This is a genomic window from Pseudarthrobacter polychromogenes (assembly GCF_014644495.1).
Classification (GTDB): domain Bacteria; phylum Actinomycetota; class Actinomycetes; order Actinomycetales; family Micrococcaceae; genus Arthrobacter; species Arthrobacter polychromogenes.
In genome coordinates, this window is sequence record NZ_BMKU01000006.1 from 113,970 (window position 1) to 170,288 (window position 56,319).

The 56,319-nt window shown below is 66.5% G+C and carries 53 protein-coding genes (2 of these 53 running past the window's edge); 26 read left to right on the forward strand and 27 right to left on the reverse strand.

Annotated elements, in window-relative coordinates:
• From IEX43_RS11535 to IEX43_RS11545, 3 genes are all read left to right on the forward strand, one after another.
• A protein-coding gene (locus IEX43_RS11535) for an ABC transporter ATP-binding protein (protein WP_308422232.1) crosses the window boundary here: on the forward strand, nt 1-1,201 show its 3' portion. Its footprint begins 875 nt before the window's first position; 1,201 of the gene's 2,076 nt are visible here — the last part of the coding sequence; its start codon lies beyond the left edge, outside the window; the stop codon is at nt 1,199-1,201.
• 38 nt (nt 1,202-1,239) lie between these two features.
• On the forward strand, nt 1,240-1,656 hold the full coding sequence (locus IEX43_RS11540; protein ID WP_188811340.1) for an acyl-CoA thioesterase: 417 nt from the start codon (nt 1,240-1,242) through the stop codon (nt 1,654-1,656).
• Between the two features lie 81 nt (nt 1,657-1,737).
• Nucleotides 1,738-1,971, forward strand: coding sequence for a PLDc N-terminal domain-containing protein (locus tag IEX43_RS11545; RefSeq protein WP_104186210.1), 234 nt, complete (start codon nt 1,738-1,740; stop codon nt 1,969-1,971).
• 32 nt (nt 1,972-2,003) lie between these two features.
• On the opposite strand, the gene IEX43_RS11550 is transcribed toward IEX43_RS11545, so the two are convergent.
• The gene (locus tag IEX43_RS11550; protein WP_188811342.1) at nt 2,004-3,662 is read right to left on the reverse strand and encodes a sensor histidine kinase; all 1,659 of its coding nucleotides are present in this window, start codon (nt 3,660-3,662) and stop codon (nt 2,004-2,006) included.
• Between the two features lie 93 nt (nt 3,663-3,755).
• Between IEX43_RS11550 and IEX43_RS11555 the strand changes: the two genes are divergently transcribed.
• Nucleotides 3,756-4,526: a response regulator transcription factor gene (locus tag IEX43_RS11555; protein ID WP_181038099.1), complete on the forward strand. Its 771-nt coding sequence runs from the start codon at nt 3,756-3,758 to the stop codon at nt 4,524-4,526.
• Here IEX43_RS11555 and IEX43_RS11560 read toward each other — a convergent pair.
• The 5 genes from IEX43_RS11560 to bioB form a co-directional block, all read right to left on the reverse strand.
• Nucleotides 4,499-4,909, reverse strand: a complete 411-nt coding sequence (locus tag IEX43_RS11560; RefSeq protein ID WP_188730855.1) for an Hpt domain-containing protein — start codon at nt 4,907-4,909, stop codon at nt 4,499-4,501. The genes IEX43_RS11555 and IEX43_RS11560 overlap by 28 nt on opposite strands.
• Nucleotides 4,910-5,280: 371 nt before the next feature.
• The gene (locus tag IEX43_RS11565; RefSeq protein WP_188811162.1) at nt 5,281-5,709 is read right to left on the reverse strand and encodes a very short patch repair endonuclease; all 429 of its coding nucleotides are present in this window, start codon (nt 5,707-5,709) and stop codon (nt 5,281-5,283) included.
• A 19-nt stretch (nt 5,710-5,728) separates the two neighbouring features.
• The gene (locus tag IEX43_RS11570; RefSeq protein ID WP_066273926.1) at nt 5,729-6,163 is read right to left on the reverse strand and encodes a pyridoxamine 5'-phosphate oxidase family protein; all 435 of its coding nucleotides are present in this window, start codon (nt 6,161-6,163) and stop codon (nt 5,729-5,731) included.
• 62 nt (nt 6,164-6,225) lie between these two features.
• A complete protein-coding gene (bsaP, locus tag IEX43_RS11575) occupies nt 6,226-6,507 on the reverse strand; it encodes a biotin synthase auxiliary protein BsaP (RefSeq protein ID WP_188811361.1) in 282 nt (93 codons plus the stop codon).
• A complete protein-coding gene (gene bioB / locus IEX43_RS11580) occupies nt 6,504-7,523 on the reverse strand; it encodes a biotin synthase BioB (protein WP_188811164.1) in 1,020 nt (339 codons plus the stop codon). The genes bsaP and bioB overlap by 4 nt, the downstream gene beginning before the upstream one ends.
• A 441-nt stretch (nt 7,524-7,964) precedes the next feature.
• Here bioB and IEX43_RS11585 point away from each other — a divergent pair, with 441 nt between their 5' ends.
• From IEX43_RS11585 to IEX43_RS11595, 3 genes are all read left to right on the forward strand, one after another.
• The gene (locus IEX43_RS11585) at nt 7,965-8,624 is read left to right on the forward strand and encodes a DUF6318 family protein (protein WP_188811166.1); all 660 of its coding nucleotides are present in this window, start codon (nt 7,965-7,967) and stop codon (nt 8,622-8,624) included.
• A gap of 164 nt (nt 8,625-8,788) precedes the next feature.
• Nucleotides 8,789-9,547, forward strand: a complete 759-nt coding sequence (locus IEX43_RS20295; protein ID WP_229666425.1) for a hypothetical protein — start codon at nt 8,789-8,791, stop codon at nt 9,545-9,547.
• Between the two features lie 124 nt (nt 9,548-9,671).
• Entirely contained in the window at nt 9,672-10,742 is a 1,071-nt protein-coding gene (locus IEX43_RS11595) for an alkene reductase (RefSeq protein ID WP_188811168.1), read from the forward strand.
• A gap of 218 nt (nt 10,743-10,960) precedes the next feature.
• On the opposite strand, the gene IEX43_RS11600 is transcribed toward IEX43_RS11595, so the two are convergent.
• Nucleotides 10,961-11,278, reverse strand: a complete 318-nt coding sequence (locus IEX43_RS11600) for a hypothetical protein (RefSeq protein ID WP_104186219.1) — start codon at nt 11,276-11,278, stop codon at nt 10,961-10,963.
• A 134-nt stretch (nt 11,279-11,412) separates the two neighbouring features.
• Between IEX43_RS11600 and IEX43_RS11605 the strand changes: the two genes are divergently transcribed.
• Nucleotides 11,413-13,848 carry a Tex family protein gene (locus IEX43_RS11605; RefSeq protein ID WP_188811170.1) on the forward strand — a complete coding sequence of 812 codons (2,436 nt, stop codon included), beginning with the start codon at nt 11,413-11,415 and terminating at the stop codon, nt 13,846-13,848.
• Nucleotides 13,849-13,864: 16 nt separating this feature from the next.
• On the opposite strand, the gene IEX43_RS11610 is transcribed toward IEX43_RS11605, so the two are convergent.
• Nucleotides 13,865-14,662, reverse strand: coding sequence for a ZIP family metal transporter (locus IEX43_RS11610; RefSeq protein WP_188811172.1), 798 nt, complete (start codon nt 14,660-14,662; stop codon nt 13,865-13,867).
• A gap of 111 nt (nt 14,663-14,773) precedes the next feature.
• Here IEX43_RS11610 and IEX43_RS11615 point away from each other — a divergent pair, with 111 nt between their 5' ends.
• Nucleotides 14,774-15,094, forward strand: a complete 321-nt coding sequence (locus IEX43_RS11615; RefSeq protein ID WP_188811174.1) for a hypothetical protein — start codon at nt 14,774-14,776, stop codon at nt 15,092-15,094.
• 28 nt (nt 15,095-15,122) lie between these two features.
• Here IEX43_RS11615 and IEX43_RS11620 read toward each other — a convergent pair whose 3' ends face one another.
• On the reverse strand, nt 15,123-15,884 hold the full coding sequence (locus IEX43_RS11620; RefSeq protein WP_188811176.1) for a YqjF family protein: 762 nt from the start codon (nt 15,882-15,884) through the stop codon (nt 15,123-15,125).
• A 254-nt stretch (nt 15,885-16,138) separates the two neighbouring features.
• On the opposite strand from IEX43_RS11620, the gene IEX43_RS11625 reads away from it, so the two are divergent.
• From IEX43_RS11625 to IEX43_RS11665, 9 genes are all read left to right on the forward strand, one after another.
• Nucleotides 16,139-16,918 (forward strand): glycosyltransferase family 2 protein, encoded by a 780-nt coding sequence (locus IEX43_RS11625; RefSeq protein ID WP_229666426.1) that lies wholly within the window; start codon nt 16,139-16,141, stop codon nt 16,916-16,918.
• 2 nt (nt 16,919-16,920) lie between these two features.
• A complete protein-coding gene (locus IEX43_RS11630) occupies nt 16,921-17,916 on the forward strand; it encodes a glycosyltransferase family 2 protein (protein ID WP_188811346.1) in 996 nt (331 codons plus the stop codon).
• A gap of 98 nt (nt 17,917-18,014) precedes the next feature.
• Nucleotides 18,015-19,106, forward strand: a complete 1,092-nt coding sequence (locus tag IEX43_RS11635) for a hypothetical protein (protein WP_188811180.1) — start codon at nt 18,015-18,017, stop codon at nt 19,104-19,106.
• Nucleotides 19,107-19,118: 12 nt separating this feature from the next.
• A complete protein-coding gene (locus tag IEX43_RS11640) occupies nt 19,119-19,931 on the forward strand; it encodes a glycosyltransferase family 2 protein (protein ID WP_188811182.1) in 813 nt (270 codons plus the stop codon).
• A complete protein-coding gene (locus tag IEX43_RS11645; protein WP_188811184.1) occupies nt 19,928-21,211 on the forward strand; it encodes a lipopolysaccharide biosynthesis protein in 1,284 nt (427 codons plus the stop codon). The genes IEX43_RS11640 and IEX43_RS11645 overlap by 4 nt, the downstream gene beginning before the upstream one ends.
• Entirely contained in the window at nt 21,208-22,986 is a 1,779-nt protein-coding gene (locus IEX43_RS11650; RefSeq protein WP_188811186.1) for a glycosyltransferase, read from the forward strand. Before IEX43_RS11645 ends, IEX43_RS11650 begins: the two co-directional genes overlap by 4 nt.
• Nucleotides 22,983-23,318 (forward strand): hypothetical protein, encoded by a 336-nt coding sequence (locus IEX43_RS11655; protein WP_188811188.1) that lies wholly within the window; start codon nt 22,983-22,985, stop codon nt 23,316-23,318. The genes IEX43_RS11650 and IEX43_RS11655 overlap by 4 nt, the downstream gene beginning before the upstream one ends.
• On the forward strand, nt 23,315-23,533 hold the full coding sequence (locus IEX43_RS11660) for a hypothetical protein (protein ID WP_188811190.1): 219 nt from the start codon (nt 23,315-23,317) through the stop codon (nt 23,531-23,533). The genes IEX43_RS11655 and IEX43_RS11660 overlap by 4 nt, the downstream gene beginning before the upstream one ends.
• Complete coding sequence (locus IEX43_RS11665; protein ID WP_188811192.1) at nt 23,530-24,582, forward strand: metallophosphoesterase family protein; 1,053 nt, start codon at nt 23,530-23,532, stop codon at nt 24,580-24,582. The genes IEX43_RS11660 and IEX43_RS11665 overlap by 4 nt, the downstream gene beginning before the upstream one ends.
• A gap of 51 nt (nt 24,583-24,633) precedes the next feature.
• On the opposite strand, the gene IEX43_RS11670 is transcribed toward IEX43_RS11665, so the two are convergent.
• Together IEX43_RS11670 and IEX43_RS11675 are read right to left on the reverse strand one after the other, a co-directional pair.
• Entirely contained in the window at nt 24,634-25,494 is an 861-nt protein-coding gene (locus IEX43_RS11670) for an SDR family oxidoreductase (protein WP_188811194.1), read from the reverse strand.
• A 2-nt stretch (nt 25,495-25,496) separates the two neighbouring features.
• Nucleotides 25,497-26,417: an MSMEG_6728 family protein gene (locus IEX43_RS11675; protein ID WP_188811196.1), complete on the reverse strand. Its 921-nt coding sequence runs from the start codon at nt 26,415-26,417 to the stop codon at nt 25,497-25,499.
• Between the two features lie 156 nt (nt 26,418-26,573).
• On the opposite strand from IEX43_RS11675, the gene IEX43_RS11680 reads away from it, so the two are divergent.
• Entirely contained in the window at nt 26,574-27,161 is a 588-nt protein-coding gene (locus tag IEX43_RS11680; RefSeq protein WP_188811198.1) for a hypothetical protein, read from the forward strand.
• A 149-nt stretch (nt 27,162-27,310) separates the two neighbouring features.
• On the opposite strand, the gene IEX43_RS11685 is transcribed toward IEX43_RS11680, so the two are convergent.
• The gene (locus IEX43_RS11685; RefSeq protein ID WP_188811201.1) at nt 27,311-27,961 is read right to left on the reverse strand and encodes a LysM peptidoglycan-binding domain-containing protein; all 651 of its coding nucleotides are present in this window, start codon (nt 27,959-27,961) and stop codon (nt 27,311-27,313) included.
• 216 nt (nt 27,962-28,177) lie between these two features.
• A complete protein-coding gene (locus IEX43_RS11690; protein WP_188811203.1) occupies nt 28,178-30,709 on the reverse strand; it encodes an excinuclease ABC subunit UvrA in 2,532 nt (843 codons plus the stop codon).
• Nucleotides 30,710-30,757: 48 nt separating this feature from the next.
• On the opposite strand from IEX43_RS11690, the gene IEX43_RS11695 reads away from it, so the two are divergent.
• The 3 genes from IEX43_RS11695 to IEX43_RS11705 all read left to right on the forward strand — a co-directional run bounded on the left by IEX43_RS11695 (nt 30,758) and on the right by IEX43_RS11705 (nt 33,455).
• Nucleotides 30,758-31,822 carry an adenosine deaminase gene (locus tag IEX43_RS11695; RefSeq protein WP_188811206.1) on the forward strand — a complete coding sequence of 355 codons (1,065 nt, stop codon included), beginning with the start codon at nt 30,758-30,760 and terminating at the stop codon, nt 31,820-31,822.
• 254 nt (nt 31,823-32,076) lie between these two features.
• Nucleotides 32,077-32,994, forward strand: a complete 918-nt coding sequence (locus IEX43_RS11700) for a pullulanase X25 domain-containing protein (RefSeq protein WP_188811208.1) — start codon at nt 32,077-32,079, stop codon at nt 32,992-32,994.
• A 110-nt stretch (nt 32,995-33,104) separates the two neighbouring features.
• Nucleotides 33,105-33,455: an acylphosphatase gene (locus tag IEX43_RS11705; RefSeq protein ID WP_188811210.1), complete on the forward strand. Its 351-nt coding sequence runs from the start codon at nt 33,105-33,107 to the stop codon at nt 33,453-33,455.
• A gap of 13 nt (nt 33,456-33,468) precedes the next feature.
• Here IEX43_RS11705 and IEX43_RS11710 read toward each other — a convergent pair whose 3' ends face one another.
• From IEX43_RS11710 to IEX43_RS11720, 3 genes are all read right to left on the reverse strand, one after another.
• Nucleotides 33,469-37,104 carry a TM0106 family RecB-like putative nuclease gene (locus IEX43_RS11710; protein WP_188811212.1) on the reverse strand — a complete coding sequence of 1,212 codons (3,636 nt, stop codon included), beginning with the start codon at nt 37,102-37,104 and terminating at the stop codon, nt 33,469-33,471.
• Between the two features lie 189 nt (nt 37,105-37,293).
• The gene (locus tag IEX43_RS11715) at nt 37,294-38,493 is read right to left on the reverse strand and encodes a TerC family protein (RefSeq protein ID WP_188811215.1); all 1,200 of its coding nucleotides are present in this window, start codon (nt 38,491-38,493) and stop codon (nt 37,294-37,296) included.
• A 41-nt stretch (nt 38,494-38,534) separates the two neighbouring features.
• Nucleotides 38,535-40,208 carry a RecQ family ATP-dependent DNA helicase gene (locus IEX43_RS11720; protein WP_188811348.1) on the reverse strand — a complete coding sequence of 558 codons (1,674 nt, stop codon included), beginning with the start codon at nt 40,206-40,208 and terminating at the stop codon, nt 38,535-38,537.
• 222 nt (nt 40,209-40,430) lie between these two features.
• On the opposite strand from IEX43_RS11720, the gene IEX43_RS11725 reads away from it, so the two are divergent.
• Nucleotides 40,431-42,758: an FdhF/YdeP family oxidoreductase gene (locus tag IEX43_RS11725; protein ID WP_188811217.1), complete on the forward strand. Its 2,328-nt coding sequence runs from the start codon at nt 40,431-40,433 to the stop codon at nt 42,756-42,758.
• A 75-nt stretch (nt 42,759-42,833) separates the two neighbouring features.
• On the opposite strand, the gene IEX43_RS11730 is transcribed toward IEX43_RS11725, so the two are convergent.
• Entirely contained in the window at nt 42,834-43,163 is a 330-nt protein-coding gene (locus IEX43_RS11730; protein ID WP_188811219.1) for a DUF6457 domain-containing protein, read from the reverse strand.
• Between the two features lie 326 nt (nt 43,164-43,489).
• On the opposite strand from IEX43_RS11730, the gene fdhA reads away from it, so the two are divergent.
• The 3 genes from fdhA to IEX43_RS11745 all read left to right on the forward strand — a co-directional run bounded on the left by fdhA (nt 43,490) and on the right by IEX43_RS11745 (nt 46,764).
• On the forward strand, nt 43,490-44,707 hold the full coding sequence (gene fdhA, locus IEX43_RS11735) for a formaldehyde dehydrogenase, glutathione-independent (RefSeq protein ID WP_188811221.1): 1,218 nt from the start codon (nt 43,490-43,492) through the stop codon (nt 44,705-44,707).
• 133 nt (nt 44,708-44,840) lie between these two features.
• On the forward strand, nt 44,841-45,191 hold the full coding sequence (locus IEX43_RS11740; protein ID WP_188811223.1) for a GNAT family N-acetyltransferase: 351 nt from the start codon (nt 44,841-44,843) through the stop codon (nt 45,189-45,191).
• 211 nt (nt 45,192-45,402) lie between these two features.
• Nucleotides 45,403-46,764, forward strand: a complete 1,362-nt coding sequence (locus IEX43_RS11745; RefSeq protein WP_229666427.1) for an MFS transporter — start codon at nt 45,403-45,405, stop codon at nt 46,762-46,764.
• A 16-nt stretch (nt 46,765-46,780) separates the two neighbouring features.
• Here IEX43_RS11745 and IEX43_RS11750 read toward each other — a convergent pair whose 3' ends face one another.
• The 10 genes from IEX43_RS11750 to IEX43_RS11795 form a co-directional block, all read right to left on the reverse strand.
• Entirely contained in the window at nt 46,781-47,533 is a 753-nt protein-coding gene (locus IEX43_RS11750) for an ArsR/SmtB family transcription factor (RefSeq protein WP_188811227.1), read from the reverse strand.
• A 65-nt stretch (nt 47,534-47,598) separates the two neighbouring features.
• Nucleotides 47,599-48,852 carry an MFS transporter gene (locus IEX43_RS11755; RefSeq protein WP_188811229.1) on the reverse strand — a complete coding sequence of 418 codons (1,254 nt, stop codon included), beginning with the start codon at nt 48,850-48,852 and terminating at the stop codon, nt 47,599-47,601.
• Nucleotides 48,853-49,006: 154 nt separating this feature from the next.
• On the reverse strand, nt 49,007-50,281 hold the full coding sequence (locus IEX43_RS11760) for an AGE family epimerase/isomerase (RefSeq protein ID WP_188811231.1): 1,275 nt from the start codon (nt 50,279-50,281) through the stop codon (nt 49,007-49,009).
• A 46-nt stretch (nt 50,282-50,327) separates the two neighbouring features.
• On the reverse strand, nt 50,328-50,513 hold the full coding sequence (locus IEX43_RS11765; RefSeq protein WP_188730787.1) for a hypothetical protein: 186 nt from the start codon (nt 50,511-50,513) through the stop codon (nt 50,328-50,330).
• Nucleotides 50,514-50,556: 43 nt separating this feature from the next.
• Nucleotides 50,557-51,300: a sulfite exporter TauE/SafE family protein gene (locus IEX43_RS11770; protein ID WP_188811233.1), complete on the reverse strand. Its 744-nt coding sequence runs from the start codon at nt 51,298-51,300 to the stop codon at nt 50,557-50,559.
• A complete protein-coding gene (locus IEX43_RS11775) occupies nt 51,301-52,740 on the reverse strand; it encodes an NAD-dependent succinate-semialdehyde dehydrogenase (protein ID WP_188811235.1) in 1,440 nt (479 codons plus the stop codon). It abuts the gene before it with no gap.
• 79 nt (nt 52,741-52,819) lie between these two features.
• The gene (locus IEX43_RS11780) at nt 52,820-53,635 is read right to left on the reverse strand and encodes a carbohydrate ABC transporter permease (RefSeq protein WP_066273968.1); all 816 of its coding nucleotides are present in this window, start codon (nt 53,633-53,635) and stop codon (nt 52,820-52,822) included.
• A gap of 4 nt (nt 53,636-53,639) precedes the next feature.
• Nucleotides 53,640-54,545: a carbohydrate ABC transporter permease gene (locus tag IEX43_RS11785; protein ID WP_229666428.1), complete on the reverse strand. Its 906-nt coding sequence runs from the start codon at nt 54,543-54,545 to the stop codon at nt 53,640-53,642.
• Nucleotides 54,546-54,598: 53 nt separating this feature from the next.
• Entirely contained in the window at nt 54,599-55,885 is a 1,287-nt protein-coding gene (locus IEX43_RS11790) for an ABC transporter substrate-binding protein (protein ID WP_188811239.1), read from the reverse strand.
• 95 nt (nt 55,886-55,980) lie between these two features.
• A protein-coding gene (locus IEX43_RS11795) for an aldolase (RefSeq protein ID WP_188811241.1) crosses the window boundary here: on the reverse strand, nt 55,981-56,319 show its end. 546 nt of this gene lie beyond the right edge of the window; only the last 339 of its 885 coding nucleotides appear in the window; the start codon falls outside the window, past its right edge — the gene reads right to left on this strand; the stop codon is at nt 55,981-55,983.

A 56,319-nucleotide genomic window follows, 5' to 3' on the forward strand; every position in this document is an offset into this window, starting at 1 on the left:
CACGGGGGCGCTGAACGGGCAGATTGAGGAATCCTTCTCGGGGCATGACCTGGTGAGGGTGTTCGGCCGCGACGCGGACATGCTGGAACGGTTCGAGGAACGCAATGAGGAACTGTGCAAGGCCAGCTTCGGGGCGCAGTTCGTCTCCGGCATCATCTTCCCGGTCATGCAGTTTGTTTCCTACCTCAGCTACGTGGGCATCGCCGTGGTGGGCGGATTGCGGGTGGCTTCCGGGTCCATGTCCCTGGGCGACGCCACCGCGTTCATCCAGTATTCCCGCGAGTTCACGCAGCCGCTGGGCCAGATGGCCGGCATGGCAAACATGCTGCAGTCCGGCGTGGCCTCCGCTGAACGGGTCTTCGAGTTCCTCGACGCCGACGAGCAGGACGAGGAAACCGCCACCGAGCACCTCCCGGCCAGGACTGACGGGCACGTTGATTTCAACAACGTCACCTTCAGCTACACCGAGGACAAAAAACTGATCGAGGATCTGTCCTTCACCGCCGAACCGGGAAACACCGTGGCCATCGTGGGGCCCACCGGCGCCGGAAAGACCACCCTGGTCAACCTGGTCATGAGGTTCTACGAGCTCAATGCCGGATCCATCATGCTGGACGGCGTGGACATCACCCACCTCAGCCGCTCCGAACTCCGCTCCAAGGTGGGCATGGTGCTGCAGGATGCCTGGCTGTTCGGCGGGTCCATCTACGACAACATCCGCTACGGCAACCTCGAAGCCACCGAGGAACAGGTGATGGCCGCCGCCAAAGCCACTTTCGTGGACCGCTTCGTGCGGGCCCTTCCGGAGGGCTACAACACCGTCATCGACGAGGAAGGCAACAACGTCAGTGCCGGCGAAAAACAGCTGATCACCATCGCCCGTGCCTTCGTGGCGAATCCCTCGCTGCTGATCCTCGATGAGGCCACCAGCTCCGTTGACACCCGCACCGAGCTGCTGGTGCAGAAGGCCATGGCCGCGCTCCGCACGGACCGCACCAGCTTTGTGATTGCCCACCGGCTCTCAACAATCCGCGACGCCGACACCATCCTGGTGATGGAAAACGGCAGGATCGTGGAACAGGGCAACCACAAGGTCCTCCTCGCCGCGAGAGGCGCGTACTACCGCCTGTACATGTCCCAGTTCGCCGGGTCGGACGCAGAGGACGTCCCGGTGGACGATTCGACGGCGGTGCACAGTTGAGCAGCAACGGAAGCCAGCGGATCGAGGTCCTCATCCCCATGCGCTGGGGAGACATGGACGCCTACGGGCACATCAACAACGTGCAAATTGTCCGGATGCTTGAGGAAGCCCGCATCGCGGCCTTCGGCCCGCCCCGCGGTGCCGGCCTGCCCGGAGTTGACCCGCACGTCTCCCTGTTCAACGACGTCCCGGACGGCACCATGGCTTTGGTGGTGGACCACAAGATCCGGTACGTCAGGACTCTTGAGTACCGGAACGTGCCGGCCGTGGTGCAGGTGTGGATTGGCGCCGTCAAAGGGGCCAGCTTCGACATCCACTACCTCATCCAGGACCCGGTCACCCTGGAGGACTGCGTCAAGGCGAGCAGCCACCTGGCGTTCGTGGATGAGGCCACAGGCCGCGTGCAGCGGCTGACACCTGAACAAAAGGAACGCCTGGCGCCGTACACGGCCTGACGCGAATGGGCCGGTACCGGCACGCCCCGTTGCGCAGGAGCAGCAAGCACCGGAAACTGAAAACCTAAACAAGGAGCAAACATGGCCCAGAAAAAGACCTGGAAAGAAATGTCCCCGTCAGCAAAGGCCGGCACCATCCTGGTGGCCATCGCGCAGGTGTCCCTGCTGGTGGCAGCGCAGCGGGACATTTCGAAGCGGCCCGCAGCACTCATCAACGGTCCCAAAGCCGCATGGCGGGCAGCATCCTTCATCAACTTCATCGGCCCCGTGGGCTACTTCACCTTCGGCCGAAAGCGTCCCGGCGCCGGCAAGTAGCGGCACCGGGGCTGCCGGGGGGCTAAAGAGGACTAGACCGGCACCCGGAACATGAAGGTGGTCCCTTCGCCCAGGGCGCTGTCCACCTCGATGGTCCCCCCGTGTGCCTCAACGATCGCCTTGCTGATCGGCAGGCCGAGGCCCACGCCGGGGATGGCTGTCCTTCGGACAGTGCTGGCGCGGAAGAACTTGGCGAAGACTTCGGACGCGTCTTCCGGGCTCAGTCCCATGCCGGTATCGGTGACCCGGCAGGCCAGGTGCCCGTCCTCCTCCGCGAGTGAGACCATCACGCTGCCGCCGTCGGGGGAGTACTTGATGGCGTTGGACACCAGGTTGTCCAGCACCTGAGAGATCCTTGGCCCGTCCACGTGGGCCTCCAGCCGGTCCGGGGTATCAGCCTCCAGCGCCACTCCCGAAGCTGCTGCCCGGGGGATGGCAGAGGAAACGCTGGCGCGCACCAGTTCTGCCACGTCCACGGCCTCGGGCGTCACGATCAGCTGGCCGTTCCGGCTGGACAGCAGGTCCGATACCAGCGTCAGGAGCCGTTCGGAGTTCCGGCGGATGATTTCCAGCATGTCACGCTGGGTGTCCTCGGGCTCGTCGCCAAGAAGGATTTCCACGTAGCCCAGGATCGAGGTCAGCGGCGTCCGAAATTCGTGCGAGACGCTGGAGACGAAATCATCCTTGGCCGTCAGGGCGTTCACCAGGTCCGTCACATCGCTGAAGACAATCACAGAACCGGCAAACGCGCCGTCGTCGTCCTTCATGGCCCGGGCGGTGGTCACGAAGGCGCGCTGTTCTCTTCCGGAGCCCAGCCAGACAAGGTAATCGGTGAAGGTTTCCCCGAGGACGGCGCGGCGGACCGGCCGCTGCTCAACGGGAACCAGCGTCACGCGGTCCGGCCCGAAGACCAGCAGCTGGGACTCGTTCGGATCCGCGATGTCCTTGGGCCGGGCGAGTTCGTGGTTGATCCGCTGCCTTCTGTTCATCAGGACGTCGTGCCCGTCCGCGTCGACCGCAAGGACCCCCAAGTGGACAGTGTCCAGGATGGTGTTCAGGAGCGCCCCCTGGCGCTGGCTGGTGCGCAGGTTGTCCTGCAGTTGGGCATCCTTCTCCTCAAGCGCGCGCTGCTGCCGCGTCATGCTGAGCGTCAATACGCTGACGGACACCCCGATGCCGAGCATCATGACCGGAAGGAGCAGGGACCGCGCCAGGTCCTGGGGCGTCGGGCTCCCCTCCAGCAGCAGCGGGACCCAAATGATGGCAAGCGGGGCCAGGAAGGACAGCCACAGGGATGTCCGGGGGTAGTATCCGGACGCGCACAGCCAGATCACCGGGAACACGGCCAGCAGGCTGATCCCGGTGAGGCTTTCCTGCCCGCCGCCCTCCCGGCCCACGGCGATGGAGACAAAGTCCAGCAGCGGAATGATGAGGAAACTCGTGTACGGCAGCCGGTCCCACGGAACCAGGTAGCAGAGGGCCATGATCACCAGCTGGGACACCAGGAAGGCCACGAACAGCGGGTTGTCCATGGTGACGGGGAAAAACGCCCACACCAGGAATGCCGTGAGGAGCGTTGTCACGAACAGCGGCATCTGGCTCAGCGCCACCCGGTCCGTCAGCCGGTACTCGTGGAAGGGCCGCCGGAAGAACCTCAGCTTGCCCGAGGACCAGGCCACAGGGTGGTCCATGGCGCGGAACTTGCGGGGCGGGGTGTGTGAAGCCATGCCAGCAGGATATCGGCAGCCAGCTATACTTCAGACGTTGGCTGCTGAGGGGGCGCTATGAGTGATGCACGAGTGGGACTGGTCATCGAGGATGACCACGACATCCGGGAACTGGTACGCACCGTGCTGTCCCAGGCCGGGTTCGACGTAAGCGTTGCCAGCAGCGGGGCAGAAGGTGTCCTCGTGGCTAAGACCCTCAATCCGGATGTCATCACCCTGGACCTCGGACTTCCGGACATCGACGGGTTTGAGGTCTCCCGCCAGATCCGAGAGTTTTCGGACGCCTACATTGTGATGCTCACGGCCCGCACCGAGGAGCTGGACACCCTGATCGGGCTGGAGTCCGGGGCTGACGACTACCTCACCAAACCGTTCCGCCCCAGGGAGCTCCGCGCCCGCATTGCCGCGATGATGCGCCGCCCCCGTTCTGTCGCCGATCCTGCTGACGCCATGCCGGGAGATGCCGCGGCCGATGGCGGAGCCGCCCACCCTGAGCGCGGGAACTTCAGCCACAACGGGCTGGAGCTGAGCTACGCATCCCGGACCGTGGTTGTTGACGGCAAGGAAATGAACCTGACCCGCACGGAGTTCGAACTCCTGCACGCCCTCCTGGAAGCCGGCCGGACAGTCCGGACCAAGTCCGACCTGGTCCGGCGGCTGCGGGACGAGGATTACGACGTCGGCAGCTACATCAGCGAGGCAGACGAACGGTCCGTCGAGGTCCACATGGGCAACCTTCGCAAGAAGCTGGGCGACTCACCGCAGAAGCCGCGCTGGCTCCAGACCGTCCGTGGCGTGGGTTACCGCCTGGCTCCGGGCGAGCACTGAGACTGCAGGCGGTGCATGGTTTGCCGGCTGCAAAGGTTGATGGGCCGGAGGAATGCGGCGGCCAGTTGCGGCAGGACGACTGCCACATCTGAGTGGCGGGCTTCGCTGCGGAGCTCACCCTCCAGGTCCATGGCCAGACCGGCCAGCCGCTCGGCGCCCACCATCTGGCTGGAGGTTTTCAGGCTGAGGACTGCGTCCACCGAACCTTCCAGGTCTCCCGTGGTCAGCGCCAGCCGGAGGCGTCCAATCCGGTGCGGCAGGTACTCGATGAAGTTCCCCACGAAGACCTTGCAGTACCCCTCGTCCTCCTCCAGCTCCTCCCTCAACCGGTCGAGAACCGACTGGTCCACCAAGGGCCGGGGGGCATCATCTGCGGCGCTCATGACGGTCCTTTCGGCGGGAACAGTCCCTTCCTGGAAGGGGGCGGTTACGTGGGGCATTTGTTTCACTTCAGGTTAGGGGCGTTGCTTTCGCGCGACGGGTTTTGGAAACAGAATTGTGGGTTTCTTGATGAGACTGCGGGTTTACCCCTCCGCCGTGGGCACGTGGTTTTTGTGCCCGGTTTTGCGCCCGGTTCCCAGCATTGGGAGCGGTTGCAGCGGGGCCGAGAACGGGGTGGCGGTTTGCCTGGATTTGAACCCATCCATCCTTCCTGCCAGCACTCAAGAACTGCGGCGGGAATGCCTAAAGATTGGCTCAAGATGCCGTGAAAGCGGCGAATCCTGGTTGGGAGCAGGCACGCAGGAGCGGCGATTCAGCGGCCGGTTTCCAGGAACCGCACCAGCTCGGTTTCCAGCGCGGAGCTGTCCTTGAGTTCGCATTCCCACACGGTGAGGACCTGCCAGCCGGCCTCTTCCAGCAGGCGGCGTTGATGGGCGTCCCGGTCGCGGGTCCGGCTGCGCTTGGCGGCCCAGAATTCAGCGTTGGCCTGGGGCGCGTGCAGGCCCACGCGGCAGTCATGGAAGTGCCAGAAGCAGCCGTTGACAAAGATCACCTTGCGGCGGCCGGCGAATACCAGGTCCGGGTTGCCGGGCAGGCGGGTGGCGCCGGCTCTGCCGTGCAGCCGGTAGCGGTATCCCTTGGCATGGAGGAGCCTGCGCACCAGCAGTTCCGGCTTGGTGTTCTTGCCCCGTATCCGGGACATGTTCCAGCTGCGCCGCTCAGGAGTGAGCTTGTCCGCCATGCCTTCAGTCTAGGAGCTCCTAGATTTCGCGCTCCGGCTGTTCGCCGAATTCGAAGTGGCGGCCGCTGACGGACGTCGGCTCAATCTCCACGTAGAAGTCTTTCAGGGTGGGTACCCAGGTCTTCAGCCCCAGTTCCTCCACCGCTGCCAGTTCCGCAGAGTTGCTGAGGACGCGCGCTTTTCCACGCAGCACCACGGACCAAGCCTCCTCCGAGAGGATGCCGTCCGTTTCGAATAGAACCGTGGAGTTGATGGTCAACTGGGCCAGCTTGTTGCCAGGAGCCGTCCGGAGATAGATTTTCCGGTTGGCGGTGACGTAGTTGACCGGGAAGATATCCGGCTCTCCCGCGACGGACACCACCAGCCTCCCGTGCTTTGTGCCCTCCAGCAGACGCCAGGACTGCTCGTCGTCGAGTTCCAGAACGGGTTGTCCATCCACATGTTCAAACATCATGACGCCATTCTTCTACGTAATGTAGAAACATGCCAGAGGGTAACAGGAACTTTGGGCGCCGTTCAGGAGGTGACGGTTCCATGCCGTGAGCAGCTGGCAGTCCAGGCATGGGGTGACACCTGGACCTTGAGTCGGCGCCCGCACTGGCCGCAATAGCGCGGCGGTTCCAGCTGAAGCCGCGCAGCGCACTCCCGGTGGGCGGTGCCCGCCACGTGCACATCGCCCGCCTGGAGGACGTTCGACGGCGGTGCGCTCCCGCCGTCGAACGTTTCCGTCGGGTACAACTCGCCGCAGTGGCCGCAGAAGCTCCCGATGAGTGAGCTGGTCGAGCGGTTGGGGATCATAGGGTCTTCTGGAGTTCCTTGATGGGCATGTTGAGGTCCACCAGCAGGGTGAGGTCGGCAGCGGCGGGACGGCCCAGGGTAGTCAGGTAGTTGCCCACGATGACGGCGTTGATCCCGCCCAGTAGCCCCTCTCGGGTACCGAGGTCGCCGAGGGTGAGCTCCCGGCCGCCGGCGTACCGCAGGACGGTGCGGGGCATGGCCAGCCGGAACGCGGCGATGGCGCGGAGGGCATCCTTGCCGTCCATCAGTTGCTGGTTTTCCAGCGGCGTGCCGGGCCTCGGATTGAGGAAATTCAACGGCACTTCGTGCGGTTCCAGGGCAGCCAGTTGCGCGGCCAGCTCTGCGCGCTGTTCGAGTGACTCGCCCATGCCGATCAGCGCCCCGCAGCACAGTTCCATGCCGGCCTCCTTGACCATGGCGCAGGTCTCCAGCCGCTCCTCGTAGCTGTGGGTGGTAACCACCTGCGGGAAGTAGCTCCGTGCCGTCTCGAGGTTGTGGTTATAGCGGTGGACGCCCCAGCTGGCGAGCTGGTCCACCTGGCGCTGGGTCAGCATGCCCAGGGAGCAGGCGATGTTGATGTCCACTTCCTCATTGATGCGGTCGATGGCGAACTTGATCTGGTTCATGAGTTTGATGTCGGGTCCGCGGACGGCTGCCACGATGCAGAATTCAGTGGCCCCTGTTGCTGCTGTTTCCTTGGCCGCCCTGACCAGCTCCGGGATGTCCAGCCAGACGCCGCGGACGGGGCTGTCAAAGAGTCCGGACTGGCTGCAGAAGTGGCAGTCCTCCGGGCAGCCGCCGGTCTTGATGGAGATGATCCCTTCAACCTCCACGTCCTCACCGCAGTGCTTGAGGCGGACCTGGTGGGCAAGCTCCAGCGCGGCGGGGACGGCGGGGTCGGGGAGGCGCAGAACCTCCAGCAATTGAGCCTCCGTGAGGCCGATCCCATCCTCCAGGACCTGCTGCCGCGCGGTCTCCAGGATTGGATATTCCGTGGTGGGGGAAATGGTTGTCATCGCCGTCCTAGCTTTCGGTTGTGATCTCCTTCCGACAGTAATTCCGGTATCTTTAGCCGGTTTTGTGGAAGGGCAACAATGGGCGGTAACGGCTTTTGTTTACGGCAACAGTCAAGGCACAACTCCTCCGAATAACCGGACATGGTGCGGTCGGCGAACGACGCGCCCGACGGCGGCCCGCAGTATGACTCGTCGCCCGCCTCGTCCACGGACAGCCGGGGGAGTTGGCGTTGCCTCCGCAGAAGTAGCTTCTCCAGGGCAGCGCTCTGCCATACCAAATGTGCACCGGCCTTTGTAATGACTTCTTTCAAGGTCTCCAGAGAGTGATCAACCTTGGGCGGGTGTCTGTGGATAAGTCTTATCGCTGAAATGTGACCTGGGCTACCCTTAAGTCATTGTCCGGAGTTAGCCGTCTTGAAACAACTGGGGGATTAGCGGCCCATGACATCAATCAACGTCTCCACGCCTTGGGGAATCCGCTCAGCCGCTGCCGGTGCTGTTGTTGCCGCGGCACTCTTGCTGGCCGGTTGCGCGGGTGGAGCGCCCGCAGATCCAGGCACCGCGTCCTCCACGCCAACGGGCTCGGCCACCACCAGCCCGCCCTCCACTCCGACCCCGACACCCACCGCCGTGTACAAGCCGGCCGACGCCTCCGGCCCCGCCCAAAACGTCCCCGTCCCCGTGCTTCCCGAGGTGGCGAAGACGGAGACGAAGGAGGGACTCGAAGCGTTCGCAAGGTACTGGTTTGAACAACTCAACTACGCCTATCAAACGGGCGACATGACTGGCTTTCAAGGCATGACATCGCCAAATTGCGAGTACTGTTCAAAGATCACTACATCCCTCACCACGAACTATTCAGGTGAGCGTTGGTTGGCAGGTGGAGAAATTACCCTTCCTGTCGCCACAACGTCATTTGAACGGGCCGCTGACGGTAACTATCAGGTCATACTCCAGGTGCAGCAAAATCCGATCAGCTACTACCAGGCGGGTGGCTCGGAATTCCGGGCTGCAAGCGGCGCTTCCAATACGGGTAACGTGCTTTTGGCTACTTTTGAAGATTCTGCCTGGCGCGTCAATGGGCTTCATCCAATCCGCTGATGAGAGCATCAATGCGGACATGGACCAGTCTGGTCATGGTCTTGATGTTGCACTTGGAACTGACGCCTTCAGTACCGGCATCTGTTGATGACGGTACTGAAGCGAATTTCGGCGCAATCGGCGTAGACGTTGGTGGATTGGTCAGGGATCCACTGACAGGAGAGATGGTTCCAGAAGCTCCGGGTGCGGTGCCTACCGACCCGAACGAGTACAAGTACGAACTCCAGTGCCACCTCGGTGGGGGAGACTTCGATACTCCTTGCCTTGGTCGTCAGCTGGAGTGCAAGGATGGGCCGGACGGTGAAGAGGGCATTCCCGTCACCTGGCTCTCCCGGCCCCGAGGTGTGCCCGGCGCTGTTTGGGCTCATCATTCCGGCCCTACGTGCCTTTTCGACGCCAGGCCCGAGGACTTGCTGCCCAGGATCGCAGCTGACATCCAGCGGGAGTTCCAGAGCCTGCCGGTGAATGCTGGAACGGTGGTGGCCCAACCCAGCCCCCACACGTTGAGGGGTGCTGAGACCAACTTTTATGCGGAAGCAGCCGAGCAGCAGTTCGACGTCACCATGTTCGGGCAGCAGGTACACATCGTGGCCACCCCGGTCCAGTACACGTGGGACTACGGCAACGGGACCGTGTTCGGGCCCCAGCCTTCCATGGGCGGGCCGCTGCCCCAGGACCGGTGGGGCGAAAAGACCCGGACCAGCCACGCTTACGGCTCTACCGGCGACTTCCAGGTGGTGCTGACCACCACCTTCCAGGGAACCTACTCGGTCAATGCCGGGCCGCCCCTGCCGATTCCCGGACAGGGCCAGTTCAGCGCTCCTCCACAAACCATCAGCGTGTGGCGCTCGCTGACGCGCAACTACGCGGACGACTGCAACGCCAACCCCCAGGGCCAGGGCTGCCCCGGGACCGCAAGGTAGGCGGCGGCCAATAGCCCCGAAGCCCAACGTCCACGTCCTGTGATTCCCATCGCAACAGGAATAGTTGCAGCTGTATCCCGGTTGGCCAAGGCAGTAGACCTTCAGCCTTCGAAAGGAACCGCGCATGCTGTTTTCCCCCCTCAACCTCGGCGAACTTGAGCTTCCGAACCGCCTGGTCATGGCACCCTTGACGAGGCTCCGCGCAGGTGAGGCAGGGGTCCCCGGCCCGCTCGTCGCAGAGCATTACCGCCAGCGCGCGTCCCTCGGCCTCATCGTCAGTGAAGGAACGTTCCCAACCCCCGCCGGCCGCTCCTACGCCGGCCAGCCCGGCATCGTCACCGAGGAACAGGTTGCCGGCTGGAAGAAGGTCACCGACGCCGTCCACGCCGAAGGTGGTCGCATGTTCGCCCAGATCATGCACGGCGGACGGGTATCGCACCCTGACATCACCGGCGGACTCGAGTTGGTGGCCCCCAGCGCCGTCGCAATCGACGGCATCGTCCGCACCCCGCAGGGCAAGCAGCCCTACCCGGTGCCGCATGCCCTGACCACGGACGAGCTCCCCATGGTGATCCAGGAATTCGTCAACGCGTCACTCAACGCCATCGAGGCCGGATTCGACGGCGTGGAACTGCACTCGGCCAACGGGTACCTGCTGCACGAATTCCTGGCCCCGAACTCCAACGTGCGGGACGACAGCTACGGCGGCTCACCTGAGAACCGTGCCCGGTTTGTCATCGAAACAGTCAACGCCGTGGTGGCAGCCGTGGGCGCCAACCGCGTGGGCATCCGCATCTCCCCGGAGCACAACGTGCAGGGCATCGCCGAGACCGACGCCGCTGACGTCCGCGACACTTACGAGGTTCTGGTGGACAGCATCGCCCCGCTCAACCTCGCCTACCTGAGCATCCTGCACCACGAGCCTACGGGTGACCTGGTCCAGGACCTCCGGGTCCGTTTCGGTGGGACCTTCCTGGTCAACACCGGCTTCGGCGTGATCACCACCCGCGACGAGGCCGCGTCCCTGGTGGACGACGGACATGCCGACGCCGTGGTGGTGGGCCGCCCCGCCATCGCCAACCCGGACCTCGCCCGCCGCTGGAAGGAAAGCCTTCCCCTGAACGAGCCGGATCCCTCCACCTTCTACGCTGACGGCGCGGAGGGCTACACGGACTACCCCGCCTACCAGAACTAGGACGGCAATCAACGACGGCGGCGGCACCCAGCTTGGGTGCCGCCGTCGTTGGCTGCGCGGTGTGCTGTCCCGGCAGCGGGCGCCGCAGGCCATCCGACGGCCTTTGGCTCAAACTCTGGAGATTTGGCCCGCCGGGTCCTCAAGGATGCCGGCGGTGATCAGATCGTACTCCAGCGAATGGACTTTTACTAGGGCCATATTTGAGCTGCTTCAACCCACTACAGCAGCGCCTCCCTGCCGGTCCCTTCCTTCATCACAAGCCTGCCGTCCTCGATCGAAACCAGCACGCTCTTCGGCCTGCCGCTCACCTTGGTGATGGCCTTCAGGCCGCGGTTCGTCACCTCCACGCCCACCTGCGCGCCCTTCGCCGGCAGCTCCACGGACACCTCGTTGGCGATGCCAAGGATCGGATTGGTGGAGACCCCAATATCCCGCCGCGCCTGCTTCCCGTTAACCGTCACGGTGATGTTGGCCTCGTCGAACCCCTCCTGAAAAATGATAAGCAGTTCCCTCATGGTGGCCTCTTCCTCGAGCATTGGGTGCCTGTGACGGCACCTCAACTACAGCACTTTGCCGGCGGCAGCGGAATACCCTTGCCCGGAACAGCCGGGGTGGAGCGGACCCGTGCCCAGCAGTGGAGCCGCGCAACCCGGTAAGGCAAGATGTTCTGGTGACCCAACTGCCGCAGGCCCCTTCCGCCCCGTCCGCCTCCCCGAAAGCGGACGATGCCATCTACAACCAGATCGCCACCGAACTGGGGGTCAAACCATGGCAGGTGAAGGCAGCCGTTGAACTGCTCGACGGCGGATCCACCGTGCCGTTCATCGCCCGCTACCGCAAGGAAGCCACCGGGACGCTGGACGACACCCAGCTTCGTGAGCTCGACGAACGGCTCCGCTACCTCCGCGAACTTGCCGACCGCCGTCGTGCAGTCCTGGAGGCGATTGAAGCGCAGGGCCAGTTGACGCCGGAGCTGACGACGGCCATCCTCGCGGCGGACACCAAGTCCCGGCTGGAGGACATCTACCTGCCGTTCAAGTCCAAGCGGCGGACCAAAGCGCAGATCGCGCGGGAAGCCGGCCTTGAACCCCTGGCTGACTCCCTGCTGAAGCGGCCGGACCTGGACCCGGAACGCGAGGCCGGCAAGTACCTCAACCCCGAACATGCCATTACCGACGCCGCAGCGGCGCTCGCCGGGGCACGCTCCATCCTGGTGGAGCGGGTGGCCCAGGACCCGGACCTGGCCGCCGACCTGCGCGAGCGGCTGTGGGCGCAGGGCCGCATGGTCTCACGCGTAAAGAAGGGGAAGGAAAGCGACGGCCAGAAATTCGCTGACTACTTCGAGTTCGCCCAGGCCCCCGCGGGCATGCCGTCCCACCGGGTGCTCGCGCTGCTGCGCGGGGAAAAGGACGGCGTCCTCGAGCTGGACCTTGCCGAGGCAGATCCACAGGACGACGCCGCCCTTGCCGCCGCGCGCACGCGCTACGAGTCAGCGGTGGCCAGACGCCTCGGGGTCGCCGACCGGGGACGTCCCGCCGACCCCTGGCTGATCCAGACCGCCCAGCTGGCGTGGCGGTCCCGCCTGCTGTCCCGGCTGACGGCCGACCTTCGCGGCCGGATGTTTGCCGCCGCCGAGGACGAAGCTGTCCGTGTGTTCGCGGCGAACCTGCGGGACGTCCTCCTGGCTGCCCCCGCAGGGAACCGGGCAACCCTTGGCCTGGACCCCGGGCTCCGGACCGGCGTCAAAGTGGCCGTCGTGGACGGCACCGGCAAGGTGGTTGCTACCGACACCGTGTACCCTCACGCCCCCTCGCGGAAGTGGGACGAAGCGCTGGCCACGCTGGTCCGGCTGGCGCGGCAGCACAGCATTGAACTCGTGGCCATCGGTAACGGCACGGCGTCCCGCGAAACCGACAAGCTCGCAGCCGAACTGATCAAGCGGCTGCCGGAGGTGGACCGCAAGCCCCAGAAGCTGGTGGTTTCGGAAGCGGGAGCATCCGTGTATTCCGCCTCGGCACTGGCTGCGGCGGAGCTGCCGGGCATGGACGTGTCGCTGCGCGGCGCAGTGTCCATAGCCCGCCGCCTCCAGGACCCCCTCGCCGAGCTGGTAAAGATCGATCCGAAATCCATTGGCGTGGGCCAGTACCAGCACGACGTGACAGCCTCGAAACTGGACCGCAGCCTGGACGCGGTGGTGGAGGACTGCGTGAACGCTGTGGGCGTGGACGTCAACACAGCTTCGCCCGCGCTGCTCAGCCGCGTAGCCGGCGTCGGACCCATGCTGAGCGAGAACATCGTGGCCTACCGGAACGAACACGGGCCCTTCGCCAGGCGCACTGACCTGAAAAAGGTGCCGCGGCTGGGTGCGAAGGCGTTCGAGCAGTGCGCGGGCTTCCTCAGGATCACCGGTGGAGCGGAGCCGCTGGACGCCTCCAGTGTCCACCCCGAGTCGTACTCGGTTGCCCGGAAGATCCGGGCCGCGGCGGGATCAGCCCCGGCCTCCTCCCTGGACCCCCGTGACTTCGTGGACGAGACGTTCGGCCTGCCCACGGTCCAGGACATCCTGTCCGAGCTGGATAAACCGGGACGGGACCCGCGTCCCGCGTTTGCGGCCGCAACCTTCTCCGACGGGATTGAAAAGATTTCCGACCTTAAACCAGGGATGGTGCTGGAAGGAACCGTGACGAACGTTGCGGCGTTCGGCGCGTTCGTGGATGTGGGTGTCCACCAGGACGGACTGGTGCACGTGTCCGCCATGGCCAACCGCTTTGTCTCCGATCCGCGGGAAGTGGTGAAGTCCGGCCAGGTGGTCCGCGTCAAAGTGCTGGAGGCGGACCCGGACCGGAAGCGGATCTCCCTGACGCTGCGCCTCGACGACGAACCCGCCGGCGGCAGGACGGGTTCCGGGCGCGCTGGCGGCAGGGAACAGGGCGCGGGACGCGCCAATGCGCAGAACGCGGGACGCGGCCAGGAGCGGGGCGGCAGTCAGGCGCGGAAGACGCCGTCGTCCGGCCGTCCCGCGGCGCCGCCGGCACCTGCGAAAAAGGAAGCCCCGGTCAATACGGCCATGGCCGAGGCGCTGCGAAAAGCAGGCCTGGGCAAATAGCCGTTTTTTGTGGAGGTTAGGCGAGCGACAGGACGAACGCCAGGATGAAACCCGCTGCGGTGCTGAGGGCCACCGCGGGGCCGCCATGTTCATAGGCTTCCGGCATCAGGGTATCCGCCAAGGATGCGATCACGGCTCCCGCGGCAAATGCCAGCGGTATGGATATGGCTTCCGGGTCAGTCCCGGACAGGGGCCCGGCGCCGAGCACGACGGCGATGACCAGCAGGGCGGCACAGGCCACCCAGAGCCCGATGATGCTTCCGGCCGACCGGCCCTGGCTCCGCATCGAGGCTGAACCCACCAGCGCTTCAGGGAAGTTGGAGACAAAGATCGCGGCCAGCAGTGCCAGCCCGCCCGTTCCTTCGCCCAGGGAGATACCCAGGGCAAGGTTTTCCGGGACTCCGTCCAGGGTTACGGCAGCCAGCAAGGCCAGGCCTGCCGCTCCGGCTGTCGACGCCGAGGTAGGGCGTTTGTCGCTGGCCGCCGCGTCAGTGTCGAGCTTGGCGCTGCCCTGGACCTCGTCCGCCGCCTTGGCCCCTTTCGCGTCGCCGGCCTGGGCCCACCGGTCCAGCATGGCGCTCAGGACAGTAAAGACCACCGCACCCAGCATCAAGCCGATAGCGGCACGGATGATGCCGCCGCGTTCGTACGCGTCCTCGAACAGTTCGAAAGCGAGGGCGGTGATGAGGGCGCCGGCGGCGAACGCCAGGAGCATGGCCAGCAGCCGCTTGGGAAGCTCGAACCGGACGCCGATGATGGCACCCAGAACCAGGGCACTGGATGCTATGACGCCAAACCACAGCGACATCATCATCCGGCAAGTATAGGAGCGTCCGGTTGACGTGGGAAGACGCCGCGTTGGCCCATGGAACACCTCCGCGCAGGCGGGCTTTCGGCGCCGAGGGGATTCTGCAAAGGTGGTTTCATGACGTATTTCCTGGAGTACACGATTCCCGCCGCAGGCGACGACGCCGGGTTTGATTTTCCCCACGACGAGATCAACCCCGGCACCACCATTCCGTTATCGGAGACGGGAGCGGACACCGTGCACACCACGGAGCTCCCGGCCAGGACTGGCATCATCGGTGCCACCGTTCCGGAGGCGAAACTTGAAGCTGAGCAGCTGATCAGCCACAGCCGCGCCTCTGAAGGCTCCCTCTACTTTGACCCGTCCAATTCGCTCCAGTCCGGGGTCGGAACCCTCGTGGCCACCTTCAGCGAAGGCCGGGGCTGGCAGGACGCCTGACTTCCCGGCGCTGGCTTTACTTCCGGCCTCAACCCCGAGCGCCGGTGACCACCCTCGGCCAGCCGAACTGGGTCCGCACCCCGGGCGAGTACAGGACCGATTCTGGCGGGCCGTCCACGTCAATGCCTGCCGAGCTGATGAGTCCATCGTGAAGCTCGTGGAGATCAGCCTTGTGTAATGCCCAGGGTTCATGGGTGTTGGGGATGTGGATGGTCCGCCCCTGGAACCTGCTGTGCAGCCCGAACCGTGCTGTGACGTGGAGGGAAAGGGGGTCGTCAGTAACCGAATGCGGGTCGGGAGTGACGCTGAAGCGGCTGGACGCGCCTTTCCGGAAGCGGCTGACGGAATAGCCGCTGGGGCCGCCGCCCACGTCTTCAGGCGGTGTTCCCCATGACCGGATGCGGGACCACACATAAGGTATCCCCGCTTGCCGGGCAGCCAGGACAACGGGCAGCCGGTTCGCGTCAAGGCTCAGGAACACCACGCCCCTGGTTCCGTCCGGCTCCCGCGAGTAGAGGCGCACGTTGACCTCGTTGAAGCTGCCCAGGTACGGAATTCCGGGGCCGCGACCTATTCCGGCGCCCTTCATGCGGAAGCCGATGAGGCCCACCCAGGAAGAGCCGTCGAATACGTCCGGCGCCACCCCTGGCGGCATGAACCGGGCAGCGGATGATTCCGGGATCCGCCAATGCAGGAAAACCGCGTCAAGCCAGCGCTGGTCCATGATGGCCGGCAGTGGCAGGTCAGGCGGATCGGGCCAGAGGGCAGCGGCGCTCGGGCGTTGTTCCATGGCCAAATCCCTACGTAGGACGCGATATTAAAGCGAGTACACATTACTGGTGTCTACCTTGCGGGGCCGACTCTATGCTCAACCTACCCGGGGCCGAGGAAGGAACCAAGGCCCGGTGATTGCTCCTGCAGTGGGGCGTCCAGCGGCCGGAGTTCTCTAAGTGCAGTGAAGTGGTGAGGCGTTTGTCCATTTCCACCCAGCCCCCAAACTCTTTCTTTAAGCCTTCGGCAGCGCCGGAGGGAGCATCCATCAGCGTGGTCATTCCCACCCTGAACGAGGCCCAAAACATCCCCTGGGTCCTTCGGCGCATGCCGTTGTATGTGGACGAAGTGGTGATTGTTGACGGCCGTTCCACGGACAACACCGTCGGGGTGGCCCAAGCACTGCGCAAGGACATCGTGGTGGTGAACGAGCCGCGCAAAGGCAAAGGCGTCGCGCTGCGGTCAGGATTTGCCGCGGCCACGGGCGATATCATCGTCATGCTCGACGCCGACGGAAGCATGGATCCAAGGGAAATCGGCTGGTTCATTTCTCCACTCCAGCACGACTACGACTTCGTCAAAGGCTCCCGGTACGTCACGGGAGGGGGGTCGGAGGACCTGACGTGGCTGCGGCGCACAGGAAACCGTGCCCTGACCGGGCTGGCCAATGCGGTCCTGCACAGCAACTACTCTGATCTTTGCTACGGCTACATCGCATTCCGGCGGGAGTGCCTGGAAGTCCTGCAGCTGGAATCCGACGGATTCGAGATCGAGACTGAGCTGATCGTCCGGGCCGCCAAGGCCGGCCTCCGGATAGCCGAGGTCCCCAGCCTGGAGTTGAACCGCATCTCCGGGGCATCAAACCTCCAGACTTTCCGGGACGGCTGGCGGGTGCTGGGGACAATGGCCCACGAGTGCCTCCTCTGGGAGGCCCCCACTGCCGGTGCACGCCCCGAGGCGCTGCGCCGCGTGAAGTACGCCTATGCCAACGTGAGCTTTCCGCGAACGCCCACCGATCCGATGAGCGTCCTTCCTGCCATAAGCGTGGCGTGAACATGACGCATGTGGTGTTCCCTACGGTCACCGTGATCATCTGCGCTTACACGGCTGAACGCTGGGTGTGGCTGCTGGACGTCATCGATTCCCTCCGCTTGCAGACCTGGGCACCCAACGAAGTCTTCGTGGTTGTTGACCACAACGAGGAACTCTTCGAGCAATTAGCCAGGACCGTCCATGACGTCACCGTGGTCCGGAACACCGGCCCCCGCGGACTTTCCGGGGCACGCAACACTGGCGTGGGCCTGGCGGACTCAGACGTCGTCGCCTTTCTCGACGATGACGCAGAGGCCGCACCGGACTGGCTGGAACGCCTGATCACTCTGTACGACGATCCCGAGGTGCTCGCAGTGGGCGGGCGGGTGGAACCTGTCTGGGAGGCGGGCCGTCCCGGGTACTTCGGCGAAGAGCTGGACTGGATCGTTGGCTGCAGTTACCGGGGCCTGCCAAGGGTTGCAACCGAAGTCAGGAACGTCATTGGTGCCAATATGTCGTTCCGGCTCGATGTCATACGAACGGTGGGCGGTTTCAACCTCTCCTTGGGCCGGCGCGGTTCCATCCCGCTGGGCTGCGAGGAAACCGAGATCTGCATTCGGTCGAAGATGGGGGCGCCCGGATCCCGCATCGTTTACGAGCCGGCCGCGCTGGTGCGACACCATGTACCCGCCAGCAGGGGAACGGTCCGCTACATGCTTTCAAGGTCCTGGTCGGAAGGTATCTCCAAGGCCCAGGTCAGCCGCATAGTCGGGCACAAGCGGGCCCTGGGCCCCGAGCGCAGGTACGTCCGCAGAATCCTGCCCCGGGCCATCTTTGCAGGGATGAGGGACTGGAGCCGTGGCGATCCTGCCGGCCTTGGCCGCGCGGTTGCCGTGGTGGCGGTGGTGGCCTTTACGTCTGCGGGGTACTTCCGGGGACGCCACCTTGCCCACTTTCCCGGGCGCCCCCTGGACCAGCCGGTCCTGGCCGGGGTCAGTCCGTGGCGGGAGGTGCAGTGAACGTCTCCACCTGCCACCGCGACGCCACCGCGGACACCGTGGACACGGCCGGCGCCGTCCACATCATCTGACCGACACCACCCAGACAGGGGACGACAATGCGCACCTCGCAGACCAACGCACTGCACTTCGATATCCACGGCCGCGTCACCATCCGCGTCGACGCCAAGGCGCCGGCGGCACACCAGCTCCGGAGCATGTTGGCCTGTTTCGCCACCGACGCAGAGCGGCCGGCCGACATCGTCGTCGACGACCAGCCGGAGCCGATGCCTGATGCGGGCCTGCTCGAGCACGAGCTTGCCTACACGGAGGACAGCGTCCGCTTCAATGCCGACAGGGTCCAGGTGGTGAGGGACGGAGAACAGTGGCGCATCCACGGCGCGGGCGAGCTGCTGACCTCCGTGGTACCTGTCCTGGACGCCGCCATGATAGGCCGGGGGGCCGCCATGATCCACGCGGCAACGATGGCTTACCGGGGCCAGGCCATCGCGCTTCCCGCCGCCGGGGGGACCGGCAAAACGAGCACCGCCGCCAAGCTGATGCGCCGCGACGGGTGGTCGTTCATGGGTGACGACTGGGCCTTCCTCGCCGAGGACGCCACACTGCTTGGCTACGCAAAGCCGATGTTCATCAAACCCCATCACCGGGCCATCTACCCGCACCTGTTCGAAGGTGTCCGGAAGCCCCTCGTGCCGTCGCGGCTCTCGCAGGGCGTCGGCAGGCTCACCACAATCGTGCACCCGTACGTCATCCGTTATCCGCGCCTCGCGGACTTCTCCCGGAGATGGTCGCCGGAGCACCGCATGGTGACGGCGGAGACCGCGTTCCCCGGACGGAAAGTCACCACAGCGGCCCCACTTGCGGCAGCAGTGTACGTCGAGCGCTTCGAGGGCACACGGACCCGGATTCTCGAGCGGACAGCCGATTGGATGGTCGACCGCATGATCGGCAACTTCCATATCGAGATGGCAGGTTTTTCGCAACAGGTTGTGACCGGCCTGGCGGCCACGTCCGTCGTCCCGTGGCGGGAGCACTTCGCGGCCAAGGGGGTTGTGTTGAGCAAGGCACTCGACGGACGGCCCTGCCACCTGCTGCAGGTGCCTTCCGCGTACACGGCAGACGAGGCATCGGACGACATTGTCCGGCATCTCGAACAGTTGCTGCCGTCTGTCCTCGACGAGCAGGCCTAGGGGGCGGACACCGTGGATCACAGTCCTGCCGAGGTCACCGCGGTTGTCCCTGCCCGCAACGCGGAGCACATGCTGCCCCGTTGCCTGGAGGCCCTGCGACAGTCGGGGGTCGCCGAGATCATCGTCGTGGACGGATGCTCCACGGACGGAACCGTCGCCATCGCCCGCGCCGCCGGCGCCCGGGTGGTCAGCGACGAGGGCCGCGGCCTGCCGTGGGCGCGAACACTTGGTGTGCGGAACAGCAGCACCCGTTGGGTCCTGCTGGTTGACTCCGACGTGGTGTTCGGACCCACGGGGGTCGCCGACCTGCTCACAGAGTTGGTGGAGGGCGGCTATGACGCCCTCCAGGCCGGGTTGGAGAGTGTCGGCGGACCGGGATACTGGGGACAGGCGCTCGCGCACCACCATCGCACCGGGCGCAGCCGCAACTGGTTCGGGCTCGTCGCCACGCTCGTTGACCGGGAACTGATGCTGGGCATGGGTTTCGACGACTCGTTTAAGTCGGGGGAGGACATTGAGCTGCGCTGGCGGATGCGGGACTCAGGCTTGCGAACGGCTGTGTCACAGCGAGTGATGGTCGAACACCGCTTCGCTGCAGACGACTTCGACTTCGCGCTCGACCAGTTCCTCATGGACGGAACCGGCCTGGGAAAGATGATCCGCAAACACGGCTGGCGCGGTGCGAGGCTGGTGCTGCTGCCCGCCGCCGCGGCAGTCCGGGGCAGCGCTTTGAGCCTTGCGGCGGGCCAGCCCCGGTGGCTGCGCTACTACGTTGCCTTCTGCTGGTACAACTACGCAGGCCTGGCGCGGGGTCTCGCGTCGTGAGGGCTGGGCGGGGGACAGCTGAGACGGACGCCTCAACCGTCCGGCACTCCGCCCTGCGCAGCTCGCTCGGCCTCGTCGTCGCAAAAGCCGCCCAGACGGGCGCAGGTTTCGCTTTCTGGGTCGTGGCCGCGCGCGCCACGTCCGACCGCGAGGTCGGGCTCACCATGGCGGCGGTCTCGGCGGTGATGCTCTGCACGCAGCTCGCGGTGCTCGGTGCAGGGTCGGCCGTGATCGTCTCGGTGGGACGCGGGGAGCCGCCCGCGCGGGTGCTGGACGCCGCGTTCGCCATCGTGGGGGTGGCGGGCACCGGACTGGCCCTCGGCTACCTTGTGCTGCAGGCGGCCGTGACGCCGGATACAGCCTCCTTGTCGGTTCTCTTCTGGCTCACATTCCTTGTTGCTGCCGTCACCGGCACCCTGGTCATCGTGCTGGACCAGGCGCTCGTAGCGCTGGGACGAGGTGCCAGCGCGGCCCCAAGGTACGCGTTGGGCGGCGGGGTGGCACTCGGGGCCGCGGGGCTCGTGGCCTGGCGGGCGCACGGTGCCTCCGCCGATGTGCTGATGGCCTGCTGGACGCTCGGGACCACCGTGGCGTGCGTCGTGGGTGCGATCCAGCTGCGAAGACTGGTCGGCTACCGGCCGAGGCCCACCTTGCGCGCGGCGCGCGGCCGTTCACTGCTGGCCCTGGGCCTGCCGAACCAGATCCTGACGCTGACCGAGCGCGCCCCCGGGCTGTTGCTCCCACTCCTGCTCGCGCACCTGGTGTCGCCGGAGGCAGCCGCCTACTGGTATCCCGCCTGGATGATGGCCTGGGCCGCCTACACCGCTCCCATGTTGATGGGCATCGTCCAGTTTTCCGAAGGTGTCCGGGAGCCGGACCGCCTGGTAGCCACCACCTGGGCGAGCCTCCGATGGTCGCTCGCCGTAGGAGGCCTGGCCGCCGTCGTCCTCGTCGTCTTTGCCCGCCCGCTGCTCGGTCTGATGGGCGAGCGCTACGCCGACTCGTCCGCGGACGCCCTGCGGCTGTTGGCGGCAGGGCTGGTGGCATATGCCGTGCTGCAGGCCTACAACGCGGTGTGCCGGGCCCGCGGACGGTACGCTGAGGCGATCATTGTTGGCGTGACGCTCGGATCCGCCCTCTGCGTCGGAGCCCTGCTGGCCGCCGAGCGTGGGGCCAGCGCCATGGCGCTGGCGTGGCTGGTGGTGCTCTCCATCGGTGCAGCGGCGGCCGGCATCCGGCTGGTGGCCGTCCTCCGGCGAGTCAAGCAGGACTCGCGATGACCAGCACGATCGATGCCCCCAGCCGTACCGAGCGACGCTGGAAGCTCCGCGACGTGGGGTGCGTTGTGGCTGGCGCCGCGTCCCTGGCTCTCGCCGCGGGGGCCGCCTCCACGGTGGAGGTCCCCATTAATAGCGACCTGGGGCTCCTCGCCGTGCTGCCCTACCCGTTCTGGGCTGGGGTCCTGCTCCTTAACGTCGCCTTCGCCGTCGCTCTGCGCGGCGACGGCGAGGGCCCGGCACGCCGCCCGGTCATGCTGTGGCTCATCGCGGTGCTCGTGCTCATGCTCTTCGGGACCGCGGCCTTCGTGACGGATATCCCTCGGGGGGAGGTCGCCTTCCGCCACCTCGGCATCGCCGACGCCCTCTCCGAGACCCAGGGGATCAACCCGGACATCGACGCGTACTTCAACTGGCCGGGCTTCTTCGCCCTCCTGGCGACGCTGCTCGAGGCGACGGGGCTCGACCCGGTCACCGTAGCTTTGTGGGCGCCGGTCCTCAACATGGGTCTATGGCTCGCTGCCATGGGCGTGCTGACACGCTACCTGACGCGCGATCCGCGACGCCGGTGGCTTGCGCTCTGGCTCTTCTGCCTCGGCAACTGGCAGGACCAGGACTACCTTTCGCCCCAGGCCTTCGGATTCTTCCTCTACCTTGTCGTCGTGGCACTGCTCGTCGGGCCCCTGGCCGCACGGACCCCGGCCTTCGGCGGATTCAAACGCACCGCCCTTGAATCGTGGTGGCGGCGGCGGTCGCCCGCCGAGCCGCGGCATGCCCACCGGGTAAGCGCCATCGCGGTGGTTATCCTGCTCGTCACGGTCATCTGCGCGAGCCACCAGTTGACGCCGTTCATGCTGCTCATCGCCATGATCGCCCTCACCCTGAGCGGACGTGTCTGGCCCAGCCGGCTGCCCCTGATCACCGCTGTGGTGCTGTCACTCTGGCTCGTCTACCCCGCCAGTGCCTACCTCGTGGGCCACCCGCCCCTGGAGGACGCAGGCCTGCTGGCCGCGGCCGAGGCAAACGTCGTCGACCGCGTGAGCGGGACCCCCGGGCACGTGTTTGTGGTCCAGGTCCGGATGGCCCTCACGGTGGTGCTGTGGCTGCTCGCGGCGGTGGGCGCGCTGCGCGACTGGCGCAGGGGGCGCCTCGACATCAGGGTGGTCCTCCTGGCTGTCAGCCCGCTGCTGCTTTTCCCCGCACAGCTGTACGGCGGGGAGATGCTCATCCGCGTTTCGCTGTTCGCGCTGCCCTTCGTGGCGGTCCTGGCCTGCTCGGTCCTGCTTCCCACGCATCGCAACAGGCGCCCCCCTGCCGGAGCCGCGGCCGGACTTGCCCTTGCCTGCTCCCTGCTAGCCATGCTGACCGTGACAGGACGCTTCGGGAACGCCCAGTATGACGTCTTCACCGACGGCGAGATGGCCGCCGTCGTCGCCGCACAGCGCCTGGCGCCCCCAGGCTCCGCGATCATCTCGGCAGCCCACCCGACGCCTTGGCGCAGCGACTCCTACCTTGAGAACAAGTACCGGACGATCGACGAACTGTGCCAAACGGACTTGTCAGCGGAGGTGTGCGGCCCCCTCGTCTACAATTACGCCCGGCACAACCCTGCCGGTGCCGTGCTGCTGCTCACGCGCTCGTCAGAGGCGAGCCTCGTGCTGCAGGGTGCCACCAGCGAGAGCGGCTTCGCCGAACTGGAGGACTGGCTGGGCGCACAGGACGGCGTGGAGTTCGTCTTCGGCAACGCCGACGCACGCGCGTACCGGGTGGCGCCATGAGCGGCAGCGTCAGCCGGCTTACCCTGGCGCTCGGTCTTGCGGCGGTGGCACTGTCGCTGGTGACGCTCATCGGGCTGCCGACACCGCTGCAGGCGGTGGCGGCGACGGCCGTCCTCGTCCTGCTCCCGGGGCAGGCCCTGGCCCGGCTCACGCCGGTGACCGACGCCGCGCTCGGCGCACTGCTCGTCCTGGCGCTTGGCCTCGCCACCCTCACGGCGGTGTCCACGGCGATGTTCTACCTCGCTGTGTGGTCGTGGCAGGCGTGCGTCGTCACGATGGGCGCCATCACCGTCCTCGCCTGCCTGGCGCGCGCGCGAAGGGAGGCGTCATGATGATCGACGTGTTGATCGACCTGGCGGGCCTGCTCGCGGCCGCTGCACTGCTTTTCACACTCGTCGCGCTCGAGGTCCGGCGCACGCAACCGGACACCGGGCAGCCCGCGCGCCCAAGGATCCTCGGCCGGGCCGTGGGCACCAGGGTGGTTGCCGCCATGTGGGTGACGTACCTGATCCTCTTCCTTCCACGCGTGCTGGGACTGCTCATATGAGCGGCGCCGCGCGGTGGTTGCTCCTCAGCGACCTCCACCTGGGCGTGACGGACCACGATCCCCGGTACCCAGGCAAGGTGCTGACCGGGTTCCTGCGGCGCGAGGTGCTCGCAGCCTCCGGTCCGCAGCAGCACGTCGCGTTTGTGGGCGACACGTTCGAGCTGGCCGGCTGCAGCGGGGACGGGAGCGTGGCCCGGCTCGACTCCATCCGCGCCCGCCATCCCGGCACGTTCCAGGCGCTGGAGGAGTGTGCGGCGCGGGGAGTGCAGCTGCACTTCGTGTGCGGCAACCACGACGTGGAGCTGGCCCGCCCCTCGGTGGCTGCCCGCCTGGCGGCGCTGCTGTCACCGGCCGAGCCCGCACGGGTCCAGGTGCACCCGTGGTTCCTGCACGTCCCCCGCGTGCTGGTGGCCGAGCACGGGCACCAGCACCACGCGCTGCACCGGATACCCGATATTCTCCGCGCTGCGGTCAACGGCACCGACGGACTGGACCTGCCCCCGCTCGCCGCCTGGAACGCTGATCAGTCAAGGTCGCGCCTGGGCCGTGCCGGGGCGGTTGCCCAGGCCTGCCTGGCGTCCGAGCGGGCGGAACGCCGCGTGCGGGAGCCCGCATACGCCGAGCTGTTGCAGGCCGAGTCGTTCCGGCTGGGGCTCGACGGGGTGGCTGTCCGGGACTTGGCGCGCCTGTCCCGGTTCCGGACCGTGTCCGCGCTCCCGGCGGCCGCTACCCGCATGGCGCTCGCGGCCGCTGGGCGCAGTGCCGCCGGCGGAAAGGCCCCTGCCGCGGCGGTCCGGGTGGCCCGTACTCTTGAGGCGCACGGTTCCGGGGTGGCCTGGTACCTGTCGGGCCATACCCACCGTGCCCTGGAGTCGTCCCTCGGGGCCTGCGCCGCCCGGTACGTCAACACCGGCACCTGGTGTTCTGACGTGCGCGGCCGCGGACCCGACCAGTCGGACCGCCGGGTATTCCCGTATGCCGTGGTGGACGTCGCCCCCGACGGCGGCACCAGCGGCGGGCTGCGGTACTGGCGTCCGGACGCCGGCTGAGCCGCACCGGCAGGCTGCAGCACTGCGCCGGCACCGGCAGCCAGGCGGGAGCTACGGGTGGCGAACCCCGGTGCCGGCGAGGACGGCCCGGTAGCCTTCCCGGAATGTTGGATAGGTGAACGCGAATCCGGTACTGAGCAGGAGACTGTTGCGGCAGCGCTTGTTGCCGCCCCGCGCCGGCCCGGCATCACCCACCGGGGGTTCGGGGAGGCCCATCTCCGTGGCGAGGAACCGCAGTACCGTGCCAAGATCGGCGGGATGGTTGTCCACGCCAACGTAGGTTGCTTCGGGATTGGCGGCCATCGTGGCGAGATGGACGATGGCAGCCGCAGCGTCGTCCCGGTGGATGCGGTTGGTATACCGGATGTCCTCCGGAACAACGGCGGAACCGTTGCGGACCTGGTCGATCAACCTGGTGCGCCCAGGGCCATAGATGCCGCCCAGCCGGAGGGACGTGGCCGTGGTGGCCGTGCCGCTGAACCGTGCCTGGAGGAGCTGCTCGGCTTCCAGCAGGACGCGTCCGGAAAATCCGCCCGGCGCAGGCGGCGTACGTTCGTCCACCCAGCCACCGGCGGCGTCCCCGTATACGGCCGTGGAGGAGACAAAGAGCATCCGGCCCGGCTGTACGTGGTCGCGTTCCAGGGCGTCGAGGACGTGGGTGAGTCCATCCACATAGCTCGCGCGGTACGCCTCCTCGGAGGGCGAATCGGCAGCAACGGCTATGACGACGGTGGTGGTGTCGGCGGGAACCGGCGGCAGTTCCGGCGCGCCCAGATCGGCCGCGACACCTTCGATGGCGGACGGCAGCTTTGCGGGGGAGCGGCGCCAGCCCACCACCCGGTGGCCCAGCGCGTGGAACCGCAGCCCTGCCTCGGTCCCGAGGTCACCACAGCCGGCTAGGAGGATGGTCATGGTTACGGTGCCTCCACCGGGAAGAACACGCGCGGGTCCTGCAGGAGCGCCGGATAGGTGAACGCGGAACGGTCGATGACTTCGGTGACCGTGAAGTTCCTGCCGAACCTGCCGTCCTCCAGCGTGATGGGCCGGCCCACGACCTGCCCCACCGCGAACTTCGCACCATGCTCGAACGGGACGGCAACGGGCGTCTTTCCGGGAAGGGTGGAGAATGCCTCCTCCTGCGCCAGCCGCTTGCGGGTGGGCTTTTTCACCAGCTGCTTGGGCGGTGCTTTGCGGGACTGCCGGGACGGGCGCCGGGACCCGTCGTCGACGAACACGGGGGAGTAGTCCCCGTCCGCACCCGGCGCATCAGCGGCGGCAGCGGTGCTCCCGTTCACCGGCGGAAGGGCCACGGTTTCGAGCGTCTGGGGATCGACGTCGTCGTGCGGGGACCTGAGGATCCACAGGATGTCACCCTCAGGCTCCTGCGGCAGGAACTCATGCCGCGGCTCCGGCCAGACGTAGTCCATCTCCGGTATCGCATCCGCGAAGACCGGGGTGTAGAACTTGGGTTCCTTGCGCACCAGCTTGGAGCGGTGGCTCAGGTGGAAATCCGGGTCGCCAAGCCACGGCGGCATGGGAATCTTCGCCGCGTAGTCCGGGTGGGCTGCCTGCGGCGCGAACTCCGCGATGTTGGCCCGGGTGTTGTCCGGGTGCCCGCGCTTGGTCCACTCGTCAACCATTGCCAGCCCGTACATGGTGAGGGCCGGCACGTACCCCATCCACATCCGGATGGCCGGGTGGGTCTGCCAGCCGTAGCCGGGAATCACCAGGGCACGCAGTGTCTGCAGCGCCTCAACGCGCTGCTTGCCCAGCCTGGCGGTGTCCAGGGCAGCGGCGCTCTGCCGGAAATCAGGGTACGGGAGGAAGGTTTGCATCCCTTCAGTCTGACGGCACCCGGCGGATGTGCCAATTGCAGTGCCACGGACCACATGCGAACGGCCTGGATGTTCACATAGTGGACCTATGCATACGTAAGTGATCTTCACCCACTAAGATCACCGCAACCACCCCAGCGTTTTGGAAGCTCCCTCATGACATCAACTCCTGAAAAGACCACCGCCGCCACCCCCGCGCTGCCCCGCTACGGGCAGATGCTGGGCCCGGAGGCAAAGGGCATCCTTGTCCTTGACGAGTTCACCCTTGATCCCGCCGCGGCCCGCAAGGAACAGCACCGCTTCCGCGACGGCATGGCCGCAGTCGCCCTGACCATGCGCCGCATCGCCGCGCTCCGCATTGTGATCGCCATCGTGGCCGTCGGAAACCTGCCTCTGTTCCTGCTCTCGAGCGGCTGGTGGATCTACGGCGTTTCGCTCACCCTCGTGGTTGCCGTCCACGCCGCCGTCAGCTGGCTGAACCGGCACGAGCCGCGGCTGAAGCAGCGCTCAGCCCTGGAGCTGCACAAGCACCGGGAAAGCAGCGCGAACTACCGCAAGGTCCGCGACGCCGTGAAATACATGATCGATACCCCCGCAAGGATGAACGAGCACCTCTACCTTGAGCTGCTCGCCGCCAAGCGCGTTGCCCTCAACCTGGCCCACGGCACAGTCGCCCTGCTGGACACCAGCGACGATTCAGCCTGGAAGGTGCGGATCGTCCGGGAACTGCCCGCCGGCGCCTAAGGCCCCGTCCCTGGCTGCGGCTTACAAGCGTTAAAGAACGACGCCGGCACATCCCCTTGTGGGGGCGCGCCGGCGTCGTAAGCGGTCAACGGAATTTGTCTATCGCCGACCTGATTTTGGTGCCCCGGAGGGCAGCAGCCTCACAGGCACTAGGCCGGAAGCTGGATGACCTGTCCCGCGAATACAAGGTTGGGATCCGCAATGGTGTCCAGGTTGGCGTCGGCAAGGTGCTGCCAGCCGCCCGCGATCCCCAGCTTCTCAGCCACGGTGCTCAACGTGTCCCCGGCCTGCAGCGTGTAGGTCTCTCCGCTGAGGGCCACGGCCGTCACGTGCTTCGCAACCGGAGCCGCCTGCACGGCGGGTGCGCTCTGCTGCACCGGTGCAGCCTGGACCGGAGCCGCCTGCACTGGTGCGCTCTGGACCGGAACGGACTGCGGCGCAACGCCAGTGCCGCTGCCGCTCAGGCCCAGCTGGGCGGAGCAGGAGGGCCAGGCGCCCCAGCCCTGCGATGCCTGGACCCGCTCAGCTACGGCGATCTGCTGCTCGCGGCTGGCGTCAGCGGCGGAACCCGTGCCGCCGAAGGCAGCCCAAGTGGTGGGGCTGAACTGCAGGCCGCCAGAGTAGCCGTTGCCGGTGTTGATGGACCAGTTGCCGCTGCTCTCGCACTGTGCCAGGGCATCCCACGTGGAGGCGCTGGTGGTGGCGTTGGCAGCGGTGGCTGAGAGAGCCAGGCCTGCAGCGGAGATGGCGGCTACAGTTGCTCCGCGGCGTGCGGCAGTACGGAATTTGGTGTTTTTCATGATGGGTGATGCTCCTGAAGGCCACCTGCGCTGCTTCCGTCCCCGGAGATCATTGCGCCACTGCCCGCCCCTGACGAATAGAGGTCGTTTCGGTGGCTGCCTGCTGGGCAGTTGTGGTGAAGGCAGCACCGGGCATTCATGGGTCCGCCAGCGGCGGGCATGCCTTTTACGCTAAGACATTGCGCTGCCGTTATCAAATCGAGATGTTTCTGGGCGTTAGCTGGTGGTTCCCTGACCGAGCGCGGTTGCCAGGTACGGGGCGGTGCGGCTTTCGGCGGAAAGGGCGACGGCGGCAGGTGTCCCGGTTGCCATGATCCGGCCGCCCTTGTCCCCTCCTGACGGGCCGAGGTCAATGACCCAGTCGGCGCCGGCAACCACGGCCATGTCGTGTTCAACCACCACCACTGAGTTGCCGGCGTCCACCAGGCCATGGAGCTGTGCCATCAGGAGCTGCACGTCGGCGGGGTGCAGGCCGGTGGTGGGTTCATCCAGGAGGTAGAGGCTGTGGCCGCGCTGTGCCCGCTGCAGCTCGGTGGCCAGCTTGATGCGCTGGGCCTCCCCGCCTGAGAGCTCCGTGGCCGGCTGCCCCAGCCGCAGGTAGCCCAGGCCAACATCCCGCAGGCTCTTGAGACTCCTGGCCGCAGCGGGCACGGCAGCCAGGAACCCGGATGCGGCATCAACCGTCATGGCCAGGACCTCGGCGATGTCCCGCCCGCGGTACTGCACCTCAAGGGTCTCAGGGTTGTAGCGGGACCCGGCGCACTCCGGGCACGGGCCGTAGCTGCCGGGCAGGAAGAGCAGTTCGACGGCGACGAATCCCTCGCCCTGGCAGGTTTCGCAGCGCCCGCCTGCCACGTTGAAGGAAAACCTCCCGGCGCCGAAGCCGCGGGCCTTGGCCTGCTCCGTGGCGGCGAATTCCTTGCGGACGGCGTCGAACAGCCCGGTGTAGGTGGCCAGGTTGGACCGCGGGGTCCGGCCGATGGGCTTCTGGTCCACAGTCACCAGGCGGTCAATGCGGTGGCTGCCGAGGACGCTGCCCAGCTCCAGGGGCTCCGCGGCCCCATCCTGCTCCACGGGGGTCCTGAGTCCGGAGCCGACAGCCTCGCCCAGGACCTTGCTCACCAGCGTGGACTTGCCGGAGCCGGACACCCCGGTGACCGCCGTCAGCACGCCCAGGGGGAACTCGGCATCCAGCCCGCGAAGGTTGTGCCGGGTGATGTCCTTCAGCTCCAGCCATTCCTCAGGTTCCCTGGCCCGGCCGGCACCGGAACCGCCGCGCGGGACGGATCCGCCGTCATCGAACAGGAACGGCCTGGTGACGGACTCCTCAACCGCGGCGAGGCCGCCAACCGGCCCGCTGTAGAGCACTTCGCCGCCGCCTTCGCCGGCGCGGGGGCCCACGTCAACCAGCCAGTCCGCCCTGCGCACCACATCCATGTTGTGTTCCACCACGAACACCGAGTTGCCAGAGGACTTCAGCTGCTCGAGCACCTCCAGGAGCGGCTCGGCGTCGGCCGGATGAAGCCCGGCGGATGGCTCATCCAGCACGTAGATCACACCGAACAGGCCGGACCGCAGCTGCGTGGCAATCCTGAGCCTCTGCATCTCGCCCGGCGAAAGGGTGGGGGTGGCCCGGCCGAGCGCCAGGTAACCGAGCCCGAGGTCCAGCAGGACCGTGATGCGCTGGAGCAGGTCCCGGGTGATGGCCACAGCCACCTCGTTGGACTCTCCGGAAAGCTGAGTGCGGGAGGCCGTGCCGGCGTCGTCCAATACAGCGGTGGGACGGACAACCTCGGCGAGCTCCACCATGGGGAGCCCGTTGAGTTCCGCAATGGTCCTGCCCGCAAACGTGACGGCCAGGGCCTCGGGCACCAGGCCCGTCCCGGAACAGCGGGGGCACGGCCCGGACTCCATGTAGGCCAGCACGCGGTCACGCATGGAGGCGCTCTGCGAATCAGCCAGCGTATGGAGGACATAGCTCCTGGCGCTCCAGAACCGCCCCTTGTAGGGTTTGGCCACGCGGTCGCGCTGCGGGGTCACCTCCACCACGGGCTGTTCCTCGGTGAAGAGGATCCAGTCACGGTGTTTTCTGGGCAGCTTGCGCCACGGGACGTCGACGTCGTAGCCCAGGTGGGTGAGGATGTCCCTCAGGTTCTTTCCCTGCCAGGCGCCCGGCCAGGCCGCGATGGCGCCGTCGCGGATGGTCAGGGACGGATCCGGGACCAGCGAGGACTCTGTCACGGTGTGCGCGACGCCCAGGCCGTGGCATTCCCGGCAGGCGCCGGCGGCGGTGTTGGGGGAGAAGGCGTCAGAGTCCAGCTGGGTGCTGCCGGCCGGGTACGTTCCCGCCCGCGAGAACAGCATGCGGAGGGAGTTGGAGAGTGTGGTGACGGTTCCCACCGTGGACCGGCTGCTGGGAGCGCCGCGGCGCTGTTGAAGGGCGACGGCGGGCGGCAGCCCGCTGATCAGCTCCACCTTGGGGTTGTGCCCCTGCTGGATCAGGCGGCGGGCGTACGGGGCGACGGATTCGAAGTAGCGCCGCTGGGCCTCGGCATAGATGGTGCCGAACGCCAGGGAGGACTTGCCGGACCCGGAGACGCCGGTGAACGCCACGATCGCATCGCGCGGGACATCCACATCCACGTTGCGGAGATTGTTTTCGCGGGCTCCCCGGACCCGGACAAAGCCGTCGGTGGCCGGGGCAGGAACCGGGTACTGCAGGTCATCAGCGTGCTTAGCGTTCTGCATTGGTTCGACTCTAGTGGTGATTCCGGCGCGGGGCATTATCCTGACCCGATGGATAACTTTGCCGGCGGCACTGCCGTGCCCGAAACAGAACTGGACGCAGCAGAGCTGGAAGTCCCCGCCAGGATCCTTCCGGTGGCCGAGCTGCACCTGCACATTGAGGGAACCCTCCAGCCGGAGCTGATCTTCGCGCTCGCGGAGCGGAACGGCATCGCGCTCCCGTATGCAGGCCTGGACGAGCTCCGGGAAAGGTACGAGTTCACGGACCTGCAGTCCTTCCTCGACCTGTACTACGCGAACATGGCCGTGCTGCAGACGGAGCAGGACTTCGCCGATATGACCCGCGCCTACCTTGAGCGGGCCGCTGCCGCAGGGGTGCGGCATGCCGAAATCATGATGGACCCGCAGGCGCACCTCTCGCGCGGAATCCCGCTGGAAACGTGCGTCAACGGCGTTGCGTCCGTCCTGGCCACGTCCCAGGAGGAGTTCGGGATCTCCACGCTGCTGATTGCGGCCTTCCTGCGTGACCTCTCCGAGGAATCCGCGCTGGAGGTCCTGGACGGCCTGCTGGCCATGAACGCTCCGATTGCTGCCATTGGTTTGGACTCCGCCGAGGTGGGAAACCCGCCGTCCAAGTTCGAGCGGCTCTATGCGAAAGCCCGCGAGGCAGGGCTGCGGCTGACCGCGCACGCAGGGGAGGAGGGGCCGGCGTCGTACATTATCGAGGCCCTGGACATCCTGGGCGTGGAGCGGATCGACCACGGCATCCGCTGCATGGACGACCCGGATTTGGTGGAGCGCCTCGTGGGTGCCCGCATCCCGCTGACGGTGTGCCCGCTCTCCAACGTCCGGCTCCGGGCTGTGGACACCCTGGCAGACCACCCCCTTCCCGCCATGCTGGCAGCCGGCCTGAACGTGTCCGTGAACTCCGATGATCCGGCCTACTTTGGCGGCTACGTGGATGATAACTTTGCCCAGCTTGGGGCGGTCTTTGAGCTCTCTGACTTCGACAAGGCCAGGCTCGCCGCGAACTCCATCCACTCGTCCTTTGCTTCCGAGGAGCGGAAGGCTGAGCTGCTGGATGAACTGAATAGCGGGGATGTGGCGCACCCGTAACGTGTCCGAGGCAACAGCAGTGCCGTCGTACCGCTAAACTGGGTGCCGCAGGCGTGTCTGGGAAGTGCAGTGCGGCACCCATGTCAGCGCTCAGGGGTTGTGCAGCCAGCCCGTTTCCCGAGACCTCAGCCTCACTTGTTGGGACGTCCGCTTAATAGTCGGTCACGACACGCAGTGTTAACCATTTCAAGTCGCGCGATTTAACGGGCAGTTGGCAAGATGCCTAAGACCGATCGCTTTTATAAAGGGGAATCATGGCCAAGTCCACCGCAGAAAACACCTTCCTTCGACTCAAGACCGTATTGGATGTCCTGACCGAAGGTGTGTGGTCCGGCGATGCACTGAACGCGGGCCAGGTCCTCGCCGAGGCAACGGCCAGGGTGCCGTTCAATGAGCATGAGGCCGAGCTGCTCAGCGGCGGCATTCCCCGCGGCCACAAGACGCTCACCTCGGCCACGGCAAAGCTGGTCAAGGCCGGCTGGCTGGTCAAGGGCCGCTCCGGCTGGACCATCACCGACGAAGGCATGCGCGCCACGGTCGCCTTCCCGGATGCGGTTTCCTTCGCCAGCGCGCTCGACGCCGGCACGCCCATCCCTGCCGACGTCCAGGTTCCCACTGCTCCTGAGGGCTTCGTCCGGAAGACCACCGCGGTTCCCGAAACGGCAGCTGCCGCCGCGGAACCCAAAAAGGCCACTAAGAAGACACCTGCCAAGAAGGCCGCCGCCGCCGTTGGCAAGGCAGCCAAGGTACTTGAGGACGCCGTGGAACCCGTGGTGAAGGCTGTCCGCAAGGGCAAGGCCCCGGCCACGACGGAGGCAGCTGCTGCCCCCGCAGCGCCCGAGGCGTTTGAGGACGCGGACGTCGAGACGCACCCGCAGCCCGAAGCCGTGGCTGTTGCCGGTGACTTCAACACCATCCTGGGTGCGCCCGAAAACTGGGCTCCGCAGTACGACGAAGCGCAGATGGAATTCGACTTCCTGGACCAGATCTGGAAGAAGAGCGCCGAACTTCCCGCCGGTTTCTACACCTTCAAGATCGCCATCAACCGCTCCTGGGATGAGAACTACGGCGCTTACGGCACGTTCGACGGCCCCAACCACGAACTGCACCACGCCGGCGGCACCGTCACCATCCGCTACAACCACAGCACCCGCGACATCACCATCAACTAACGGGTTGCCCTTCAGCCCAACTAGGTAGCGCTAAGTGTCGTTTTGGAGGCTCAAAACGACACTCGCTGCTACCTAGTTGGGAGGGACGGCGCCGACTCAGGGGAGGCACCATGGCGAGGCACGCAGGTCCGTCATCCGGAGCGACTGAGGGGCCGGACAACGACGCTGCGGCGGGCACGCCTGAAGGGGATGCCGTCCGGCTGGAGGCGCGCGTTTTCGGCATGGTGCAGGGGGTGGGCTTCCGCTTCTGGACCATGGGCAAAGCGGAGGAACTGGGCCTGGCAGGCGAAGTGACGAATCTCGGCGACGGTTCGGTCGCCGTGGTTGCCGAGGGCCCCGAGCCACAGGTCCGGGCGCTTCTCGACTGGCTGAATTCCCGGAACACCCCCGGCCGGGTGGAGCGGGTTGAGGACTCGCTCTCCGCAGCGCAAGGCAACTTCCGCGGGTTCAGGGCCCGCTGACCGGTATTTCCCGTCAGGCGCGCGAGCTAAGGCCCAGGAACGCGCCCAACTCCTCCAGGGCTGCGGGCCGGTGCGGCATGTAGCTCGTGAGCTCGGCGGAGCGGATGATGACTGCCCGCCACTGCCCCCGCGACACCGCAACATTGATCCGGTTCCTGTTCAGCAGGAACTCCGCTCCCCGCGGTGCTTCAGCCACGGCCGAGCACGCCATGGACACGAGCACCACGGGTGCTTCCTGCCCCTGGAACTTATCCGCCGTCCCCACCCGGACCTGGGAAAGGCCGGCCTCCTCCAGTGCCTTGCGGACCAGGTGGACCTGGGCGTTGTAGGCGGCCACCACGAGCAGGTCCTGCTGCCCGAGGGGCCGGAACTCATTCTCGGCGCCAGGCTTCCACTTCAGGCCCAAGTGCCGCCGTGCCTGCCGGACCACTTCGGCGGCCTCCTCCCGGGATGCAGTGGTATTGCCGGAGTGCCCCACGAACACGGTCTCGACGCCGGGCGGCAGCTCCTCGAGGTTGCGCAGCGATGCTGCCGGTGCGGACTGCAGCTTTCCTTCATAGCTGAGCCGTGACACCGCACGGCACAGGTCCGGATGCATCCGCCAGCTGTCGGCCAGGAAGTAGCCAAGGCTGGCAGGCAGGGTGGCATGCCCAGCGGCCAGCCAGCCCAGCGCCGATTCATCCACCGGCTCCGGGTGGGCGCCCTGGGTGACCTGGGGCAGCTGCTGCGGATCACCGAGCAGGAGGAGCCGCTTGGCCGCCCGCGCAACGGCAAGGGTATTGGCCAGCGAAAACTGTCCGGCCTCGTCGATCATTAGCAGGTCCAGCGAGCCCGCCGGGACTTCCTTGCCCGTCATGGTCCACGCGGTTCCGCCCACCAGGCAGCCGCCGGGCGATGCGAGCAGCTGGGCGACGTCGCCGTCGGCCGTCCGGGTCCAGGGGACGTCGTGCGGCGCAGCCAGCTTCTTGGCCACGGCCGAGGGGGAGACGCCGCCCGTGTCGATGGCACGGCAGAGCAGGTTTTCCACCACGTTATGCGACTGGCCCACCACGCCGATCTTCCAGCCGCCGGCCACCAGGCTGCCGATGACGTGGGCGCCCACGTACGTCTTTCCGGTTCCGGGTGGACCCTGGACGGCCAGGTAGGAGTGCTCAAGATCCCGGAGGGATGCCGTGATGGCCGCGGCGTAATCCGGGGAGCCCACGGTGTCATGGCGTACCTCCACCGGGCCGGGGAGCGTGCGGAACCGCGGGGCCTTTCTCCGCAGGATGTCCAGGCCGGGGTGGGCTGGCAGCGACGGCACGGAGGAACCAACCCTGCGGGCAAGCTCGGCGATGGCAGCCTCAATGCTGGTGGTGGCCAGCGGCTGGTCCTCGGTGAGGGCGACCGGAAGGTGCGGGTATGCGGCCACCTTTCCGGTCTCCCGCTCGGCAACGGTGATGATGGTGTGCTCCGGGTTGTCAGGCGCCGGGGCGACGTCGCTGATCCTCGTTCCAAAGGAGAAAGCCCGTGCGCCGGGAGCAGCATCCGGGGCGGCCATGCCTTCCGGTGGCGGCGCTTCGTACAGCCGGCACCACGTGGAGTCCGCGCGGAAGTCCGAGCCCTCCGTCATGGTGCCGCGCAGCCGGAGCGTCCGGGTACGCATCCGTTCCCGGGGTTTGGCCAGCGCCCAGTCCGAGGCAACCTCCGCCGACGACACCAGGAACACGTTCCGCTGGTCCGCCCAGCTCTCGACCGGTGCCTCCACCCGGTCGAAGTGCTGCCACCAAAACTGCTTGCGTTCGCGGCGGTGGTAGCCGGTGGCGGCGGCCACCATGGCGATGGCGCGTTCGTCGTCAGTCCAGGCCCGGTCCTCCGGCAGGCCTGCCAGGTATTCGCGCAGAGCGGTTTCCTCAGGCTTTTCCTGAGCCGCTTCCGGGAGTGTTTCCTGTTTCGTTTCCTGAGCCGCTTCCCCTGCCGCCGCTGGCTGGCGGGTCTCGGCCTCTACGGCTGCCAACCTGCCGGCCTGCCTGGCGACGTCCAGCAACCAGTCCCGAAGCCGGAGCGTGGACAGGCAGTCGTAGTGGTTGTAGTCGGAGATGGACGCCAGGACCTTTCCTGCCTCGGCGTGATCCCCCGCGTCGCTGGCCGCGCAGTAGGCGGCGTAGGCCACCACGGACGCGCCGGCGTCTTTGACGTCACCCGAGCGAAGGTTGCTGCCCATGTACAGCGGTTCCAGTTTCTTGATGGAGTAGGACGCCTCAGAGATGCGCAGCGACTGCCGGACCGTGGCGTAGAGATCCACCAGCAGCCCTTCCCGCAGCCAGGAGTCCACGGTGTCCTCCCCGGCCTGGTGCGCCAGGGAGAGGTTGCGCAGGGCCGTCTTTTCATAGGCGGCGTAATGGTAGACGTGCATGTCCGGGTAGCGGGCGCGGCGTTCTTCCACGTACGCGAGGAAGTCCAGGAAGGCGCGGCGCTCCTCGGACCGGGAATGGGCCCAGAACGGGCGGAACACGGGATCGCCGAGATGGTCCGCGTCCGGCGCCTCAACAACGCCGAACAGGTACTCGATGCCCCAGGCGCCGGTAGCCGGATCCTGCCAGAGGGGATCGCCCTCGAAGTCGAAGAAGATGTCCCCCGGGCTGGACGGTGGGAGCAACCCTATGGTGTTGTCAGGCAGGACGGCGAACGAGACGGTGTGGGGCCCGCCGTCCTTGGTGAAGGTCCGGGACCCCGCCACGGCGTCCAGACCCAGTTGCATCCGCGCCTGGGCCCGCAGCCGGACCACGGAATTCCTGGCGTCCGCGGCAGGCATCGCCGCCAGTTCATCGATGGTGCTGATGCCTGCCGCGTGCAGCTTCTTCCGCTGCACCACGGACATTCCCGCCACCATCAACAGGTCCCGGTGCGCCTGGACCTGCTCGGCGCAGTAGTCGCACCGGCCGCAGTGGACGATCCCCGGTTGCTGCCACTTCACAGTGGCGTCACCTGCCCTGTGCTCCGCGGTCAGCTCGCGGAAGCGCCGGCGCCGTTCACGGAAAACCGGCAACAGGTCGGGAAGGGAGTGGCTGCTGCGGAGCCAGTCTTCGCCCACGCGGGTCCCTAGGACCAGGGTGACCACCGGCGAGGGGTCCAGCCCCATCCCTAGCAGTTGGTCGCCGTAGGCCGCCAGCTGCAGGAGGGCGCCCACCTTGGCGTGCCGGGCAAGTTTGGTGTCCCAGACCTCGTACCGGCCCGGGCTGCCTGTGCCCGCGGCCTCGTTGACCAGGAAGTCCGCGTAGCCCAGGAACTCCCCGTCAAAGAAGGTAGCCTGGAACACCACGTCAGCCCCGGACCGCAGGGCGAGCTCGGTCTCCGCATGCTTGGCCTGCAGGTCCCCGCGCAGGTTCTGGCCGCGTTCGAGCGAATAGACGCCGGCGCCGCGGCTGGCATCCCACTCTCCGTACCGTGCAACCAGGCTGGCCAGGACGGTCTGCTCGTGCCGGTCGCCCAGCTCGCCGGCGCGGACCTGCATCTCGTCCGCGGGGAACTCCGCCTTGGGAGTGCGGCCCAGCTTCTCGTCAAGGATCCGGAGCGTGCGGTACTCACACTCGCTGGCGGCAACCAGGTCGCTGGCCGAAAACACCAGGTCCGGCGGCGCGCCGGCCGCTGCGGCTTCGAGCAAGAACACGGGGCCTCCCCATCGACAGCCGGGTTGTCATCGCCAGGCTGTTATTGCCAGAACCAGGGACTGTTCCCCTGGCCTGGTCCAAACGTAGCAAGGGGCACTGACAAACAGACAAGCTTCAAAGTAGGTAGCAGCAAGTGTCGTTCTGAGCCCTCAAAACGACACTTACTGCTACCTAGTTGGGTGGGACGATCAGTTTTCGGCGGCCGCCCGCACCCGGGCTTTGTCGTGTTCGTCGTGGGCTTTCCGCAGCAGGTCCAGGAACTCGGTCTCGTTGCGGATGAGCCGCTTGTACTTCTCCGGAAGCTTGCGGATCTCGTTCTCCTCGCGGCACATCGCGGCGAAGATCTTATCCCGCTCGTTCATGTCCGTCTCGTAGTTGAGGTCCAGGTACTCGACGGCGTGCCGCCGGGCGCCGGAAACGGCATTCTTGGCCTTGCCCTTGGGGCTGAAGATGGACGCCAGGACCGTGATCACCAGGACGCCGAGGATGACGCTTAGCGAAACGCCCGTGCTGACCTCCACCACGCTGACGTGCTCGCCGTCGTTGATGAACGGCAGGGTGTTCTCGTGCAGGGCGTGCAGGATGAGCTTCACGCCGATGAAACCCAGGATGACGGCGAGGCCGTAGGACAGGAAGATCAGCCGGTCCAGCAGTCCGTCGATCAGGAAGTAGAGCTGGCGCAGGCCCATGAGGGAGAACGCCGTGGCCGTGAAGACGATAAAGACGTTCTGGGTCAGGCCGAAGATCGCCGGGATGGAGTCCAGCGCAAACAGGATGTCCGTACCGCCGATTGCCACCATCACCAGGAGCATCGGGGTCAGGACGCGCTTCCCGTTCTCAACGGTGAACAGTTTGTCGCCGTCGTAGTGTTCCGACGCCGGCAGGAACTTCTTGGCGAGCCGGACCACCAGGCCCTCGGAGTCGTCGTCGTGGCTGCCCGGCTTGAGCAGGTTGCCTGCAGTGATCAGCAGGATCAGGCCGAAGATGTAGAACACCCACGCGAAGCTGTTGATCAGCGCAGCGCCCAGGAGGATGAATCCCGTGCGGGCGATCAGGGAGAAGACGATGCCGAACAGCAGCACCTTCTGCTGGTCCGCGCGGGGTACCCGGAAGCTGGCCATGATGATCAGGAACACGAAGAGGTTGTCCACGGACAGTGCCTTCTCCGTGATGTATCCGGCGAAGTATTCGGTACCCATCGTGGGTCCGCCAAACAGCAGTACGCCCAGTCCGAAGAGCACCGCGATGCCCACATAGATCGAGGACCAGACGGCAGCTTCCTTGAGGGTGGGCGTGTGGGCCTTGCGCACATGGAAGAAGAAATCGAAAGCCAGCAGGCCCACGATCCCGGCAATGGTCAGGGTCCAAACATAAGCAGGTACTTCCATGCTGCGGGCCTTTCGTCGGAGTCTCCTTAAAGCCTACCCACCTATGCCGGCTTCAGGAGTTCGTGTTCCACAACGGCTGCGCGCGAGAGGGTCTTGTAGCCCTCGTGTTCGAACAGGATGGTGATGACGTCGTCCTCGTGCCGCATCACCAGGCCCGGTCCCCACACCTTGTGGACCACGGCAGACTGGAGCGGGAACGGTTCCGCCGCCCGGCCACCCGAGGCTGCGCCGCCGTCGTCCGCCCTGTCACTTGCGGGGTGCCGGGCGGCGTCGGCGCAGGCATCACAGTTGCCGCACGCCTCCGCCAGCTCCTCGCCGAAATAGCCCAGCAGGAACTGGCGGCGGCAGCCGTCCGCCTCGGCGTAGGCGCGCATCATGGTGAGCCGGGACTGGTCAACGCGCTGGCGGGCTTCGGCGAGTTCGACGGCGCCGCGCACCAGGGCGGGCAGCTTGGCTTTGGAAGCCAGCCGGACACCGCGCTTGCCAAGTGCCACGGCGCCGGTTTCCTCCAGCTGGTTCAGCAGTCCGGTGATGCGCCGGGCGGGAAGCCCCGTGAGATCAGGCAACGATGACTTGGGCGTGGGCCCGCCCGCTGCTTTCAGTACTTTCAGCAGAGCCAGCAGCGAGTCGGGATCCGGGGAGTGGGTGGCGAAGAACTTCCGCAGCCCCAGGTCCTCTGACCGGTAGTGGAGAACCGCGGCCGACGATTCCCCGTCACGTCCGGCCCGGCCGATCTCCTGGTAGTAGGAGTCCAGCGACTCCGGAATATCCGCATGGACCACGAAGCGCACGTTGGGTTTATCGATCCCCATGCCGAAAGCAGTAGTGGCCACCACCACGTCGAGCTGATCGTCCAGGAACTGTTCGTGGATGTGCTCCCGGTCCGCCGCGGAACGGCCGGCGTGGTAAGCCTCCGCGCGCAGCCCCTCCCTGCACAGCTTGGCGGCGTACTTCCCGGTGTCCTTGCGGGTGGCGGCGTAGAGGAGCCCATGCCCGTTTTGGGCCAGGGCGGCCACCTGCTTCAGCACGGCCTTGCGCTTGTCCTTGTCCTCGTGGTGGCGCACGACGTCCAGCCTGATGTTGGGCCGGTCGAATCCGCGGACCAGGACCAGCGGGTCCTTCATGCGCAGCCGTTCCACGATTTCGTCCCGGACCGGGGGTGATGCGGTGGCGGTGAGGGCGGCAACGGGAGGATTGCCGAGCTGTTCGCGGACGTGGCCCAGGCCGAGGTAATCGGGGCGGAAATCGTGGCCCCAGGACGAGACGCAGTGGGCCTCGTCCACCACGAACAGGGAAATGCCCAGGGCTGCGATGCGGTCCACGGTCTTGTGCTTAGCCAGCTGCTCCGGGGCCAGGAACAGGAAGGTGGCCGTGCCGCTTTCCATCGCCTGCCAGGCCGCCTCCACCTCGGAATCGCTGCGGGAGGAGTTGACGGCCACCGCCGCACCCGGACCCAGGTCCGCTTCCAGCCCCTCCAACTGGTCCTCCTGCAGGGCAATGAGCGGGGAGACCACGACGGCGGGACGTCCCGTGGTGCTGTGCAGGTGCTGCGCCGCGACCTGGTAGATCGCGGACTTGCCATAGCCGGTGGGCATGACGGCCAGGACGTCGCGGCCGGCGGCGAGGGCTGCCATGCCGGCCAGTTGGCCGTCCCGCAGGCGGGGGAGGGAGAAAGAGGATGCCGCGAGGGCGGCAAGGGCAAGATCGTCGGACATGGGGGCGCTCCGCACAGAGAGGTTCCTCCGGCCGCTTGCTTCAGCCAAGGTAACCAGCCTAACGCCAGCCGCGTGCCGCCGTCGTCCGTTGCCCATGCTGCCCGCCGGGCAGGGGAGCCGCCTCCTTGACTTCCCCGCCACCCTGAACAAGTGTGGGAACGGAACCGGCCCGCCGAAACATCGGAAGATGGCCGCGCCTGCAGAACGCAAGGAGAACCAGCCGTGACGCGCAAGAATCCCGAAGTTGAAGAGGCCGACGAATCCGACATTGAAGTCAGCGGCCACCCGAAGACATGGGCAGCGGGAGTGCCGGGCGTCTACCATTCCATGCAGCCGGCTCTGAAGCACATGGGCCTGGAACGGTCCAGGAAGACACTCCTGGCGCTGAACCAGAAGGACGGGTTCGACTGCATGAGCTGCGCGTGGCCGGACCCGGGCCACCGCAAGACGTTCGAATTCTGCGAAAACGGCGCCAAGGCCGTGACGTGGGAGGCCACCCCGGTGGTGATTGGCTCCGACTTCTGGCAGGAGCACCCCGTCAGCGAACTGCTGCAGCGCTCCGAATACTGGCTGGGCATGCAGGGACGCCTGACCGAGCCGGTGTACAAGCCCGCCGGGGAGGACCGCTACCGGCCCGTCAGCTGGGACGAAGCGTTCGGGATCATCGCGGACAAGCTGAAGTCCCTGCCCAGCCCGGACCAGGCAGCCTTCTACACCAGCGGCCGCACGTCGAACGAGGCTGCCTTCCTCTACCAGCTGTTCATCCGCGGGTACGGCACCAACAACCTGCCGGACTGCTCCAACATGTGCCACGAGTCCTCCGGCTGGGGCATGGGCCAGACCATCGGCGTGGGCAAGGCCACGGTTTCCTATGACGACTTCGCCAAGGCTGACCTGATCATCATCATGGGCCAGAACCCTGGAACCAACCATCCGCGGATGCTCACCGCACTGGAGGAGGCGAAGGAAGCGGGTGCAAGCATCGTGGCGGTCAACCCGCTGCCCGAAGCCGGGCTGATGCGCTACAAAAACCCGCAGAAGGTCAAGGGCATCATCGGCCGCGGCACCGATCTGGCGGACCAGTTCCTCCATATCCGGATCGGCGGGGACATGGCGCTGCTGCAGGCGGTGTCCCGGCGGGTCCTCGACGCCGAGGCCGCCAACCCAGGAACCGTGCTGGACCATCAGTTCCTCGAAGAACACTGCCAGGGCCTCGAGGAGCTTCGGGCGCACCTTGCCGAATTGGACGAGGCAGCGGTCCTGGAAGCCACCGGCCTGCGGGCCGAGGAAATCGACGAACTGGCCGACCGCTACCTCCGTGCGGAGAAGGTCATCATCACGTGGGCCATGGGCATCACCCAGCACAAAAAGGGTGTGGCCACCATCAAGGAGATCATCAACCTGCTGCTGCTGCGCGGCAACATCGGCAAGCCCGGCGCGGGCGCCTCACCCATCCGCGGGCACAGCAACGTCCAAGGGGACCGCACTATGGGCATCTGGGAGCAGATGCCGCCGGCGTTCCTGGACGCCCTGGGCAAGGAGTTCAGCTTCGAACCGCCGCGGGAGCACGGGGCGGACGCGGTGGAAACCATTAGGCAGATGCGCGACGGCGGGATCAAGGTTTTCATCGCGATGGGCGGGAACTTCGTGGGTGCCATGTCGGACACCCGGGCTGCCGAGTCGGCAATGGCCGGCACGGACCTCTCCGTCCAGATCTCAACGAAACTCAACCGCTCCCACGCCGTGACCGGCTCCGAGGCGTTGATCCTGCCCACGCTGGGCCGCACCGAAATCGACATGCAGGAGTCCGGCCCACAGTTCGTCTCGGTGGAGGACACAGTCTGTGCCGTACACGCCTCCCACGGCACCGTTGCACCGGTGGCCCCGCACCTGCTCTCCGAGGTGGCGATTGTCTGCCAGCTGGCGCAACGTGTGCTGGGAGACAAGATTTCCGCAGACTGGGCCGGATTCCAGAAGGACTATGACCTGATCCGCGAGCATATTTCCCACGTGGTGGTGGGCTGCGAGGACTACAACCGGAAGATCCGGCAGGAAGGCGGCTTCGTCCTGCCCAACGGGCCCCGCGATTCCCGCACGTTCAACACGCCCACCGGCAAGGCCATGCTCACGGTGAACGAACTGGAGCATGTGGAGCGCCCGGCCGGCACCCTGATCCTGCAGAGCATGCGCTCGCACGACCAGTTCAACACCACCATCTACGGCCACAACGACCGGTACCGGGGGATCAAGAAGGGCCGCGAGGTGGTGTTCGTGAATCCGGAGGACCTGGCCGAGCTGGGGCTTGAAGACGGGCAGCACGTGGATGTGCGCGGGGTGTACCCGGACAACGTGGAGCGGGTCCTGCGGAACTACCGGCTGGTGTCCTACCCGTCCGCACGGGGATGCGCGGCCGCCTACTATCCGGAAGCGAACGTCCTGGTGCCGCTGGAGAGTGTGGCGGAAGGCAGCCAGACGCCGGTCTCCAAAGCGGTGATCGTGAAGCTGGAGCCCGTTACCGCGCTCGAGGAGGAGCCGACGGCGGCCGGCTAGGGTGTCTGGCCCGCACGAGCGGCCCGCGCCCGCATAAGCGGCGCGGGCCAGCACCGCATTTGCGGGCCGGGGCCGCTATTGCGCTGTGTCCGCCCAGCCCTTGCTGGCCGGGCCGCCATCCTGCCCGTCCTCGCACAGCTGGAACGCCACGTCCGCCGCTTTCGTTATGGAGGTCGCTGACGCCTCCTTGGTGCCGGCGCTGCCCGTGCCGGCTTCCAGCCCGGCGGCGTAGCCCACCATGAAGGTGGTGATCGGGGCTGCGGCATGGGTCACGGAGTCGGCGGATTTACGGGCCAGGTCCAGGAGCAGATCATGGTCCACCTTCAGATCCAGGATCTGCAGTGCCTGGGCCAGCCGGTTGCTCCATTGGTCCAGGATCTGCATTTCGTCCTCGTTGGCTGGCATGTCCACTCCCTTGTTTTTACGTCAGTGTCGGGACATTGGATCGTCCTCCGTGCCGAGACTACAAGGCTTCGCAGCGGAAGTCATCGGTTCAGGCGGATGCCCGCGTAACCCCCAATCCACAAACAGGTAGTCAGCCGGGCTTACGACCCCTAGATATGGCGGCGGTCCGTGCTTAGACTGGGCCCACCCCACTCCAGGAAGCTCTCCGGCAACTGATCCCCAGCCATCAGCAGATGCTGGACGGTGCCTGTCCGGCGGGGTGTGCATCACCACTCATGAATCACGGCCGCCCTACCGGGCGAACCGTGGGATAACAGGAGAAAAAGATGACAGGGAACAAAGCCGTTGCCTACAAGGGGCCAGGGAAAGTCGAACTGATCGACATCGACTACCCCACGTTCGAACTGAAGGACGGGCCGGGCGTCAACCCGGCAAACGTCGGGCGCGCCGTCAACCATGGCGTGATCCTGAAGACAGTGGCCACCAACATCTGTGGCTCGGACCAGCACATGGTGCGCGGCCGCACCACCGCACCGCCGGACCTGGTGCTGGGGCATGAGATCACCGGCGAAGTGGTGGAAGTTGGCCGCGACGTTGAGTTCATCAAGGTCGGGGACGTTTGTTCAGTCCCGTTCAACATTGCCTGCGGCCGTTGCCGGAACTGCAAGGAACGCAAGACGGGCATCTGCCTGAACGTGAACCCGGACCGCCCGGGCAGCGCCTACGGATACGTTGATATGGGCGGCTGGGTGGGCGGACAGGCCAACTACGTGCTGGTGCCGTATGCCGACTGGAACCTGCTGAAGTTCCCGGACAAGGACCGGGCCATGGAGAAAATCCTGGACCTGGCCATGCTTTCGGACATCTTCCCCACAGGCTTCCACGGCGCCGTCACCGCCGGAGTGGGCGTAGGATCCACCGTCTACATTGCAGGCGCAGGTCCCGTGGGCCTGGCAGCGGCCACCAGCGCACACCTGCTGGGCGCCGCCGTCGTGATTGTTGGCGACCTGAACGAGGACAGGCTGGCGCGGGCGCGCAGCTTCGGCTGCGAAACGGTGGACCTCACCAAGGGGGGACCGGCGGAGCAGATCGAGCAGATCCTGGGCGTACCGGAAGTGGACTGCGGCGTGGACGCGGTGGGCTTCGAAGCACGCGGCCACGGACACGGCAAGGACGCCGAGGAAGCTCCGGCCACGGTGCTGAACTCGTTGATGGACATCACCGCTGCCGGCGGTGCGCTGGGCATCCCGGGGCTGTACGTGACGGGCGATCCGGGCGGCGTTGACGAGGCGGCCAAGAAGGGTGCCCTGAGCCTGAGCCTGGGTACCGGTTGGGCGAAGTCGCTGAGCTTCACCACGGGCCAGTGCCCTGTGATGAAGTACAACCGGCAACTGATGATGGCCATCCTGAACGACAAGGTGCACATCGCCAAGAACGTGAACGCCAAGGCCATCACGCTTGAGGAGGCGCCCCAGGGCTACGCGGAGTTCGACGCCGGTGCGGCCACCAAGTACGTCCTCAATCCGAACGGTTACCTGAGCTAGGCCGAAACGGGGCAAGGCGGCGCCGCCGTCAGCGGGGCGGCGGACGGTGCTGTCCGGTAAGGGACGGGTGCGGAAATAGATGCCCTTCGGCTGAGGTTAGGCTGAAGGACACACCGCATCGAAGGAGATCCCCTTGAGTGACATCACCGTCCGCCACAACCCCGACCGCGACCGCTTCGAGATCCTCGACGCCGGCAATGTGATTGGCAAGGCAGCGTACAAGGAGTACGACGGCGGCGCCTCGCCGCAGCGGATTTTCTACCACACGGTGATCAACGAGGAATACGGCGGACAGGGCCTTGCGGGCCAGCTCGCCACCGTTGCCCTGGACGAGACGGTCAAGGCGGGCGTGGGCATTGTTCCCGTCTGCCCCTTCATCAAGAAGTTCCTCGCCAAGCACCCCGAATACTCGGGCGATGCTGTGGCCGTGAAGCCCGCGCACCTGGAGTTCCTCGATGGAGCCCTGGCAAGCCGCGCCCGCTGACGTGCAGGGCATCCGCCCGACTGTGTGATCGCCGAGTTGGCAGGAGCTCCGCTGGTGGCGGACCCGCGGCTGCGCCCGGGCAGTCCGAGGTGATCCGCAAGCTCACCGGCATTGTTGAAGAAACCCTGTTCCCGCCTGTGCAGGCGGGCGCGCCAGGGCGGTAGGTTCCATAAAGTCGCGCCAGTCCGGCGGTATGCAGCAGACTGTTTCCGTGAGCAACAAACCCCGGACTGCACTGGCCGTCGCCGGCCTCAGCCTGGGCACGGCACTGAACCCCCTCAACTCCTCGATGATCGCCGTCGCCCTGGTGGTGCTCCGCGCGGACTTTGGACTCGACGTCGCCGCCGTCACCTGGGTGGTCACCTCGTTCTACCTGGCCTCAGCTGCGGGCCAGCCGGTGATGGGCAGGCTTGCCGACAGGTTTGGGCCGAGGCGGATGTTCATGCTGGGAATGGCGCTGGTGGCGGCCACCTGCGCGCTGGCGCCGTTTGCCCCGAACTTTGCGCTGCTCTGCGTGGCCCGGGCCGTGATGGCGCTGGGCACGGCCACTGCCTATCCCAGCGCCGTGGTGATGGTGGGCGCCATTGCGCACCGGGCCAACGTGGAACCGGCACGCCCGCTGGGCATCCTGCAGATGGCCAACACATCGGCGGCAGCGGTGGGGCCTGTGGCCGGAGGGCTGCTGGTGGGCTTTGTGGGCTGGGAGGCGTTGTTCCTGGTCAACATTCCGCTGGCACTGGCCGCGCTGCTGATCGTGCGGCAGGCGGCGCCGGCGGACAAAGCCCGGGAACGCGGCAGCGTGGCCGAGCTGCTGCGGGACTCGGACATTCCCGGCATCCTTGGCTTCATCACCGCGCTGCTGCTGGTGATGATGGCCGCCCTGAATGTCCTGCCGGGCTACCGCTGGTGGATGCTGGGAGCGGGAACGGCAGCGGCGGCACTGTTTGCCTGGCGGGAGCTCCGCTTCGCCCGCCCGTTCCTGGACCTGAGGCTCCTGGGCCGCAACAGGCCCCTCATGCTCATCTACGTCGCCTTCGCGGTGTTCAGCAGCGTCTATTACTTCGTCTTCTTCGGCCTGCCCCAGCTCCTGCAGGAGGCCGGCGGCTATGAGCCCGGCGTGGTGGGCCTGCTGATGCTGCCCCTGGCGGGCATGTCCGTCCTGGCCACCCCCTGGGCGGTGAAAGCGATGGGAAGATTCGGCGTGCGGCGGGTGCTGGTTGCCGGCGTCATGCTCCTGACTGCGGCCGCCGCCCTGATGTGGTTGCTCACCGGCACCCTGGCGATCCCGCTGGTGGTGGTGCTGACAGCCCTGATGGGTATCCCGTACGGGACCGTGGGCATCGCCACGAACCAGGGCATGTTCGTGTCCATCCGGCCGCAGGAGCGGGGTGTCGCGGCGGGCATCTACCAGACGTGCCGGTACGTCGGCGCGATCACGGCCACGGTGATGATCGGCGTGTTCGCGGGCGGCGGCGTGGACCAGGAAAGCTGGGCCCGGATGGTCCTGGCAATGCTGGTCTTGTGCGTGGTGACGTTCGCCGTGAGCCTGCTGTGGCGGCAGCGGACGGAGTAGCCGGCACGAAGCGCGCCTAGGTGTACATCAGCGAGCCTGGGGTGGTCAGCTGCTCGCCAGTCTCCAGCCAGGTCTTCAGCCCGGAGAGGATCATCGGCCAGCCACCGTAGAGCTGTTCGTTGGCGCCCTCGCGGAGGTCGCTGTGGGTGACGGTCAGGCGGCAGGAATCGCCCACCGGCTCGATCTCCCACGTGACCTTCGAGGTTCCCTCGGCCTTGACGTCCGCGCCCCAGAGGGCCCGCATGGTCTGGACCAGCCGGCGGGGCGGGTCCACCTCCAGGTTCTCGCCCTCGCCCAGCGGAGCACCCGCCTTGACGTTGTTCATAGTGAAGCTGCTGCCCGGCGTCCAGTCCGTTTCGATGGTGTTCCCGAACTGGTACTTGCTCCGGATGTCACTGTCCGTGATGGCTTCCCAGAGCCGTTCCGGCGTGGTCTTGATGTAGATTTCGAAGATCTTTTCCATGGGACTTTCCAATCTGGATTTGAGGTCGCTGAGGCCAGCGGCCCATGGTTCTGAATACTTGCTCACCCAGCGGTCGTGGATAAGCCTGATGGGCACGGGATTCAGGAAGTGCAGTTTTTTCCGCCCCCGACGGCGGGTCACCACCAGGCCTGCATCTTCCAGGAGCTTGAGGTGCTTGGCGATCCCGAAGCGGGTCATGTCGAAGCGGGCCTCAAGCGCACTCAGGGACTGCCCGTCCTCGCGGAACAGTTCATCCAGGAGGTCCCTGCGGGTGGGGTCGGAGAGTGCCTTGAACACTGCGTCCATATAGAAAATGATAGGTGACCATATAGTCACCTATCAAGGGTTTTTCTCTGGTTCTTGAGAGGAACCTAGGAGCGCCCGCCCACCTTTTCCGGCGCCGCTTCGGCGATGGGCCGCGGCTCCAGCCACACCCGCTCCCGTGGGCCCTGCGGGTAGGCGTGCTTTTTGTTGGCCAGGGTGATGATCCAGGCTGCCACTACCGGCAGCGCCGCGGCCACGGGAACCAGCAGCGGACCGCCCACCACCAGCGCCGCGGAGCCGTAGAGTGCGCCGACGGTGATGCCGAGCTGGATAGTCAGCACGGTGAGGCCGTTCGCGGCTTCCTGGTACTCGCCGCCCGCCCGAAGGATGGCGGACTGGTTGTAGATGCCGATCGCGCCGAGCCCTGCACCCCAGACGGTCATGAGGACCACCGCCACGGCGAAGTTGCCAACCGCCAAGGGCAGGAAAAACATGGACAGGGCGATCGCCGCCGTCGTGACCAGCAGGGAACGCCGGGGCCGGGAGTCCACAGTGAGGCCCGCGATCCAGATGCCCAGCAGCCCGGAGCCGCCCAGCACGGTGAGCGAGAGGCTGATGGCGTAGTCCGGGAAGCCGGCGTCGCGGATAAACGGAGCAATGTAGGTGAACAGGGCGAAGTGCGCCAGGACCAGCAGCGGCCAGGCAATGGCCACCGGCTTCACCCCGGGCTGGGCGATGGCCTTGCGCAGTGAGGGGCGGACGGCGTCGGAAATCCGCTGGACGCGCGGCAGGAGGAAGAACGCCAGTACGGTGAGGACCAGGCCGAACCCGGCAAGCACCATGAACGCGGCACGCCAGCCCAGGAAGCCGCCCAGCGCGGTGCCCACGGGTGCACCGATGGCCAGGCCCAGGCTGTTCCCGCTGAAGACGATGGCCAGGGCCTTGCCCACCTTGTCCGCCGGGACCACCCTGGTGACGAACGGGGCCATGGTGGTCCAGAGCAGGCCATGGGCCAGGCCGCCCACCAAACGGGCAATCATGGCGGACGTGAAGTCAGGCGCCAGTCCCACCATGGCGTTGCTGGCGGCGAACGTCAGGACCAGCCCCACCAGCAGCGCGTGCCGCGGTATCTTCACCAGCAGCCGGGCAGCCGGAACCACCGTGACCACAATGACCGCGGCATAGGCGGCAGCCAGGTAGCCGGCCACCGGCTCGGACACGTTCAGGCCGGCGCTGATCTGCGGCAGCAGCCCGGACGGGAGGAGCTCGGTGGTGATGGCCGTGAAGGCGATGGTGGCCAGGACCACCATCGCGGCGTACGGAAAACGGGCAGGCGCCGGCGCGGAAATCGCGGAAGACATGGGGGAGGGATCCATTCAAGGGGGAGGGGTGGAACGCGGCTCGCTGGCCGGACGAATTCCTCCCTTAAATTTACAGGATCCCGCCCCCTGCTCCGTGCCGTTCCCGGCGCGTCCCCGTTGCCGTTTTCGGCGCGTCGGGCCGGCACCGTGGGAATCAGCGGGCTGCCGGTTCCCTGACCTGCGCGGCGGCGGTCAGCCGTGCGTCCAGCAGACCGGCCGCGACGGCGGGAGCGAGCCCCGGCGCCAGCGGAAGGCGCGGCACTACTAGGCAGTGCCAGAGGTGGTAGATGTCCGCCTTGCCGGACCATACGGTGGAGGTGACATTGCCGTGCTCGTCGAGCTCCTGCTTCCAGGATCCGTGCTCGTAGTCGATGAACCAATCGCGGGCGTGGTCCCAGATCCGCTCGTACCAGTCGGAATACTTCTTCTCGCCGGTGGCGATGTACAGGGCCGCCGCCCCGCCGATCGCCTCCGCGGGAACCCAGCGGATGCGGGTGGTGACCACCGGCTTGCCCTCCCAGTCGACTGTGTACACAAATCCTGGATTGCCGTCCGGTTGCCAGGCGTCGCGGATGGCGGCGTCGAACAGGCCGCGAGCGTCTTCGAGCAGCCAGTCCGGGACGTCCAGGCCGCGGGCCTCGAGCCCGGCACGGAGGTGCAGGAGCAGCCGCGCCCACTCCACCCAGTGGCCGGGGGTTCCGCCATAAGCCCGGAACTGGCTGGCCCGGTCGTCGGTGTTGTACTCCGGCATGGGAGTCCAGTCCGGGTCGAAGTGCTCGAAGACCCGGTAGTTGTTGTTGCGCGCAAATTTGTGGATCAGCACCTCGGCGATGTGGAGGGCCCGTTCCAGCCAGCGGTCCTCCCCGGTGACATCGGCCACGATGAGGTACGCCTCGACTGAGTGCATGCTCGCGTTGCCGCCACGGTAGGCCTCGGTTTCCGTGAAGTCCCGGTTCCACGAGTCGAAGCACATGTTGGCTTCATGGTCCCAGAACCTTGTGTCGGCTATCCGCAGGGCCTCGTCGAGCAGTTCCCGGGCTCCTGGGCGTTCTGCCGCAACGGCGCTGGCGGCGGCGAGGAGCACGAAGGAGTGCTGGTAGCCGGATTTGGTGTCGTTCACCGGCCCGTTCCCGTCCACCTCGGCGAACCAGCCGCCGAACTCGTCATCGCGGAACACACCGTTGAGCGCCGCGATGCCGTGGTCCACGAGCGTCCCCGCACCCGGCCGTCCCATGAGCGCGGCGACAGCGAAACTGTGGACCATCCGGGCGGTGATCCAGAGATGGGTCGGCTTGTCGGTGAATACCTTGCCGTTGTTGTCGAGCCAGCCGAATCCCGTGGGCACCTTTGACCCTGCGGCGAAATTGATCAGCCGGTCGGTTTCTGCCTCGAGCCATCGTGCGTGGGCGGCACTGTTCAGCCACGTCATGTCATTTCCTCTTTCTGATGCGGGTGCACGTCCGAAACTAGTCCAGTTAGCGCGTGCCGAAGTCGGTATCTGTGTATGCGCCGGCGCGCCGGGCGGCGCCGCCACGGCTGCAGTCGTGTCCAACGTCAAGCTGAATGGTCACCGGAGCACCGGCATCAACCGTCAGCGAGATGGTTTCGCCGTTGCTGGTGGACACGCGCAAGGGGCTTTTGTGCGGGGAGGTGGCAGTCATGGCCGCCCTTTCGTTAGTGGTGTTCGTTGGATACATGCATTCGTTACCCGACGGCGTCGAGGACGCCGCGGACAATGGTGGCTGCCGCGCCCAGGTAGGCCAGGACAATCAGCAGGATCTGGGCGGCGCGGGCGGGGACAAAACGGGCAGCGACGTCGCCGAGTACCAGCCCGACGAGGCAGGCTCCGGCAACCGCCGCCCACATGGCAACGGGAAGTGAGGGGAACGTCGCGGGCGCCGTCAGGGCTTTTGAGGCCAGGGAAAGCGCGCCGATGGTGAAGAAGTACGGCTGCATGGTGGCAGCGAAGGACTTGTGCTGCCACCGGGTGGCGATGGAGTACATGCTCACCGCTGGCCCGCCGACGCCGGCCGCAGTGTTCATGAACCCGCTGAGGCCGCCCGCGGTGAGGAGGTAGCGGCGCCGGGCTGGCAGGGTTGCGGACTTCAGTGCCAGCAGGACGGTCAGCCCGACGGCCAGGATCACCCCGATGGAAATCTCCAGGACCGCCGGCGGGATGAGCCGGATCAGGAAGGCCGCCGGAACGATTCCCAGCACCGCCGAGGCCGTGAGGGCCGCGTACCGTTTCCAGTCGATGTCCCGGACAACCCGGAAGATGATGGCTCCGGCAGTCACGGCGCCGCAGACGTTCACCAGCACCACCCCCTCCACCGGGCCCAGGAGCAGGACCAGGAAGGGGGCGGCCACCAGGGCGAAGCCCATGCCGGTGATGCGCTGCATCCCTGCACCCATAACGACGGCGCCCAGCACCAGCCCGGTGGTCAGCATTTAGGGCCGCCAGGCCACGTATTGGACCTCCTCGAACTCCTCCAGGCCCAGGCTTGCGCCTTCCCGGCCCAGGCCGGACTGCTTGGCACCGCCCATGGGCGCGAAAGCCACGGACGGCAGGGGGTCGTTGACGCCCACGATGCCGGCCTCGAGCTGCTCCGGAATCTCCCAGCCGCGCTTTGGGCTGCTGCTCCAGACGTAGGCGGCCAGGCCCATCTCGGTGGCGTTGGCCTTCCGGATGGCGTCCTCCTCCGAGGAGAAGGTCACGACGCCGGCTGCCGGACCAAAGACTTCCTCGGTCACCAGGAGTGCGTCGTCCGGAACGTCCGCCAGGAGCGTGGGTGCCAGGAAGGAGCCCTGGGCGGGTACGTCGGTCCGCTGCGTGACGCGGCGGGCGCCGTGCTCCAGCGCGTCGTCCACCAGGGCCTGCACGGCTGAGACCCGTTCGGCGTCGATCACCGGGCCAAGGTCCGGGACGGGAGTGCCGTCGTCGGGAACGCCGTGGCCGATGCTCATCGCGTCAAAGCGCGCGGCCAGCCTGCTGGCGAACTCCCCGGCGATGCTGTCCTGGACCAGGAACCGGTTGGCAGCCACGCAGGACTGGCCCGTGTTGCGGAGCCGGCCGAGCACTGCGCCCTCGACGGCGGCGTCCAGGTCGGCGTCCTCAAAGACGATGAACGGCGCGTTGCCGCCCAGTTCCAGCAGCGGCCGGACCACCCGGTCCGAGGCGGACGCCATGATGTGCTTGCCCACGCCTGTGGACCCGGTGAAGCTGACGGCCCGGACGGCCGGGTGCTTGAGCAGGGCCCCGGTGATTTCCCGGGAGGGGCCGTGGACCAGGTTGACCACGCCCGCCGGGAAACCGGCGTCGTGCAGGACCTCGAAGAGGCCGGTGGCGGCCAGCGGCGCTTTTTCGGAGACCCTGCCCACCACGGTGCAGCCTGCGGCGAGCATCGCGGCGAGTTTGCGGGCCTGGATGGAGACCGGGAAGTTCCACGGGGTGAGGCTGAGGGCCACACCGATGGGCTTCCGCAGGCTCAGGTGGCGGCGGCCCTGCAGCTCGGGCGGACTGACGGTTCCGGTGGTTCGCCGTGCTTCCTCGGCAAACCAGCGGAAGTATTCCATCGAGAAGTCCACCTCGCCCTGGGCTTCGGGGAGCCGCTTGCCGGCCTCGAGCGCCAGGGTGTGGGCGAGTTCGTCGCGGCGTTCGGCGAGGAGGTCCGCTGCGGTGCGGAGCAGGTCGGCGCGGTTCCGCACCGTGGTGCGGGACCAGGACCCAAAGGCCTCGGCGGCCGCGTCGGCTGCCTGGGTGGCGTCGGCGGCGGTGCCCCAGGCCATCTCTCCGACGGTGCTGCCGTTTCCGGGGTCCGTCACGGTCTTGGAGGTGCCGGTGGCGTGCCAGGTGCCGTTGATGAGGTGTTGGGCTGATTTGAGGTTCACGGATGATGCCTTTCGGAGGGCGGGGAGAGGTCCAGTACGGCGGGGCGGGCGCGGAAGGCCGCCGCCGCCGTCGTCATGCTCATCCCTTGCTGGCGCCGGCGGTGATGCCGGCAACGAAGTACCGCTGCAGGAAGACGTAGGCCACCACCACGGGCAGGGAGGCCAGGATGACGCCGGCGAACAGCAGCGGGTAGTCGGTCTGGAACTCGCCCTGGAAGCTCAGCAGCGCCAGCGGCAGCGTGCGGTTGCCGGGGGACTGGATGAACAGCAGCGGGTACAGCAGTTCGTTCCAGTGGATGACGAACAGGAAAATGGCAGCTGCGGCGATGGACGGCGCGGACAGCGGCAGGGCGATGGAGACGTACGTCCGCCAGGGGCCGGTGCCGTCAATCGAGGAAGCTTCGTAGAGTTCCTTGGGCAGGGTCCGCATGAACCCGCCCAGGATGAAGACGGCGATGGGCAGGGTGGATACCAGGTTCGCCAGCACCAGCCCGGCCAGGCTGTCCAGCAGCCCCAAACGGCCAAAGAGGACATACAGCGGAACCATGTTGGCCTGCGCCGGGATGGCCATGCCGAGCACCAGGAACCCGAAGATGGCCCAGGACATGAACCCCTTGAGCCGGGAGACAGCGTAGCCGGCCAGGCTGGCCAGGAACAGGGTGAGCGGGACGGAGATGGCGGTGACAATGACGCTGTTCATGAAGGACGAACCGAGGTCCTGGCCGCCGATCACCTCTGCGTAGTTGCCGGGGGAGAGGGACTGCGGCAGGCTGAACGGCCCGGCAAACAGTTCCTGCGTGGACTTGAAGCTGCCGAACCCCACCACGGTCAGCGGAACGATGATGATGACCGCGTAGATCGCGAGGATTCCGCGGCGGGTTATTGACGAGAGCATGCTGTCATTCCCCCTTCGGGGTGAGGCGGAGCAGCCGGCGCTGGAGCCAGGTGACCAGGGCGATCATGGCCATGAAGATGATCGACTGGGCGGCGGCGTAGCCGAACTCCGAGTTGGCGAAAGTGCTGTAGATGCGGGTGGAGAGGATGTCCAGGGACTGCTTGGGCGGGTTGCCGGCAATGCCCAGGATCAGGTCGAAGGCCTTGAACGACTGCACGGTGGTGTAGGCCACCACGATGGACGTTGCCGGGGCCACGAAGGGCCAGGTGATGGACTTGAACTGCTGCCACTTGTTGGCACCGTCCATCTCAGCTGCCTCGTAGAGTTCCCGCGGGATGGCCTGCAGGCCGGCGATGTACACCACCATCATCTGGCCGGCGTGGAACCACACCTGGGTCACGGCCACCCAGTACAGGGCTTGGGCGTCGTTGCCGAGGTAGGAGCTCTGGAGTGCTTCCAGCCCTACCCCGCCCAGCACCGCGTTGGCCAGACCGAAGTTGGGATCGTAGATGAACTTCCAGATGAAGGCCACGGACACCGAGGACAGGATGGTGGGGAAGAAGAACAGCGCGCGGAGCAGGACGCTTCCCCGTGAGTTCTTGGTCAGCAGCAGCGCCAGGATCAGCGAAAAGAAGGTCTGCGCGATGACCACCAGCAGCACGAACTTGAGGTTGTTCATGAGGGCGTTCGTGAACAGTGAGTCGTTGGTGAACGCCCGGATGAAGTTGTCCAGCCCCACGTAGTTGAACGCTGCCGAGAAACCGTTCCAATCCGTGAGGGCGTACTGGAAGGCCTGCAGCGTGGGCATTACCAGGAAGAAGGCAATGACGGCTACGGCGGGAAGCGGGAAGAGGTACAGCGCCGGATTCACCCGGGTGGGGGAGCGGCGGCGTCCTTTATTGGCATTCACGTCGGGAGGGCTGCCTGGTGCCTTCCGCTTCGCAGGCAGCCCGGTATGGGTGCTCATATCCGTTCGTCAACAATCTTCTGGGCGGCCTCTGCAGCCTGCTCGGGGCTGGTGCCCGAGATGACGGCGGTGGCGCTGGCTTCCACGGCGTTGCGGACATCCAGGTTCTGGAACTGGAACCGCGCGGCCAGTGCTGTGTTCTTATCCAGCCAGGGACTCAGGCGCTTCAGGTCCGGGTTGGTGTAGTCCACGTCCTTCACGGACACGTGCTGCGCCGTCTCGTTGGCGTAGTAGGCGGCATTCTCCGGCTCGGAGAGGAAGTCGATCCAGGCAGCCGCTGCGGCCTGGTTCTTGCTGGCCGAGTTAACGCCCAGGATGAAGGTTGCGTTGTAGACGCCCTCATACTTGGCGTTGCCGTCGGAGGTGTTGGGGAACACCAGCTCGATGGGGAACTGGGCGCCCAGGCCGCGGACGGCGGCAATGTGGTACGAGCCGGTGGCAAGCATGGCTGCCTGGCCCTGCGAGAACAGGTTCTGGGCCGGCTCCACAGCGGTGCCGGTGGCGTTGGGCTGGAGGTACGGAACCAGGTCCTTGTACTGATTGAGCATCTTGATGAACCAGTCGTCCGTGACCTTCAGCTTGCCCTGTTCGATCTGGGCGCACATGTCGTCCACAGGGGCGTTGTTGGCGATCATGCAGTTGAAGAGCTGGCCGCCGTTTCCAACATCGCCGCCCGGCCAGGAGATGGGGATGACGCCGGAGGACGCCAGCTTCTCGCACATGGCCAGGAACGAGTCCCAGTCCTTGGGGGCGAGGTCAGCGCCGGCCTTGTCAAACAGGTCCACGTTGGCCATCGGCATGGGGAACACCACCTGGTACGGCAGTCCCAGCTGGCTCTCTCCGGACTTTCCGGCGGAGAGCAGCCCTTCCTGGTAGTTCGAGACGGCCTTGCTGTCCTTGAGCTCGGTGTAGATGCCGGCCTCGGTGAAGTTCTTGAACTGGGACCCGCGGAAGGTGGCAAACGCGTCGCCAATGGAGCCGCCGCGCAGCTTCTGCAGGGCCTGGGCGTTGTAGTCGTTGGACGTCGAGATGTCCTGCGCCACTTCAACGCCGTTGTGCAGTGCGGCAAAGCGCTTGACCAGCTCGTCGAACACCACCTTGTCCTCACCGCGCCAGTGCGCAAAGGACACCTTGCCCGTGATGTCCCCCGTGGCGGGGGCGGCGGGGCCGGTGGCACCGCCGGGCGCCGTGGAACCGCCGGGACCGGCGCATGCTGCCGCGGTGGCGCCGAAGCCCAGGGCCCCCAGGAGTGCGATGGCCTGCCTGCGTGAAATCTGACTCACAATAATCTCCTCGTTGAGTGTTTTGCTGTGCCTTGCTTGCTTGACTGCGGAAAGGGGCTTGCCACGGCCCTGACGCTGTGGCGCTCCCGGAGTGGTTACGCGTTGGTCCTTTGCGCGGTGACAACGTCGTCCACCACGGCGCAGAGGCGCTGCAGCCGGCGGACGGCGTCCGTGGACAAGGATTCGACGACGTCGGGCGCACCGATGCAGGAGGCCCAGACCGCGCGTCCGGACAGGAAGCCGCTGGCACCTTCCAGGCAGGCCCACCGGACTGCATCCGGAAAGACGTCTTCGGGGACGCCGGAGGAGAGCACCACCCAGGGTCCGTCGATGGCGTTGGTGAGCTCGGCGCACGCGGTGCGGACTTCGGCTTCGGGGGCCTGGCCGTGGAACGGGACTTCAGCCTTGTACAGGTCCGCCCCCAGGCTGCCCAG

What these genes read in the sequence shown, in the direction of transcription:
- IEX43_RS11540 (WP_188811340.1), top strand. Translation starts at nt 1,240, where the DNA reads ATGCGCTGGGGAGACATGGACGCCTACGGGCACATCAACAACGTGCAA.
- IEX43_RS11545 (WP_104186210.1), top strand. Translation starts at nt 1,738, where the DNA reads ATGGCCCAGAAAAAGACCTGGAAAGAAATGTCCCCGTCAGCAAAGGCC.
- IEX43_RS11550 (WP_188811342.1), bottom strand. Translation starts at nt 3,662, where the DNA reads ATGGACCACCCTGTGGCCTGGTCCTCGGGCAAGCTGAGGTTCTTCCGG.
- IEX43_RS11555 (WP_181038099.1), top strand. Translation starts at nt 3,756, where the DNA reads ATGAGTGATGCACGAGTGGGACTGGTCATCGAGGATGACCACGACATC.
- IEX43_RS11560 (WP_188730855.1), bottom strand. Translation starts at nt 4,909, where the DNA reads ATGAGCGCCGCAGATGATGCCCCCCGGCCCTTGGTGGACCAGTCGGTT.
- IEX43_RS11565 (WP_188811162.1), bottom strand. Translation starts at nt 5,709, where the DNA reads ATGGCGGACAAGCTCACTCCTGAGCGGCGCAGCTGGAACATGTCCCGG.
- IEX43_RS11570 (WP_066273926.1), bottom strand. Translation starts at nt 6,163, where the DNA reads ATGATGTTTGAACATGTGGATGGACAACCCGTTCTGGAACTCGACGAC.
- bsaP (WP_188811361.1), bottom strand. Translation starts at nt 6,507, where the DNA reads ATGATCCCCAACCGCTCGACCAGCTCACTCATCGGGAGCTTCTGCGGC.
- bioB (WP_188811164.1), bottom strand. Translation starts at nt 7,523, where the DNA reads ATGACAACCATTTCCCCCACCACGGAATATCCAATCCTGGAGACCGCG.
- IEX43_RS11585 (WP_188811166.1), top strand. Translation starts at nt 7,965, where the DNA reads ATGACATCAATCAACGTCTCCACGCCTTGGGGAATCCGCTCAGCCGCT.
- IEX43_RS20295 (WP_229666425.1), top strand. Translation starts at nt 8,789, where the DNA reads ATGGTTCCAGAAGCTCCGGGTGCGGTGCCTACCGACCCGAACGAGTAC.
- IEX43_RS11595 (WP_188811168.1), top strand. Translation starts at nt 9,672, where the DNA reads ATGCTGTTTTCCCCCCTCAACCTCGGCGAACTTGAGCTTCCGAACCGC.
- IEX43_RS11600 (WP_104186219.1), bottom strand. Translation starts at nt 11,278, where the DNA reads ATGCTCGAGGAAGAGGCCACCATGAGGGAACTGCTTATCATTTTTCAG.
- IEX43_RS11610 (WP_188811172.1), bottom strand. Translation starts at nt 14,662, where the DNA reads ATGATGATGTCGCTGTGGTTTGGCGTCATAGCATCCAGTGCCCTGGTT.
- IEX43_RS11615 (WP_188811174.1), top strand. Translation starts at nt 14,774, where the DNA reads ATGACGTATTTCCTGGAGTACACGATTCCCGCCGCAGGCGACGACGCC.
- IEX43_RS11620 (WP_188811176.1), bottom strand. Translation starts at nt 15,884, where the DNA reads ATGGAACAACGCCCGAGCGCCGCTGCCCTCTGGCCCGATCCGCCTGAC.
- IEX43_RS11630 (WP_188811346.1), top strand. Translation starts at nt 16,921, where the DNA reads ATGACGCATGTGGTGTTCCCTACGGTCACCGTGATCATCTGCGCTTAC.
- IEX43_RS11635 (WP_188811180.1), top strand. Translation starts at nt 18,015, where the DNA reads ATGCGCACCTCGCAGACCAACGCACTGCACTTCGATATCCACGGCCGC.
- IEX43_RS11650 (WP_188811186.1), top strand. Translation starts at nt 21,208, where the DNA reads ATGACCAGCACGATCGATGCCCCCAGCCGTACCGAGCGACGCTGGAAG.
- IEX43_RS11655 (WP_188811188.1), top strand. Translation starts at nt 22,983, where the DNA reads ATGAGCGGCAGCGTCAGCCGGCTTACCCTGGCGCTCGGTCTTGCGGCG.
- IEX43_RS11660 (WP_188811190.1), top strand. Translation starts at nt 23,315, where the DNA reads ATGATGATCGACGTGTTGATCGACCTGGCGGGCCTGCTCGCGGCCGCT.
- IEX43_RS11665 (WP_188811192.1), top strand. Translation starts at nt 23,530, where the DNA reads ATGAGCGGCGCCGCGCGGTGGTTGCTCCTCAGCGACCTCCACCTGGGC.
- IEX43_RS11670 (WP_188811194.1), bottom strand. Translation starts at nt 25,494, where the DNA reads ATGACCATCCTCCTAGCCGGCTGTGGTGACCTCGGGACCGAGGCAGGG.
- IEX43_RS11675 (WP_188811196.1), bottom strand. Translation starts at nt 26,417, where the DNA reads ATGCAAACCTTCCTCCCGTACCCTGATTTCCGGCAGAGCGCCGCTGCC.
- IEX43_RS11680 (WP_188811198.1), top strand. Translation starts at nt 26,574, where the DNA reads ATGACATCAACTCCTGAAAAGACCACCGCCGCCACCCCCGCGCTGCCC.
- IEX43_RS11685 (WP_188811201.1), bottom strand. Translation starts at nt 27,961, where the DNA reads ATGAAAAACACCAAATTCCGTACTGCCGCACGCCGCGGAGCAACTGTA.
- IEX43_RS11690 (WP_188811203.1), bottom strand. Translation starts at nt 30,709, where the DNA reads ATGCAGAACGCTAAGCACGCTGATGACCTGCAGTACCCGGTTCCTGCC.
- IEX43_RS11695 (WP_188811206.1), top strand. Translation starts at nt 30,758, where the DNA reads ATGGATAACTTTGCCGGCGGCACTGCCGTGCCCGAAACAGAACTGGAC.
- IEX43_RS11700 (WP_188811208.1), top strand. Translation starts at nt 32,077, where the DNA reads ATGGCCAAGTCCACCGCAGAAAACACCTTCCTTCGACTCAAGACCGTA.
- IEX43_RS11705 (WP_188811210.1), top strand. Translation starts at nt 33,105, where the DNA reads ATGGCGAGGCACGCAGGTCCGTCATCCGGAGCGACTGAGGGGCCGGAC.
- IEX43_RS11715 (WP_188811215.1), bottom strand. Translation starts at nt 38,493, where the DNA reads ATGGAAGTACCTGCTTATGTTTGGACCCTGACCATTGCCGGGATCGTG.
- IEX43_RS11720 (WP_188811348.1), bottom strand. Translation starts at nt 40,208, where the DNA reads ATGTCCGACGATCTTGCCCTTGCCGCCCTCGCGGCATCCTCTTTCTCC.
- IEX43_RS11730 (WP_188811219.1), bottom strand. Translation starts at nt 43,163, where the DNA reads ATGCCAGCCAACGAGGACGAAATGCAGATCCTGGACCAATGGAGCAAC.
- fdhA (WP_188811221.1), top strand. Translation starts at nt 43,490, where the DNA reads ATGACAGGGAACAAAGCCGTTGCCTACAAGGGGCCAGGGAAAGTCGAA.
- IEX43_RS11750 (WP_188811227.1), bottom strand. Translation starts at nt 47,533, where the DNA reads ATGGACGCAGTGTTCAAGGCACTCTCCGACCCCACCCGCAGGGACCTC.
- IEX43_RS11755 (WP_188811229.1), bottom strand. Translation starts at nt 48,852, where the DNA reads ATGTCTTCCGCGATTTCCGCGCCGGCGCCTGCCCGTTTTCCGTACGCC.
- IEX43_RS11760 (WP_188811231.1), bottom strand. Translation starts at nt 50,281, where the DNA reads ATGACGTGGCTGAACAGTGCCGCCCACGCACGATGGCTCGAGGCAGAA.
- IEX43_RS11765 (WP_188730787.1), bottom strand. Translation starts at nt 50,513, where the DNA reads ATGACTGCCACCTCCCCGCACAAAAGCCCCTTGCGCGTGTCCACCAGC.
- IEX43_RS11770 (WP_188811233.1), bottom strand. Translation starts at nt 51,300, where the DNA reads ATGCTGACCACCGGGCTGGTGCTGGGCGCCGTCGTTATGGGTGCAGGG.
- IEX43_RS11780 (WP_066273968.1), bottom strand. Translation starts at nt 53,635, where the DNA reads ATGCTCTCGTCAATAACCCGCCGCGGAATCCTCGCGATCTACGCGGTC.